The organism is Actinophytocola sp., assembly GCF_035634895.1.
In the GTDB taxonomy this organism is placed as follows: domain Bacteria; phylum Actinomycetota; class Actinomycetes; order Mycobacteriales; family Pseudonocardiaceae; genus Actinophytocola.
Genome location: NZ_DASQCC010000166.1, coordinates 1 through 40632 on the forward strand (window position 1 = coordinate 1; position 40632 = coordinate 40632).

Annotated in this window: 34 protein-coding genes; 26 read left to right on the plus strand and 8 right to left on the minus strand. The window is 72.7% G+C overall.

Features of this window, described 5'->3' with window-relative positions:
* Nucleotides 1–583: NTF2-like N-terminal transpeptidase domain-containing protein (locus tag VET29_RS24770; protein WP_324924553.1), on the minus strand; the 583-nt coding region annotated here is incomplete at its 3' end.
* Nucleotides 584–696: 113 nt separating this feature from the next.
* On the opposite strand from VET29_RS24770, the gene argG reads away from it, so the two are divergent.
* Nucleotides 697–2118, plus strand: coding sequence for an argininosuccinate synthase (argG, locus tag VET29_RS24775; protein WP_324924555.1), 1422 nt, complete (start codon nt 697–699; stop codon nt 2116–2118).
* Nucleotides 2119–2591: 473 nt separating this feature from the next.
* Here the strand turns inward: argG and VET29_RS24780 are convergent, their stop codons facing one another.
* The gene (locus VET29_RS24780) at nt 2592–3623 is read right to left on the minus strand and encodes a maleylacetate reductase (protein ID WP_324924557.1); all 1032 of its coding nucleotides are present in this window, start codon (nt 3621–3623) and stop codon (nt 2592–2594) included.
* Between the two features lie 103 nt (nt 3624–3726).
* Here VET29_RS24780 and VET29_RS24785 point away from each other — a divergent pair, with 103 nt between their 5' ends.
* Both VET29_RS24785 and VET29_RS24790 read left to right on the plus strand, forming a co-directional pair.
* Complete coding sequence (locus tag VET29_RS24785; protein ID WP_324924559.1) at nt 3727–5706, plus strand: aldo/keto reductase; 1980 nt, start codon at nt 3727–3729, stop codon at nt 5704–5706.
* A gap of 185 nt (nt 5707–5891) precedes the next feature.
* Complete coding sequence (locus tag VET29_RS24790; RefSeq protein ID WP_324924562.1) at nt 5892–7850, plus strand: potassium transporter Kup; 1959 nt, start codon at nt 5892–5894, stop codon at nt 7848–7850.
* A gap of 27 nt (nt 7851–7877) precedes the next feature.
* Here VET29_RS24790 and VET29_RS24795 read toward each other — a convergent pair whose 3' ends face one another.
* Nucleotides 7878–8366, minus strand: a complete 489-nt coding sequence (locus VET29_RS24795; protein ID WP_324924564.1) for a glutathione peroxidase — start codon at nt 8364–8366, stop codon at nt 7878–7880.
* Nucleotides 8367–8388: 22 nt separating this feature from the next.
* Nucleotides 8389–9000 carry a DedA family protein gene (locus tag VET29_RS24800; protein ID WP_324924566.1) on the minus strand — a complete coding sequence of 204 codons (612 nt, stop codon included), beginning with the start codon at nt 8998–9000 and terminating at the stop codon, nt 8389–8391.
* A gap of 262 nt (nt 9001–9262) precedes the next feature.
* On the opposite strand from VET29_RS24800, the gene VET29_RS24805 reads away from it, so the two are divergent.
* Entirely contained in the window at nt 9263–10741 is a 1479-nt protein-coding gene (locus tag VET29_RS24805) for an AMP-binding protein (RefSeq protein ID WP_324924568.1), read from the plus strand.
* Between the two features lie 3 nt (nt 10742–10744).
* Here VET29_RS24805 and VET29_RS24810 read toward each other — a convergent pair whose 3' ends face one another.
* Complete coding sequence (locus VET29_RS24810) at nt 10745–12577, minus strand: hypothetical protein (RefSeq protein WP_324924570.1); 1833 nt, start codon at nt 12575–12577, stop codon at nt 10745–10747.
* Nucleotides 12578–12770: 193 nt separating this feature from the next.
* On the opposite strand from VET29_RS24810, the gene VET29_RS24815 reads away from it, so the two are divergent.
* Nucleotides 12771–14519, plus strand: coding sequence for an ABC transporter ATP-binding protein (locus VET29_RS24815; RefSeq protein ID WP_324924572.1), 1749 nt, complete (start codon nt 12771–12773; stop codon nt 14517–14519).
* Nucleotides 14520–14601: 82 nt separating this feature from the next.
* Here the strand turns inward: VET29_RS24815 and VET29_RS24820 are convergent, their stop codons facing one another.
* Together VET29_RS24820 and VET29_RS24825 are read right to left on the minus strand one after the other, a co-directional pair.
* On the minus strand, nt 14602–15327 hold the full coding sequence (locus tag VET29_RS24820) for an AfsR/SARP family transcriptional regulator (protein WP_324924574.1): 726 nt from the start codon (nt 15325–15327) through the stop codon (nt 14602–14604).
* A 112-nt stretch (nt 15328–15439) separates the two neighbouring features.
* Nucleotides 15440–15646, minus strand: a complete 207-nt coding sequence (locus VET29_RS24825) for a hypothetical protein (protein ID WP_324924576.1) — start codon at nt 15644–15646, stop codon at nt 15440–15442.
* Between the two features lie 194 nt (nt 15647–15840).
* On the opposite strand from VET29_RS24825, the gene VET29_RS24830 reads away from it, so the two are divergent.
* Genes VET29_RS24830 through VET29_RS24930 form a run of 21 tightly spaced genes read left to right on the plus strand, consistent with a single transcriptional unit; the run spans nt 15841 to nt 39689 of the window.
* Nucleotides 15841–16419: a DUF4255 domain-containing protein gene (locus VET29_RS24830; RefSeq protein WP_324924578.1), complete on the plus strand. Its 579-nt coding sequence runs from the start codon at nt 15841–15843 to the stop codon at nt 16417–16419.
* Nucleotides 16416–17144 (plus strand): carboxypeptidase regulatory-like domain-containing protein, encoded by a 729-nt coding sequence (locus VET29_RS24835; RefSeq protein ID WP_324924580.1) that lies wholly within the window; start codon nt 16416–16418, stop codon nt 17142–17144. Before VET29_RS24830 ends, VET29_RS24835 begins: the two co-directional genes overlap by 4 nt.
* Nucleotides 17145–17159: 15 nt before the next feature.
* Entirely contained in the window at nt 17160–19406 is a 2247-nt protein-coding gene (locus tag VET29_RS24840) for a phage tail sheath C-terminal domain-containing protein (protein WP_324924582.1), read from the plus strand.
* Between the two features lie 23 nt (nt 19407–19429).
* Entirely contained in the window at nt 19430–19888 is a 459-nt protein-coding gene (locus tag VET29_RS24845; protein ID WP_324924584.1) for a phage tail protein, read from the plus strand.
* Between the two features lies 1 nt (nt 19889).
* Nucleotides 19890–21365, plus strand: coding sequence for a phage tail sheath subtilisin-like domain-containing protein (locus VET29_RS24850; RefSeq protein WP_324924586.1), 1476 nt, complete (start codon nt 19890–19892; stop codon nt 21363–21365).
* Nucleotides 21362–21862, plus strand: coding sequence for a phage tail protein (locus VET29_RS24855; protein ID WP_324924588.1), 501 nt, complete (start codon nt 21362–21364; stop codon nt 21860–21862). The genes VET29_RS24850 and VET29_RS24855 overlap by 4 nt, the downstream gene beginning before the upstream one ends.
* Before the next feature lie 9 nt (nt 21863–21871).
* A complete protein-coding gene (locus tag VET29_RS24860) occupies nt 21872–22060 on the plus strand; it encodes a putative phage tail protein (RefSeq protein ID WP_324924589.1) in 189 nt (62 codons plus the stop codon).
* Nucleotides 22057–22725: a LysM peptidoglycan-binding domain-containing protein gene (locus VET29_RS24865; RefSeq protein ID WP_324924591.1), complete on the plus strand. Its 669-nt coding sequence runs from the start codon at nt 22057–22059 to the stop codon at nt 22723–22725. Before VET29_RS24860 ends, VET29_RS24865 begins: the two co-directional genes overlap by 4 nt.
* A complete protein-coding gene (locus VET29_RS24870) occupies nt 22722–23909 on the plus strand; it encodes a type IV secretion protein Rhs (RefSeq protein WP_324924593.1) in 1188 nt (395 codons plus the stop codon). The genes VET29_RS24865 and VET29_RS24870 overlap by 4 nt, the downstream gene beginning before the upstream one ends.
* Nucleotides 23906–24532: a phage baseplate assembly protein V gene (locus tag VET29_RS24875; RefSeq protein WP_324924595.1), complete on the plus strand. Its 627-nt coding sequence runs from the start codon at nt 23906–23908 to the stop codon at nt 24530–24532. The genes VET29_RS24870 and VET29_RS24875 overlap by 4 nt, the downstream gene beginning before the upstream one ends.
* Nucleotides 24529–24933, plus strand: a complete 405-nt coding sequence (locus tag VET29_RS24880; RefSeq protein ID WP_324924597.1) for a GPW/gp25 family protein — start codon at nt 24529–24531, stop codon at nt 24931–24933. Before VET29_RS24875 ends, VET29_RS24880 begins: the two co-directional genes overlap by 4 nt.
* Nucleotides 24930–26813: a baseplate J/gp47 family protein gene (locus tag VET29_RS24885; RefSeq protein WP_324924599.1), complete on the plus strand. Its 1884-nt coding sequence runs from the start codon at nt 24930–24932 to the stop codon at nt 26811–26813. The genes VET29_RS24880 and VET29_RS24885 overlap by 4 nt, the downstream gene beginning before the upstream one ends.
* Nucleotides 26810–28843: a putative baseplate assembly protein gene (locus tag VET29_RS24890; protein WP_324924601.1), complete on the plus strand. Its 2034-nt coding sequence runs from the start codon at nt 26810–26812 to the stop codon at nt 28841–28843. The genes VET29_RS24885 and VET29_RS24890 overlap by 4 nt, the downstream gene beginning before the upstream one ends.
* Nucleotides 28840–30762 carry a phage tail protein gene (locus VET29_RS24895; protein ID WP_324924603.1) on the plus strand — a complete coding sequence of 641 codons (1923 nt, stop codon included), beginning with the start codon at nt 28840–28842 and terminating at the stop codon, nt 30760–30762. Before VET29_RS24890 ends, VET29_RS24895 begins: the two co-directional genes overlap by 4 nt.
* A gap of 14 nt (nt 30763–30776) precedes the next feature.
* Complete coding sequence (locus tag VET29_RS24900) at nt 30777–32069, plus strand: hypothetical protein (RefSeq protein WP_324924605.1); 1293 nt, start codon at nt 30777–30779, stop codon at nt 32067–32069.
* Nucleotides 32069–34036 (plus strand): hypothetical protein, encoded by a 1968-nt coding sequence (locus tag VET29_RS24905; RefSeq protein WP_324924607.1) that lies wholly within the window; start codon nt 32069–32071, stop codon nt 34034–34036. The genes VET29_RS24900 and VET29_RS24905 overlap by 1 nt, the downstream gene beginning before the upstream one ends.
* Nucleotides 34033–35172 carry a hypothetical protein gene (locus VET29_RS24910; RefSeq protein WP_324924609.1) on the plus strand — a complete coding sequence of 380 codons (1140 nt, stop codon included), beginning with the start codon at nt 34033–34035 and terminating at the stop codon, nt 35170–35172. The genes VET29_RS24905 and VET29_RS24910 overlap by 4 nt, the downstream gene beginning before the upstream one ends.
* On the plus strand, nt 35169–35708 hold the full coding sequence (locus tag VET29_RS24915; RefSeq protein WP_324924610.1) for a hypothetical protein: 540 nt from the start codon (nt 35169–35171) through the stop codon (nt 35706–35708). The genes VET29_RS24910 and VET29_RS24915 overlap by 4 nt, the downstream gene beginning before the upstream one ends.
* The gene (locus VET29_RS24920; protein WP_324924612.1) at nt 35705–37324 is read left to right on the plus strand and encodes a hypothetical protein; all 1620 of its coding nucleotides are present in this window, start codon (nt 35705–35707) and stop codon (nt 37322–37324) included. The genes VET29_RS24915 and VET29_RS24920 overlap by 4 nt, the downstream gene beginning before the upstream one ends.
* A 3-nt stretch (nt 37325–37327) precedes the next feature.
* The gene (locus tag VET29_RS24925; RefSeq protein ID WP_324924614.1) at nt 37328–39400 is read left to right on the plus strand and encodes an ATP-binding protein; all 2073 of its coding nucleotides are present in this window, start codon (nt 37328–37330) and stop codon (nt 39398–39400) included.
* Nucleotides 39393–39689: a hypothetical protein gene (locus VET29_RS24930; RefSeq protein WP_324924616.1), complete on the plus strand. Its 297-nt coding sequence runs from the start codon at nt 39393–39395 to the stop codon at nt 39687–39689. The genes VET29_RS24925 and VET29_RS24930 overlap by 8 nt, the downstream gene beginning before the upstream one ends.
* A 103-nt stretch (nt 39690–39792) precedes the next feature.
* Here VET29_RS24930 and VET29_RS24935 read toward each other — a convergent pair whose 3' ends face one another.
* Nucleotides 39793–40269: a hypothetical protein gene (locus VET29_RS24935; RefSeq protein ID WP_324924618.1), complete on the minus strand. Its 477-nt coding sequence runs from the start codon at nt 40267–40269 to the stop codon at nt 39793–39795.
* Between the last annotated feature and the right edge of the window lie 363 nt (nt 40270–40632).

Below are 40632 nucleotides of genomic sequence, written 5' to 3' on the forward strand. Positions count from 1 at the left end.
CGGTCTCGGTCCAGGTGAGCAGGGGCGTGCCGTCGCGGTCGAGAACCGCCGGCTGCCCGACGCCGTCCCGCATCGCCAGGCTCTGCCCGGCGGCCAGCCGCGGGTGCACGATCCCGGGCCGCCACTGGACCCGCCACCCGGTGCCGGCCTTCACCAGGCGCAGGCCGCTCTCGTACTCCCACGTGCGGTCGGGGCCCAGCCGCCAGGTCAGGGTGAACCGCTCGTCGGCCGCGGTCGCCTCGGGCGGCGGGGTCACCAGCGTGGGCCGGGCCGTGGCGGCCGAGGGTTGGAGCGTGCGCCACACGTCGGCGAGCTGCGTGGTCGCGGCCCGCTCGTCGTCGGTCAGCCGGCCGGCCGCCGCGGCCTGACCGTGCGTGAGCGCGTCGAGGAACTGGTTGGTCACGTCGGTCGCGGTCAGCTCCGGCGGCGGCGCCGAGGTGGTCGGCGACGCGGCGTTGTCGCCGTCCGGCCGGAGCTGGAGCAGCCCGACGAACGTGATGACGGCGGCCAGCAGGGCACCGGCGCCGATGATGAGGGTCTTCTTGGTGCGGGAGGTATACCTCTCCCGTTGGTCTGCGGACACGGACTTCCCCCAGGACGTCGTCCCCCGACCCAGCCACGTCACACCATACCGGTCGGGCGGTTCTCGGCGGGGTCCACCATGCCGTCCCGGGTCCCGCGTCCATACTGGACCGCGTGTCGAAGGTCCTGAGTGAGCTCCCGGTCGGTGAGCGAGTAGGCATCGCGTTCTCCGGCGGTCTGGACACCTCCGTCGCCGTGGCGTGGATGCGCGAGCACGGTGCCGTGCCGTACGCGTACACCGCCGACGTCGGCCAGTACGACGAGCCGGACCTCGCGGCCGTGCCCGACCGCGGCCTCGCGTACGGCGCCGAGCGGGCGCGGCTCGTGGACTGCCGTGCCGCGCTGGTCGAGGAGGGGCTGGCGGCGCTGGCGTGCGGCGCGTTCCACATCCGGTCGGCGGGGCAGGTCTACTTCAACACGACGCCGCTCGGCCGGGCCGTGGTCGGCACGCTGCTGGTCCGCGCGATGCACGCGGACGACGTCGACATCTGGGGCGACGGGTCGACGTTCAAGGGCAACGACATCGAGCGGTTCTACCGCTACGGGCTGCTCGCGAACCCCAACCTGCGGATCTACAAGCCGTGGCTGGACCGGGCGTTCGTGACCGAGCTGGGTGGCCGGCACGAGATGTCCGAGTGGCTGACCCGGCACGACCTGCCCTACCGCGACTCGGCGGAGAAGGCGTACTCGACGGACGCGAACATCTGGGGTGCCACGCACGAGGCCAAGCGGCTGGAGCACCTGGACACGTCGATCGAGATCGTGTCGCCGATCATGGGCGTGGCGTACTGGGACCCGTCGGTCGACATCCCGGCCGAGGACGTGACGGTGGAGTTCACGCAGGGCCGCCCGGTGGCCGTCAACGGCAAGCAGTTCGACAGCGCGGTCGACCTGGTCCACTTCGCCAACGCGGTGGGCGGGCGGCACGGTCTGGGCATGTCCGACCAGATCGAGAACCGGATCATCGAGGCCAAGAGCCGCGGGATCTACGAGGCGCCCGGGATGGCGCTGCTGCACGTGGCCTACGAGCGGCTGCTGAACGCCATCCACAACGAGGACAGCGTGGCGATGTACCACATGGAGGGCAGGCGACTCGGCCGGTTGTTGTACGAGGGCCGCTGGTTCGACCCGCAGGCGCTGATGCTGCGTGAGAGCCTGCAGCGGTGGATCGGCTCGCCGATCACCGGGAGCGTGACGCTACGGCTGCGGCGGGGACAGGACTACTCGGTGCTCGACACGACCGGGCCGGCGCTGAGCTACCACCCGGAGAAGCTGTCGATGGAGCGCAGCCAGGACCCGGCGTTCGGCCCGGACGACCGGATCGGGCAGCTGACGATGCGCAACCTGGACATCGCGGACTCGCGCAGCAAGCTGGAGCAGTACACGGCGACCGGGCAGCTCACCCCCTGGGACGGCATGATCGGGTTGATCGGGGAGCTGTCACCCGGCGGGGCCGAGGCCATCGCGGGCGTGGGCGCCGAGGGCGAGGAGGCGGACGCCCTGGACCGCGCGGCAATGGAGTCCGGCACCGACTGAGCCTCGCCGCTCGCTGGAGTCCGGCACCAACCGAGCCTCGCCGTTCGCTCCCTACGGCCCGGCTGCCCCCATATCTGTCGTGGTACGGCCGGCGGGAAGGCGCGCGCCCGAACTCCTGGACCGCGCGTACATTGCCGTGCCGGGCGGCTGGGCGGCGGAATGCGGGCGGCCGCGACCACCTCGGCCGAACTCGTCTGCCGCGCGCACATCGTTGTCGTGCCCGGCCGGGCAGGGCCGGGCCGGGCGGCGCCGGGCCGAGCGGCAGTGCGGTCGGGCAGTGCGGTCGGGCGGCCGGGCGGCTGGGCGGCGGAATGCGGGCGGCCGCGACCACCTCGGCCGAACTCGTGGGCCGCGCGCACATTGTTGCCGTGCCCGGCCCTGCCGGGCAGTGCGGCCGGGCCGTGCCGGGCAGTGCGGCTGGGCGGCTGGGCGGCTGGGCGGCTGGGCGGCGTGCCGCGGTCCCTCAGGGAACGTCAGTCGGTCGCCGGCCGGTCGCCGGCCCAGGCGTGCTGGAGCAGGTCGCGGATCCCGTCGCGGGTGAGCGGGGCCGGGTTCGGGTAGGGCCGCTCGGTGGCGAGCGACGCGGCGCGGTCCAGGTCGGCCTCCGCGAGGCCCAGCTCACGCAGCGAGGTCGGACCGCCCGCGGTGACGACGAGGTCGTGGACGGCGGCCGGGGCGTCGGCCGCGCCGAGGACGCCGGCGACGCGGCGCATCGCGTCCGGGGCGTGCGTGGCGTTGTACGCCATGGCGTGGGGCAGCACGACGGTGTGGGTGGGCGCGTGCGGGAGGTCGAACGAGCCGCCGAGGGTGTGGCAGAGCTTGTGGTGCAGCCCCATGCCGACGGCGCCGAGGCACATCCCGGCGAGCCAGGCGCCGTGCAGCAGTTCCTCGCGGTCGTCGTCGCGCAGCCCGCGGGCGAGCCGGCCGATCGCGTCGAGGGCCATCCCGTCGACGATCGGGTTGGCGTCGGGGGAGTACAGGGCCTCGACGGCGTGGGCGAGCGCGTTCACCGCACTGGTCACGGCGATGGGCCTGGGCAGGTCACGCGACAGGTCGACGTCGTAGACGACGGTCTCGGGAAGGATGTCCGGCGACGACCGGGTGGTCTTGACGCCGTCCCGCGTCTCGCCGAGCACGGACGTCACCTCCGAGCCCGCGTAGGTGGTCGGCAGGATGACCTGGTCGACGCCGGTGCGGACCGCGAGCGCCTTGGCGAGCCCGGTCGCGGACCCGCCCCCGACGGCGACCACACAGTCCGCGTCGACCTTCCGCAGTACCGCCAGCGCCCGCTCGGTCACGTCGACCGGCGTGTGCATGGCCGCCCCGGCGAACCGGCCGGCGACCAGTGGCCCGAGTGCCTCCTCGACCGCGTCCGCCCGGCCCGGCCGGGCCAGGAGGAGGACGCGGGACCGGCCGAGCCGCTCCACCTCCGCGCGGACCTGGCCGACCGTGCCGGTCCCGAACACGACGTGGACGGGCAGCGCGGTGTAGGAGAAGCGTGTCATCGTCCCATTCTGCGCGTCCGGCGAGCGGGCGCGGGATCGCCACCACTCCGGTCCCCGCTCGCGTCATCTGTGCTCGCGGCCGCCGACCAGTAAGATCACGCCAGTGGTAGACGAGCTGAGCTGGGGCGTCATCGGCCCCGGGAGGATCGCCCGTGCGTTCGCCGGGCAGTTGCCGAAGTCGCGGACCGGGCGGCTCGTCGCCGTCGGCAGCCGGGACAAGACGCGGGCCGAGGCGTTCGCGGCCGAGTTCGGGGCCGCGCGGGCCTACGGGTCCTACCAGGAGGTGCTCGACGATCCCGAGGTGGCGGCCGTCTACCTCGCGATCCCGCACCCCGGGCACGCGCGGTGGGTGGTCCGCGCCGCCGAGGCCGGCAAGCACGTTCTCTGCGAGAAGCCCCTCGCCATGACCTGGGCGCACGCGATGGCCGCGGTCGAGGCGGCCCGCCGGCACGACGTCTTCCTGATGGAGGCGTTCATGTACCGGTGTCACCCGCAGATCCAGCTCCTCACCGAGCTGGTCCGGGACGGCACGGTCGGCGCCGTCCACCAGATCCAGGCCTCCTTCGCGTTCGCGACCACGTTCAACCCGGCGGGGCGGCTCTTCGCGCCCGAGCTGGGCGGCGGCGGGATCCTCGACGTCGGCGGCTACCCGGTGTCCGCGGCCCGGCTCGTCGCGGGCGCCGCCCGGGGGCTGCCCTTCGCCGACCCCGTCGGCGTCACCGGCGCCGGCCACCTCGGGTCGACCGGCGTCGACGAGTGGGCCGTCGCGACCCTCGACTTCGGCGACGGGCTGACCGCGCACGTCAACGCCGGCGTCCACCTCGCCGCCCCCGATGTCATCCGGGTGGTCGGCAGTGCGGGGTACCTGGAGGTCACCGATCCGTGGGTACCGGCGCCGGACGCGCCGGGGCGGGTCGTCGTGCACCGGGTCGGCGAACAGCCGCGCGAGATCGGGACCGAGGCCACCCCGCAGTACGCCGCCGAGGCCGACGCCGTGGCCGAGCACCTCGCCGACCGGCAGGCGCCGGCCATGTCCTGGGCGGACAGCCTCGGCAACGCCGCGACCCTCGACAGGTGGCGGGCCGCGATCGGGCTCGAGTACCCGAGCGAGCGGACGGTGGCGACCGTCCACGGTGGACCGCTGCGTTCCGGCGACGGGATGCCGCACGGTCGCCTGCCCGGCATCGACAAGCCCGTGTCCCGGCTGATCATGGGCGTGGACAACCAGCGCGACCTCACCCACGCGTCGGTCATGTTCGACGACTTCGTCGAGCGGGGCGGCAACACGTTCGACACCGCGTGGCTCTACGACCGCGGCCGGCTGGAGCGGCTGCTCGGGCAGTGGGTGGCGAGCCTAGGGGTCCGGGACCAGGTCGTGATCGTCGGCAAGGGCGCGCACACGCCGCACTGCGACCCGGCGTCGATCCACACGCAGCTCGCGGAGTCCCTTGACCGGCTCGGCACCGACCACGTCGACCTGTACCTCATGCACCGCGACAACCTGGACGTGCCGGTCGGCGAGTTCGTGGACGCCATGGAGGCCGAGCGTGCCGCGGGCCGGGTGCGCGCCTACGGCGTGTCGAACTGGACGCTCGACCGGGTGTCGGGGGCCGCGTCCTACGCCGCGTCGCACGGTCAGGCCGGCTTCGCCGCGCTGAGCAACCACTTCAGCCTCGCCGAGGCCTACGACGTGCCGTGGGCCGGTTGTGAGCACGTGACGGACCCGGCGTCCCGGAAGTGGTTGCTGGACCACGATCTCGCGCTGCTCCCGTGGTCCAGCCAGGCCCGCGGTTTCTTCACCGGCCGCGCCCGCCCGGACGACCGCTCCGACGCGGAGCTGGTTCGCTGCTACTACAGCGACACCAACTTCGCCCGCCTCGCCCGCGCCGAGGAACTGGCGGCCACCCTGGGCGTCCCGACCACAGCGGTCGCCCTGGCGTACGTGCTACACCAACCGTTCCCGACCTTCCCACTCATCGGCCCCCGCACCCTCACCGAGACCCACGGCTCACTACGCGCCCTCGACATCCCCCTCACCCCCGCCCAGGTGTCCTGGCTGGACCACGGCACCCCTAACCCCTAACCCCCCGCGAGTCCCGCGTTCAGTCATAGCGAGTCCCGCGTTCACGCACCCCGAGTTGCGGTTTCGTGCAGGTCCGTATGCACGAAACCGCAACTCACCATGTTCGAACGCGGGACTCGGGGGTGTGCGAACGCGGGACTCGCGGGTTTCAGCGGGGGTGGCGGGCTGCGGGTATCGTCCGGGCCGTGGCCGAACAGCATGTCACCACATCGGACATGGAGTCGCCGTCCGAGTCGCCGGTGGTGAAGACGCCGGTGCGCGACACGGTTCGTCTGGCGATGGTGGTCGCCGCGCTGGGGGTGGTGTTCGGGGACATCGGGACGAGTCCGCTCTACGCGCTCCAGACGGTGTTCAACCCGCACGACCCGCATCCGGTGCCGGCCACCGAGTACAACGTGCTCGGTGTGGTGTCGCTGATGTTCTGGTCGGTGACGATCATCGTCACGGTGTTCTACGTCGTGCTGGCCATGCGGGTCGACAACGACGGTGAGGGCGGCGTGATGGCGCTGATCACCCTGATGCGGCGGTTGGGTACGCGCTGGGGTCGCAAGGCGACGATCGGGCTGGCGGCGTTGGGGATCTTCGGCGCGTCGCTGTTCTTCGGCGACTCGATGATCACCCCGGCGATCTCGGTGCTGTCCGCGGTCGAAGGTCTCAGGGTGGTCGAGCCGAGCATGGGTGAGCTGGTCGTGCCGATCACCGCGGTGATCATCTTCGGGTTGTTCCTGGTGCAGAAGCGTGGGACGGCGGCGGTCGGCCGGGTCTTCGGGCCGGTGATGATCGTCTGGTTCACGGTCATCGGCGCGCTCGGGGTGATCGGGATCGTGGACGACCCGGCGATCCTGCGGGCACTGTCGCCGACCTACGCGATCGGCTTCGTGGCCGGGCACTTCGGCATCGCGTTCTTCGCGCTCGCCGCCGTGGTCCTGGCGTTCACCGGCGCCGAGGCGCTGTACGCGGACATGGGGCACTTCGGCAGGCGGTCGATCACGCGGGCCTGGCTGTTCCTGGTGTTCCCCGCGTGCATGCTGAGCTACCTCGGGCAGGGCGCGCTGATCCTCCACGACCCGTCGAACGTCAGCAGCCCGTTCTTCCTGCTGGCCCCGTCGTGGGGCCGGGTGGCGCTGGTCCTGCTCGCGACGGCCGCGACCGTGATCGCCTCGCAGGCGGTGATCACCGGCGCGTACTCGGTGGCCTCGCAGGCCGCGCGGATCGGCTACCTGCCGCGGCTGCGGATCGCGCACACCTCCGAGACGGAGATGGGGCAGATCTACGTGCCCTGGGTCAACTGGCTGCTCATGGTCTCGGTGCTCACCCTCATCTTCGCGTTCCGCAGCTCGACGGCGCTGGCGTACGCGTACGGCGTCGCGGTGACCGGGACGATCACGACCACGATCACGCTGTTCTTCTTCATCGCCCGGGTGAAGTGGGGGACGCCGCGGTGGGTGCTCATCGCCGGCGCGGTCCTGCTGCTGACGGTGGACCTGCTGTTCCTCGCGGCGAACCTGACCAAGATCACCCACGGCGCGTGGCTGCCGCTGCTGATCGGCGTGACGATCTTCACCGTGATGACCACGTGGGAGCGCGGCCGGGAGATCGTGACCACGGAGCGCGCTCGGGCGGAGGGGTCGCTGCGGGAGTTCGTCGAGGAGGTGCGGAAGAAGAAGCTGACGCGGGTGCCCGGGATGGCCGTGTTCCTCAACCGTGGCAAGGAGACGGCGCCGCTGGCGATGCGGGCCAACTGCGACCACAACCACGTCCGGCACGACCACGTCGTGATCATGTCGATCGAGACCGAGCCGGTGCCCCGGGTCCCGGCGGACCAGCGCGTGGAGATCGACGACCTCGGCTACTCGGACGACGGGATCACCCACGTGACGGCCCGGTTCGGCTACATGGAGCGGCCGGACGTGCCCCGTGCGCTGGCCGGCCTGGACCCGGTGGAAACCGAGGGCAAGCTGCGGCTGGACCAGGCTTCGTACTTCCTGTCCAAGATCGAGTTGCAGACGGGCGACGAGCCGACGATGGCACGCTGGCGCAAACGCCTGTTCATCGCCACGTCCTACCTGGCCGCCGACGCCGCGGAGACCTTCGCGCTGCCCCGCGACCGCACGGTGGTCATGGGCTCCCGCATCGACGTGTAGCCGTGGACCGTGCCGACCGTGCCGTCGTCACACGGCGGGCAGCACGGCCTCGATCGCGGTCGTGACGGCCTCGTCCTCGGGGGTGGTGGCCGGCCGGAAGCGGCCGACGACCTTGCCGGCCGGGTCGAGCAGGAACTTCTCGAAGTTCCACTGGATGTCGCCGGCGTTGCCGTCACCGTCCTCGGTGGTCACGAGCTCGGCGTACAGCGGGTGCCGGTCCGGGCCGTTGACGTCGATCTTCTCCATCATCGGGAACGTGACGCCGTAGGTGGTCGAGCAGAACGTCTGGATCTCCTCGGCCGTGCCCGGTTCCTGCCCGCCGAACTGGTTGCACGGGAAGCCGACCACGGAGAACCCGTCGTACCGTTCGTGGATGCGCTCGAGCGCGGTGTACTGCGGCGTCAACCCACACTTCGAGGCGACGTTGACGACCAGCACCGCCTGCCCGCGCAGCTCGGCGAGCGTGGTCGGCTCACCGGACAGCGTGTGAAGCGGGATGTCATAGACCTCTGTCATGGCGTCCACACTAGTCAAGTCCTCAATCAACGGGCGCTCGACGCCGCCGCTTCCGCACGAACAGGAACCCGGCGACGACCAGGACTATCAGGATGATCGGGCCCCAGGCGAGGTAGCGGCCGACGGCGGCCAGGGAGGCGGAGAAGGCGTAGCCGAGGAGTACGGCGCTGGCGCCCCAGATCACCGCGCCCGCGATGTTCCAGGGGAGGAAGACGCGCAGGTAGGGGAGGTGGGCGGCACCGGCGATGCCCGGGGTGAGCGCGCGGAGGACGGCGGTGAAGCGGCCGAGGAGGACGGCCTTGCCGCCGTGGCGGTGGAGGAAGTCGTCCGCCTTCTGCCAGCGCTCCGGCCCGATGCGCCGGCCGATGCGGGACTGGCGCAGGAACGGGCCGAGGTGCCGGCCGACCTCGTAGCCGACGCTGTCGCCGAGCGTGGCCGCGACGATGGCGACGGCGACCATGGGCCACAGGGAGATCCAGCCGTGGTGCGCCGCGAACCCCGCGACGAGGAGCGCGACCTCGCCGGGCAGGACCATGCCGACGAGGATGGCCGCCTCGGCGAACGCCAGGCCGCCGGCGATGAGGTACAGCCAGGCGCCGGCGTGCTCGCCGATCCGTTGCAGCTGGTCCAGCACGCGGCTCCTCCGTCCCGCCGGTTCGTGACTTCGACAGTACGGGCGGACCGGTGGGCGCGCTGGTGTGCGGGGGTGGCGGGTCCCCGCCCCGGGTTCAACGGCCCTTCAACTCACCGTCACCCAATGTTCACGACCGAACACGTTCTGGGGTCGACCGGGTGAACTAGGGGCGGGACTAGGGGAGTCGATATCCCTTTTGCGTAGAACAGAATTGACCAACCCCCGGGGGTGACTCGCCAACTGAGCGAACGGAGATCCCACTTTGTATCCCGGAACCTATGCGCAGAGCGACCCGGACCGCCCCGCGGTCATCCTCGCCAAGACCGGTGAGGTGATCACCTATCGCGAGCTGGACCAGCGGTCCAACGCGTTCGCCCACTACCTGCGGGGCGTCGGGCTCCGGCAGGGGGACGTGGTGGCCGTGCTGATGGACCGCAACTCCCGGTTCCACGAGGTCGCGTGGGCGGCCCGGCGCAGCGGCCTGATCGCCACGAGCGTCAACCGCTACCTGGAGCTGGACGACATCACACACGTCGTCAACGACTCCGGCGCCCGTGTTCTGGTGGTCGACGCGAGCCTCGCGCACCTGGCCGAGCGCCTCACCCCCGACGTGGCACCCGGTGTGACCCACCGGCTCGTGGTCGGCGGGGTGGTCCCGGGCTTCTCCGCCTACGAGCAGGCGGTCGCCGGCCTGCCGACCGAGCCCGTGCCGGACGAGGTCGAGGGCGACCTGCTCACCTACTCCTCCGGCACGACCGGCCGCCCCAGGGGCAGCCGCGAGCGGGTCGGCGGCGGGCCGATCAGCCTGGACACCGACCCGTACCTGCCGCGCGGACCGCTCGGCGAGCTGGGTGACGGCAGCGTCCTGCTCGCCTTCGGCCTGCACCACGGCGCGCCCATGTACCTGACCATGGCCGCGCACCGGCTCGGCGGCACGGTCGTGGTGGTCGAGGACTTCGACGCCGCGGAGACGCTCGAGGCCATCGAACGGCACGGGGTCACCCACGCGATGATGGCGCCGTACATGTTCGTCCGGCTGCTGAAGCTGCCCGAGGCGAAGCGGGCCCGCCACAGCGTCGCCAGCCTGCGCCTGGTGCTGGTGAGCTTCGCGCCGAGCGCGGTGCCCGTGAAGCGCGCGATGATCGACTGGTGGGGGCCGATCTTCGTGCGCATGTACGGGTCCTCGGAGAAGGCGGGCGGCGCGTACATCACGTCGGCGGAATGGCTGTCGCACCCGGGTTCCGTCGGCCGCCCGATCGGCTGCACCGTGCACATCCTCGACGACGACGGGAACGAGCTGCCGCCCGGACAGCTGGGCCGGATCTGCTTCGGCGACGACCTGGTCGACGTCGGTGACGTCGGCTACCTGGACGAGGACGGCTACCTGTACAACGTCGACCGCAAGTCCAGCGAGATCAGGATCGGCGCGGAGGCCGTGTACCCGCAGCTGGTCGAGGACGTGCTGGTCACCCACCCGCTGGTGCTCGACGCGGCCGTGTTCGGCGTGCCGGGCCCGCGGTCGGACATGCAGGTCCGGGCCGTGGTGCAGCTGGTCGACGGCGCGGAGGCCGTCCCGGAACGGGAGCTGATCGCGTACTGCCGGGAGCACCTGACCAGGGCACAGACCCCGGTGGCGGTGGAGTTCGGGCAGGTGCCCCGCTCCGACCACGGCAAGGTGTACCGCCGCCACCTGCAGAGCCGCCACCGCACCTCGGCGGCGGCCCTGCACGTGGCGGCCTGACGCCTACGGCGCCGGGTAGTCCGTGACGTAGACCGGCACGCCGACCCTGGTGGTGTCGGCCGGGGCGCCGACACCGTCGACCACGTGGTCGATCGTGCCGGCGCTCAGGTTCACCGTCATGATGTGGTGCAGGCGCACACCCGGTGCGTTCGGCACCTCGAAGCCGTTCTCCGTGTGGATGCTCGGGTTGTTCTGGTTGAACACGTACACGCCGGCGCCGTGGAGGTTGTGCGTGCGCACCTTGTCGCCCACCTTGTAGCCGGCGAAGCCCTCGACCGAGCCGTTCATCCAGTCGGCCTGCGTCGGCGGGTCGTACGGCAGCTCGTTCTGGTACAGCACGACGTTGCCGCCCTCGCCGTTCCACACGGTGTTGTACCGCTGGAAGTGCTCGACGAACAGCCCGGTCGCGTTGACCCGGTCGCCGTTCACGACCACGCCGTACCGGCCGGTGTTGGTCTGCCAGCGCTGGGTGTCGGTGAAGCCCTCGACGCCGTGGTCGGCCCGCCACACCCAGGTGTGGTCGATCAGCACGTCGTCGCTGTTGACCTGCAGCGCGGTGTCGGTCTTGCCCACGTGTGGGCCGCCGACGCGGAAGTACACGTCCGACAGGGTGGTCGGGTTCCGTGCCGAGCTGCAGCCCCTGCCGTGCCCGTGGGGGTTGCCGACGCGCAGCAGCACCGGCGACTCCCGGAGCCCGGCGTCGATCGTCACGCCGGCGACGATCACGCCGGGCACGTCCGCGACGTCGAGCGGGATGGCGCCGTTCACCGCGGTGAGCGTGGCGTGCCCGAGCCCGAGGACGACGGTGTCGGGCCGGCGGACCTGGATGCTGCGGGCGATGTCGTACACGCCCGGGGTGAGCAGGAGGTTCTTGCCGCGGGCGAGCTCGGCGTTGATCTGGCGGACGTCGACGCCGGGCTTCGCGACGAAGAAGTCCGACAGTGGCACCGTGCGGCCCGGGGTGATGCCGTTCGCCCAGGAGATGCCGCGGCTGCCGGTGCGGGCCGCCGGGACGCGGACGTTGTAGCGGTTCCTGTTGTCGCGGAACAGGTACGGCTTCTCGCGGCTGACCCGGGTGGTGTCGAGGGTGGTGTAGGGCGGGTCGGGGAAGGTGGCCTCGGACGGGGCGCCGACGACGCCGGAGAAGACCTGGTTCCACACGCCGTTGGACCAGCCGGCGACCTCGCTGTTGCGGGTGAGCCACTGCTGCTGCGAGCCGTTGACGGTGGACGGGAGCCGCGAGTCGGCGATGAACCCGCCGCTGGCGTACTGGGGACCGGCGGTGCAGTAGTCCATCAGCGACAGCGTGCCGCCGCGGACGTCGAGCCGGCGCATCGAGACCGCCTGGGACACGGCCCAGAAGTTCGCCGTGGCGCGGCAGTCGTCCTGGCCGGCCGCGTCGATGTCGATCGTCAGGTTGGACAGGGTGCGCCAGAAGTTGACCAGTGCCAGGCAGTTGCCGGTGCCGCCGTCGGCGAGGCAGCGGTTGTAGACCTCGACCTTGCCGTTGATGACGACGTCGCCCGGGGACGCGCCGAGGCCGGCGATCTCGGTGTAGTAGCCGACCTTGACCTGGAGCGGGTGCTCGGCGGTGCCGTACGTGCCGGGGGCGAAGAGGAACGCGTGCCGGGCCGTGCCCATCTCCGCGTCGACCTGCTGGGCGTGCGCGGCGTCGAGCGTGGCCTGGATCTGCTCGACGGGCATGCTCGGCTCGAAGATGGTGACGTTGGCGCCGAGGCTCGGCGGGCGTGACGGCGCGGCCTGCGCGGTGGTGCCGGTGAGTGTGGCCGTCAGGAGCACAAGGGCGAGTACCCACCCGAGCCGCCGGTTCGGCATGCCGTCCTCCGTAATTCTTCAATGAATGCGTGGAAGCGCTCACATGCTCCCCTACCGGGGGCCGCGCGTCGAGACCGGACACGCTCCGCGACCGGCCGGTCACCACGGGATGCCCACGGGCGACAGCCACCCCGGTGCCCCCACCCCGCACCGGAATGTCGGCATCATGGCGGTGAGGGGGAGGAGGTCCCGGGTGAGCACTCAGGACGCGACGCCGGTGTGGCGGGTACTGCTCGGCTATGTCCGGCCGTTCCGGTGGGTGCTCGTCGCCGGGGCGGTGCTGAGCCTGCTGACCGGCGCCACCGGGCTCGCGCTGCCGCTCGTGGTGCGGGAGCTGATCGCCGGGCTGCAGACCCACCGGGGTGTGCTCGGACTGCTCCTGCTGATGAGCGTGCTGGTGCTGGCCAACGCCGCCATTGGCGCGTTCGGGGCCTTCCTGCTGGAGCGGACTGCCGAGTCGGTGGTCCTGCTCGCCCGGCGCCGGCTCGTGTCCCGGCTGCTGTGGCTGCGGGTCCCGGCCGTCGACGCGGCCGAGCCCGGCGACCTGATGTCCCGCGTCACCGCGGACACCACCCTCCTGCGCCAGGTCACCACCGGCTCCCTCGTCTCCGCGGTCACGGGCACGCTCACCCTCGCCGCCACGATCGTCCTCATGGCGACGCTCGACCCGCTCCTGCTGGCCGTCACCCTCGGCGCGCTCGTGCTCGCGCAGATCGTCGTCCGCGTCGTGATCCCCCGCATCCACCGCGCCGCCAAGCAGGCCCAGGAGTCCGTCGGTGCCATGGGTGCCGCGCTGGAGCGGGTGCTCGGCGCCCTGCGCACGGTCAAGGCGTCCGGCGCCGAGCTGCGCGAACGGGACCGCCTGCACGCCGCGGCCGCGGCGGCGTACCGCGGGGGAGTGCGCGCCGCCAAGTGGGAGGCCATCGCCGGCAACATCGGCGGACTGGCCATGCAGCTGGCGTTCATCACGGTGATCGGCCTCGGCGGCGCCCGGGTCGCGGCCGGCAGGATCGACGTCGGCACCCTCGTCGCGTTCCTGCTCTACCTGATCTACCTCATGCCGCCGATGCGCGACCTGATCAACGCGGCCACCCAGTACCAGCGGGGCGCCGCCGCGGTCACGCGTATCCGGGAGGTCGAGGCACTGCCGGCCGAGGACCCGGGGGAGGACCTGCCGCGGCACACCGGCGGGCCCGCCTCGGTGACGTTCGAGGACGTCCGGTTCCGGTACCTGCCGGACCTGCCCGACGTGCATCACGGCGTGAGCTTCGCCGTGCCCGCCGGTGGCATGACCGCGTTCGTCGGCCCGTCCGGCGCCGGCAAGACCACCGTCTTCTCGCTCGTCGAACGCTTCTACGAGCCCTCCGGCGGCCGCGTGCTGGTCGACGGCACGGACGTGCGGGACTGGCCGCTCGCCGGCCTCCGCGCCGCCATCGGCTACGTCGAGCAGGACGCCCCGGTGCTGTCCGGCACCCTGCGCGAGAACCTGCTGTTCGGCGCCCCCGACGCGACGAGCCACCAGGTCGAGGAGGTCCTCGGCGTCACCCGCCTCGCCGGCATGGTCGCCCGGCTGCCCGCCGGCCTCGACACGCCGGTCGGCCACCGCGGCATCAAGCTGTCCGGCGGGGAGCGGCAGCGCATCGCGATCGCCCGTGCGTTGCTGCGCCGGCCCCGCCTGCTGCTGCTCGACGAGGTCACCTCGCAGCTCGACGCCGTCAACGAGGCCGCGCTGCGCGCCACCATCGCCGACGCCGCCACGACGACCACCGTGCTCGTGGTCGCGCACCGGCTGTCCACGGTCACCATGGCCGACCGCATCGTCGTGATGGACGCGGGCGAGGTCCGGGCGGTCGGCACACACGCCGATCTCGTCGCCGCGGACCCGCTTTACGCCGAACTCGCCGCCACCCAGCTACTGGCCGCCGCGGAGCCCGGTCGATAATCCCGGACCGGTCGGTCCAGGATTGATCCCGCCGAATTCAGGCCGGTGCCGACGGTCCACTGTGGATGAACATTTCCTGAATTCAGTGCGCGGTCGGATGTGGTAACAGGTGGCGCAGCGCGTCGGACGGTTCGAGGCCCAGCTCGTCGAGCAGGATGCGCCGGCACTGCTCGTACTGGTGCCGTGCCGCGGCCCGGTTGCCCGCGGCGAGGTGCGCGTCGATCAGCACCCGGTGTGCGCTCTCCCGCAACGGTTCCGCCCGCACCGCGGCGAGCCCGGAGGCCACCGCCTCGCCGTGCCGGCCGACGGTGGTGAGCCGTTTCGCCATGGCCTCCAAGGCATAGAGCCGAAGCTGGTGGTACTGCTCCTGCTCGATGAGCACCCACTCGTTGTCCGACCACTCCGGCAGCAGGTCCGCGGACAGCTCGTCGCGCGTCCGCCGGTCCAGGATGTCGTCGCACCGGCAGGACTTGTCGAGCAGCTGGTGCGCCCTCGCCACCGCGTCGTGGATGTCGACGGTGATGTTGCCCGCCAACGCCATCTCGTGTGCCGAGGCCTCGATCACCCGGTGCCCGGTGCGCAACGCGCGCCACAGCGACGAGCGCAGGTTCGCGTTGGCCCGGGCCGTGGTCGCCTCCGGCCACAACGTGCGCGCCACGTACGTGCGTGTCCGTGGCCGGTCCTGCAGAGCCAGGAACGCGAGCAACCGCTGTGCGCTGGACGACAGCGCCACCCGCTTGTCTCCCACCAGCAGCGTGAACCCCTTGAGCAGCCGCAAAGTCACCAGCTGCGTTACTTCAGTGCGCATCGGCCTCCCCCAGGCTTTGTTCGCACCGATCAGATCGCCCCACCCTGACGGAATTCGCGATCCAGGTGACGAACGTTACGGGGATTATCGACGACGGCGCGTTAACCAGGCGTCACGAAAATGTTGTCGGGCCTGCTCCGAGCTCTTCCAACCAGCTCCGCACGACCGCGAGAACCGCCTCCGTGGAGGTGACCGCGAGCGGCGTGGCCTCGTTCGTGCCGATCGTCGAGAAGACGCGCACCCGGAGACCGGTCGGCTCGCCGCCTTCCAGCCACGCGCGTAGAAGCATGCTGCCGGCGTGTTCCTCGGATGGCTCCACGACGCCAGGATGCGCGCCACCAAGTCACCGGCGCGTCGCCGCCGTGTGTCCGCGTCCGTCAACGCGCACAACGGAAACGGCCCAGTGACGCCGGTGCGACGCGCGGAGGGCGGACCTGCCACGCCACCTCTGCGATGCTGCCGCGGGCACGCCGCCCGGGGCCTTCGCGGCGTGCCTCCCAGGGGAGGACTCGCATGGGCGATTTCGGTGTCGTCGCGGACGTCTCGACGATCATCGTGGACAGGTTGACGCGGGCACTGCGCGACCTGGGGACCGAGGACGGGGCGCCGATGGCGGTGCTGAGCGATCTGGACAAGCCGCCGGAAGGGGTGGTGGCGCTCACGGTGTTCCTCTACGAGATCGCCGAGGACCCGACCTCACGCAACCGGCCGCCGGTCCGTTCCCTGCCGCCGAACCCGTCGACGACCCGCAAACCGCCGATGGCCCTGCTGCTGCGGTACCTGATCACGCCGTGGGGCGGCAGCCAGGTGACCCAGCACCAGATGATCGGCCGCGCGCTCCAGGTCTTCTACGACGACGCGATCTGGACCGGCGAGGAGCTGACCGGCAGCCTCGCGGGCACCACGGACGCGCTGCAGTTCACGCTGACCCCGCTGACGCTCGACCAGAAGTCCTGGATCTGGTACGCGATCCAGAAGCCGTACCGGCTGTCCCTCAACTACGAGGTCCGCGTGGTCAACCTGGACTCACTGGACGTCGCCGACCTCCGGCTCGTGCGGAGCCGGACGATCACCGGGGCGCCGCTGTCATGACCCGCTTCTATCCCGTCGAGACCTCGGTCCTGCACAGCCCGGCCTGGTTCGTGCCGTACGACGAGTTCGCCGGGCGTGCCAGGACCGTAGGCGTGGCAACGGAGCTCGACCGCTTCGACCCGGCCGCGAACGCCTGGGTGCCGCAGGACACGGCGGCCATCCGCACACCGAGCGCCGCGATCGCGTACCCGGAGCTGGGCCGGCGCCGTGGACCGGGTGCCGAGCCGGAGCGGTTCCGGGTCCGGTTCGAGGCCGTCGGGCTCGCGCCGCTGTACCCGGCCGACGGTGAGCCCTTCGACGCGACCGTGACCGGTGTCGAGTTCTTCGCCTACCCGTACGACGACGTGCACCCGCCGGGCGTGCTGAGCGAGCCGAGGCTGGTGCGGTTGCTGCCGGGCGTCGCGTTCCCGTACGGGCCAGGCGTTCGCACGGTGTCCGGCGCCGTCGTCGGGGCGACGACCCGGGCGCCCGTCGCGAACGCGCTCGTCGAGGCGCGCGGTGCCACGAGCAGGGACGGGGTTCCCTGGTTGGAGCGCACCCTGACCGACCCGCTGGGCAGGTTCCGGCTCGCGCTGCGCTGGGAGGGCCAACCGGTCACCGGACCGCCGCCCGAGCAGATCTTCCATCTCACGGCCACCGAGCGGCCGGGACGGACCGGGGCGCTGGACATCCGCCTGCCCACCGAGCGGGATCGCCGGCACGTCATCGAGATCGTCGAGCAGTAGAGAAGGAGCCAAGCCATGCCCGAGTACCTGAGTCCCGGCGTCTTCGTCGAGGAGGTCGACGCGGGGCCACGGCCGATCGCGGGGGTGAGCACCAGCACGGCGGGCATGGTCGGGGTCACCCAGCGCGGCCCGACCACCGGAAAACCCAAGCTGGTCACGAACTTCCTGGAGTTCCAGACCACCTTCGGCGGCTTCCTGCCCGAGCCGGACCCTTCGGTGCGCGACGCCTGGGCCGACAACCCCACCGAGGGCGGCCGCTGGTGGCTGTTCCCCCTGGCGGTCAAGGGCTTCTTCGACAACGGTGGTCAGCGCCTGTACGTCAAGCGTGTCGTCGGCTCCGCCGCCGAGCCGGCCTCCGGCACCCTCGGCCAGGGCCTGGTCAGCCAGATCACCCGCGACGCCGCGGCCGGCTCCACCGCGCTGGAGCTGAGCCACCTGATCGGCTTCGCGGGCGACGACGACATCCAGATCTTCCGCGGGGACAACCAGCCGGTCCACGCCGCCACGATCACCGGCTACGACGTGACCGCGCGCCGCATCGAGCTGGACCCGCCGCTGCCGGCCGGGGTCAAGGCCGCTCGCGGCGACTACGTCCAGGTCGGTCCGCGGCCCGAGGATGCCACGCTGCGGTTCTCGGCGGCGGACCCCGGCACGTGGGGCCACGGTATCCGGGTCCGCTTCACGCCGATGGTGGGCGCCACCCTCCGGGCGCTGCCCGACCCGGACGAGGGCGACCTGTTCGTCACCCGGCTCGCCGAGCCGGCGCCGGAGGACGAGCCGACCATCAAGGTGACGGCGCTGCCCGAGGACCTCACCGCGCCCTTCTCGATCCTGGTCGGCAACCGGCGGTTCGGCGTCACGGCGGTGGACCGCCCGGCGGACGGCCCGGTCGGCCTGACCCTCGACCCCGCGACGCACCCGGCCTGGCCGGGCGGCCTCGCGGTGCGCCGGGTCCGCGCCGCCAACCTGCCGGGCGACGGCACGAAGCTGCGGGTCGCCGGCGCGAACCGCCTCTACCCCGACGCGGTCGTCCAACTCGACTCCGGCACCAGGCTCACCACCCTGTACGTCCAGTCGGTGTCCGGCGACGAGGTCGTCTTCAACGCGGACGTGCCGGCCGGCGTCTTCGAGAACGACCGGCTCCACCTGGTCGAGGGCCGGGTGGACGCCAGCTACGCCGACCCGAGCGGCGGCTCGGTGACCGAGACGTTCGGCAACCTGAGACTGTCCGGCGACTCCCCGTCGAGCGTGGTCGCCACGCTGGCGAGCCGTTCGCGGCTGGTGCGGGCCGACGTCCTCGGCACGATCAACGACCTCACGTCGTTCCCGACCCCGGCGACCGGGACCGCGCTGCCGCTGGACGGCGGCTCGGACGGCCTCGACACCCTGAGCGTGGCCGACTTCGTCGGTGCGGACGGGGGGAGCGGCCGGCGCACCGGCATCGTGGCGCTGGAGGACATCGACGAGGTCGCGATCTGTGCGGTGCCCGGCGTGTGGTCCGGGACCGTGGAGTCCGCGCTCGTCACGCACTGCGAGCAGCTCAGGGACCGGTTCGCGATCCTCGACCCCCAGGACGGCCTGGACATCGAGGGGATACAGGCCTTCCGGGAGCCGTTCGACACCCGCTACGCGGCGCTGTACTACCCGTGGCTGGTGGTCAACGACCCCTCGACGAGCCAGTTCGTCGAGGTGCCGCCGTCCGGGCACCTGGCCGGCATCTACGCCCGCACCGACACCGAGCGGGGCGTGCACAAGGCGCCGGCGAACGCGGTGATCCGCGGCATCCGGCTGACCGACGGCATCGCCCAGGACGTCACCAGGCGGCACCAGGACCTGTTGAACCCCAAGGGGATCAACGCGTTGCGGTTCTTCCCCGGCCTTGGCCAGCGGGTCTGGGGGGCGCGCACGCTGTCGTCGGACACGCAGTGGAAGTACGTCAACGTCCGGCGGCTGTTCCTGTTCGTGGAGGAGTCGATCGACGAGGGCACGCAGTGGGTCGTGTTCGAGCCGAACGACGAGTCGCTGTGGGCGCTGGTGCGGCAGACGGTGTCGAACTTCCTCACCACGGTGTGGCGCGGCGGCGCGCTCGCCGGCACGACCGCCGACGAGGCGTTCTTCGTCACCTGCGACCGCTCCACCATGACCGACGACGACATCGCCAACGGCCGGCTGGTCTGCGTGGTCGGCGTGGCACCCGTCTTCCCGGCGGAGTTCGTGATCTTCCGTATCCAGCAGAAGACCCGCGAGCCCCAGCTCGTCTGAACAGCACCGAAAGGCAAAGGAAAATGCCACCTGTGACGCGGGAAGACCCGTATGCCGCCTACAACTTCCTGGTCATCGTGACCAACGTCAGCGACGACGGTGTCGCGGTGAGCGGGTCGTTCACCGAGGCGAGCGGGCTGGACGTGGAGATGCCGGTGATCGAGTACCGCACCGGCAGCGAGGACATCACCGTGCGCAAGCTCGTGGGGCTCAAGAAGTTCCCGAGCGCGCTGACGTTCAAGCGGGGCGTCACCGGCCACGTCGGCTTCTGGAACTGGGTGAAGGAGGCGCTCGACGGCCGGGTCCGCCGCACGGCCGGCTCGATCGTGATGCTGGACGAGAACCGCCAGGAGGTCATGCGCTGGAACTTCGACCGCGCCTGGCCGACCAAGTACACCGGCCCGTCGTTCAACGCCACCAAGAACGAGATCGCCATGGAGACCCTCGTCCTGGCGGTCGAGAGCCTGTTGGTCGACGTCTGACATGACCGGCGCGGCGCTTCCCGGCGTATCCCTCACCTTCGAACGTGCCGGCTCGGACAGCGAGCCGCTGCGTACCGATGTCGCGGTGTTCATCGGCCGCACCCGGCGCGGACCGGTCGGCGTGCCGGTCCGGGTCGGGAGCTGGAACGACGTCGTGGACACCTACGGGCCGCCCGACGGGCGGTCCGCGACGCCGTACGCCCTGCGCGGCTTCTTCGAGAACGAGGGCCGGGCCGCGTGGGTGCTGCGGCTGTCCGGGCCGGCGACGGCGTCCGCGAGCGCGCCGTGGACGGGCGGGTACGTCTTCGTGGCACGCAGTCCCGGTGCGTGGGCGAACGGCGGCCGGATCACCGTGCGGTACCGGGGGAGCAGCGTCGCGGGGCCGCCGAGCCTCACCGTCCGGGTCCAGGTGCCCGGCGAGCCGGTGGAGATCCTCGCCGGCGTCGCGCCGGACGAGGTGGTGGACCGGCTGGCCACGTCGCGGCTGATCTCGTTGGTGGAGAACGACTCCGGCGGGCCGATCCCGGTGGACGCGCCGATCTCGATGTCCTGGGACCTGACGCTCACCGGCGGCGCGGACGTCCCGCCCGGGCGGGACGAGTACGCCGCGGCGGTGACCGCCCAGGCCGAGCTGCCGGAGCCGGCGCTGGTCGCGTCGCCGGACCTGGGCACGGACCTGGCCGGCGGGGACCACTCGGACCTGGTGCTGTCGCTGCTCGCGACCTGTGCGCCGCTGCTGGACCGGCTGGTGCTGCTGGACGTGCCGCCCGAACTGTCCACTGTGGACGAAGTGGGGGCGTGGGTGGGTGCGCTGACGGACCTCGGCGACGAGGCGCTGCTCGCCGCGGCGGCCGTCTACCACCCGCCGCTGCGGGTGCCCTCCCTGGTGGGCACCGGGTTGCGGACCGTCCCGGCCGCCGGGCACGTCGCCGGGCTGGTCGCCAGGCTGGACGACGAGCGGGGCGCCGCGAGCACCCCGGCGAACGCGACGCTGCTGGACGCGGTGGACCTGGCGGTCGAGTACCCGGAGGCGCAACAGGTCCGCCTGTTCGAGGCGAACGTCGACCTGGTGCGGTGCGTGCGTGGCCGCGGTCTGGTGGTGTGGGGCGGGCGGACGCTGTCCGGTGACCCACGCCGCCGGTTCGTGGCGCACCGCCGGTTGCTGCACGTGCTGGTGCGGGCGATCCGCCGGGTCGCCGCGCCGCTCGTGTTCGACGTGAACTCACCGGAGCTGCGGCTGACCCTGGTCCGGGCGATCACGTCGGTGCTGCTGGAGAACTTCCGGACGGGCGCGCTCGCCGGCACCCGGCCGGAGCAGGCGTTCCGGGTGGTCTGCGACGACACGAACAATCCGTCCACACAGGATCCGGGGACGGTCGTCTGCGACGTCGAGGTCGCTCCGGCGGTGCCGATGGAGTTCGTCCGGCTGCGCCTCGTGCTCGGCCAGGACCGCGGGCTGGAGGTGATCGAGTCATGAGCACGCCGGTCGACCGGTTGCTGGAGCTGAACGAGCCACTCGCCAGGTACCGGTTCCTCGTGACGCTCGACCCGGGGGACGCGTACCTGCCGCCGGCGCAGGCGCAGCTGCTGCCGCTGGTGGCGGCGGGGGCGTTCCAGGAGGTCACGGGACTGGGCGCGCAGCTCGAGGTGGTCAGCTACGCGGAGGGTGGCCGGAACGACTCCGTGCACCAGCTGCCGCTGCGGCACTCGTGGAACCGGATCACGTTGAAGCGTGGCGTCGTCCGCGACCGTCTGTTGTGGACCTGGTACCAGACCGGCCTGAACGACTCGCTGGGCGCCCGCCGCGACGGCGCGGTGATCGTCCTGGACGGCGCCGGCCGGCCGGCGATGGCGTGGGCCTTCCACGGCGGCCTCGCCGCCAAGTGGACCGGCCCGGACCTGCATGCCGAACAGAACGCCGTCGCGATCGAGTCGATGGAGATCGCCCACGAAGGCCTGACGAACGTCCTCTAGGGAGCGAGCGTGCCGAAGAACCTGATCATTCACAACCTCGAGGTGCGGTTCCAGGTGGACGGGGACGACGGGGCCGTGTTCCAGCGGCTCTTCAACAAGCACATCCAGGAGTGGTCCCGGTTGTACGAGGCGGAGTGCGCACGGGCGAAACAGTCCGCGAACGACCGCAAGCTCGGTGACATGGAGGGTGGCTGGTGAGTACCACCCCGGTGTCCTTCGCGAGCCAGGGCGCGCTCGCACGGCTGGAGATCCTCCGGCCGGTGATCGCCGACGAGCGGCGGCGGCGGATCCCGTTGCGGTTCAACCCGACCGACTACAAGCTCAGCAAGTCCAACACCTTCGCCGAGATCACCATCCCGGGCCTGGAGACGCCGCCGATCCAGTACGTCCGCGGCGGCAGCGAGACGCTCACCGTGCAGGCGCTGGTCGACACCTCCGACACGCTCGACAACGTCCGCACGTCCTATGTGGACGCGATACGCGACCTGATGCGGCCCGACAGCAGGGAACACGCGCCGCCGATCGTCCGGTTCGTCTGGGACGAGGCCGTGTTCACCGGTGTGCTCGAGAAGCTCGACGTGAACTACGTCCTGTTCGGCAGGGACGGCGTCCCGCTGCGTGCCCAGCTCGACATCTCGCTGAAGGAGTTCCGCCCCGCCGCGCAACAGGTCCTGGACACCCCGCGTTCCTCGCCGACCGTCGAGAAGAGCTACGTCGTGCGGCGCGGCGACACGCTGTCCAGCATCGCCGCCGCGGTGTACCGGCGCGCGGACGCGTGGCGGGAGCTGGCCCGTGCCAACGACATCACCGACCCCCGCGACCTCAGGCCGGGCCGCGTGCTGACCGTGCCGAGGCTGCCATGACCACGGCGACCCGACCGGAGACCGCCGACCCGGACCGGTACGCGCCCGAGTTCGAGGTGTTCATCGAGGGCGTCGAGGCCGACCCGACGACCAGGAACGACATCCTCGACATCAAGGTGCACCGCGACATCGAGGAGATGTCCGGCTTCGACCTGGAGCTCAACAACTGGGACGACCAGAACCTGAGGTTCAAGCACAGCGACTCACGCGAGTTCAGGCTCGGCTCCCGGGTCTCGGTCCGGCTCGGCTACGCCGACCGGCTCCTTACCGTCGCCACCGGGACGATCAGCACGCTCGCCCCGAAGTTCCCCGACGGCGCGTCGCCGACCGTCTCGGTCAGCGGCGTCGACGGGATGCTGAAGCTCAAGGAACGCAAGCCCACCAAGGACGAGGACAAGAACTTCGTCAACATGGCCGACTGGCGGATCGCCGAGCGGATCGCCCAGCGCAACAAGCTCCGCGTCGTCACGACCCACGAGGGCCCGGTCCACGACCTCGTCGTGCAGAAGAACCAGTCCGACGCGGAGTTCCTGATGGAGCGGGCGAAACGCCTCGACTTCGACTGCTTCATCCTGCCCGACCCCGACACCGGCGAGGAGACGCTGCACTTCGTCAAGCCCACCGACGGCCGCGACGGCCGCCCGATCCGCCTGTTCCGGCTGACCTACCAGCCGGGCCTGACGACCGGCCCGAGCGGGCTGCCCGAGGGACTGGTGCCGAACCTGATCGACTTCACCCCGACGCTCACGGTCTCCCAGCAGGTCAGCAAGCTCACCGTGCGCGGCTGGGACCCCCGCACCAAACAGGAGCTGGCGTTCACCGCGACCGCCGAGAACCTGCCCGCCGGGCAGGGCTCCGCCGGCGGGGAGAGCGGCCCGGAGGCGGCGGACAGCGCGGCGGGCGGCCGGCAGGAGGTCCTGGTTGACGCCCCGGTCACCAGCCAGGAGGAGGCCCGCGAGCTGGCGATCGCCCTGCTGCGGGAACGGTCCTACGAGTTCATCACCGCCACCGGGCGGGTCGCCGGGCTGCCGGAGCTGCGGCCGGGCGACAACCTGGAGATCTTCGGCCTCGGCGTGCGGTTCTCCGGCACGTACTTCGTCAAGCGCGTCGAGCACTCCCTTGGCAGCAGCGGCTTCTTCACCACGTTCACCGGCAGGCGGATCCACCAGGGAGGCGCACCATGACGAGAACCGTGCCCAGGGCGCGCAGCACCGACCGGCGCTACTACAGCGTGGTCGAGGCGATCGTCGTGGCGAACGACGGCGACGACGAGGGCCGGGTCAAGGTCACGTTCCCATGGTTCGACGGCGGCTCGACCGTCACGGACTGGTGCCGGGTCAGCCAGCTGTACGCGGGCAACGGCTACGGCGCGCTGTTCGTGCCGGAGACGGGCGACGAGGTGCTGGTCGCGTTCGTGCACGGGGACATGCGGTTCCCGATCGTGCTCGGCGGGCTCTACAACGGCGTCGACAAGCCGCCCACCGCACGCACCGGCGGCAGGGACCAGAAGGTCATCAGAACCAAGGCAGGCCACGAGGTCCTGCTCGACGACGGCGCCAAGGAGATCCGGATCACGACCGCCGAGGGCGGGAACGTCACCGTCGCCGCCGACGGGAGCATCACCCTGAAGGCGCCGAAGGTGACCGTGGAGGCGGGCAGCGTCGACCTCGGCGGCGGGGCGACCGACCACGCGGTGCTCGGCGAGGAGCTGATCAAGGCGTTCGCCCTGCACACCCATCCCAACGCGGGTCCGTCGTCGCCGCTTCCGCCCAGCGTGCTGTCCTCGAAAGTGACCGTGAGCAAATGAGCGAGCCGTTCCTGGGCACCGGTTGGCGGTTCCCGATCCTGCCGGACGAGGCCGGGCGCCTGTCCTATGCCGTCGGCGAGCAGAGCATCGAGCACTGCCTGCGTGCCCTGCTGCTGACCGCCACCGGCGAGCGCGTGATGCGGCCGGACCTCGGCACCAGGGCGCAGGAGTCGGTGTTCGCGCCGGGCAGCACGCAGAACCTGCGCGACCTGGAGCGCTCGATCGCCGACGCGGTCCGGACCCACGAGCCGAGGGTCGAGCTGGACGGCGCCCGCGCGGAGGCCGACCCGCTCGACTCCTCCCGGGTCACGGTCACCGTCGCGTACCGGGTCCGGCGCACCAACACCAAGGCGAACCTGGTGTTCCCGTTCTACCTCGGCCTGACCGGGAGCACCCCATGACCCTGCCCGCGCCGAAGCTGGACGACCTCACCTGGGCCGACATGATGGCGGCCATCCGCGGCCGCATCCCCGCCGAGTCGGACGGCACGTGGACGCTGCACGCACCCGTCGACCCCGGCGTCACCCTGCTGGAGCTGTTCGCGTACCTGCTGGAGCAGCGCCTGTACTGGCTCGACCAGGTGCCGGACGACCTCGTCGTCGCGATCCTGCGACTGCTGGGCGTCGAACCGCCCCGGCCCGCGGTCCCCGCGACCACCGTGCTGCGGCTGACCACCGACGAGCCGGCGCCGGTCGTGGTTCCCGAGCACACCGTCCTGTCCCGCGATCCGGCCGGCGCGATCAGGTTCTCGATCGACGAGACGACCGTCTTCCCGGTCGACGGCGACGTGACGGTCGCGACCGACCGCGACCGCACCCCGGATCTGCTGGCCAGGCGCGGGGTTCCGCTGCTGCCCGCCGACGGGTCGGCCGCCTCGGTCCGCTTCACCCTGCCACTGCGCGGTTCCCACACCGCGCCCGGCTGGTTGTCCCTGCTCGTCGAGCTCGACTCGCCGTTGCCGCCGTTCTGGTCGCATCCCGCGGTCCCCGCGGTCCGTCCGCCGGCCAGGTTGGCCTGGTCCTGGTTCCGGCCGGGCAGCACGGTTTCCGGGGCGTTCGCGGACGTCCAGGACGGCACCGGCGGGTTGCGGCGGTCCGGGGTGGTACGCCTGCTCCCGCCCGACGGATGGTCCACACAGGACTCCGGGCTGATGGTGTCCACCCCGGCCGCGACCTTCGCGGCACCGCCGCGGCTGCTCCAGCTGGCGGTCAACGTGTCCGCGGCACGACACCTCGAGCGACGCACCGCGGACCTGGCCGGCCAGACCCAGGCCTGGCGCAGGCTTCCCGGCCAGCGGCTCGTCCTGCCGGACGCCGCCGGTCGCCTCCTCGACGCGGCCGTCCGGCTCGCCGGCGAGAACTGGGCACCGGCCGTGGACTTCGCGTCCGGCTCACCCCGCGACCGGATCTTCCTGCTGGACCGGGCCGACGGCGCGCTCGTGTTCGGCGACGGCCTCACCGGCCGGGTCCCGCGCCCGGCCGGCGAGGTGCTCGTCGAGTACACGATCGGTGGCGGCCGGGACGGCAACGGCGGCCGCACCGACAACTGGCTGCCCGCCGGCGATCTCGCGGTCCGCGGCGCCAACCTCGTCGACGCCGCCGGTGGCGCCGACCCGGAGACCGTCGCGCAGGCCCGTGAACGCGCGGCGGGCGTGCTCGGCGAGGTGACCAGGGCCGTCACCGCCGAGGACTACGTGACCCTGGCCGTGACCACCCCGGGCGTGTCGGTCGGCCGGGCCCACGCCGCCCTCGGCGAACACCCGGGCTTCCCGTGCGCGCGGGTGCCCGGCGCGGTGACCGTCCACATCGTCCCGTCGGTGCCACGCGATGTGCCGGCGCCCCAACCGGATCCGGGCATGCTGTGCGAGGTCGCGGACCGGCTCGCGCAGGCGCGGCTGCTCACGGTCGAGGTGTTCGTGCGGCCACCGGCCTACCGGACCGTCCGCCTGCGGGTCGACCTGTCCGGCCGGCCGGCGGACCGGGCCACGGTGTCCACGGTGGTCGGTGACGCGTTGCGCCGCTACCTGGATCCCCTGGTGGGCGGCGACGAGGAGACCGGCTGGCCGTTCGGGGAGACGCTGCGTCCCTCGGCGCTGCTGCGTGCCGCGCAGCGGGCGCTGGGCGACCTCGCGCTCGTCGCGGCCGTCTCGGTCGCGCTGGACGGCGCGGACCCCACCGACTCGTGCGCGGACCAGGCCCTGCGGCCCGGCGAGCTCCCACGGCTGCGTGAGGTCCGCACGAGGAGCGTGCCCGCCGTCGAACCGGGGGAGGGGTTGCTGTGACCGACGTCTGGTGGGCAGGCGGCGCCGGGGAGGAGGCGCACCTGGTGCCCGGCCCGGGGCCGTCGGGGGTGGCGCCGGAGCTCGTCGACGCGACGAGGGAGGCGGTCCGCGCCGCCGTGCGCGACCGCATCCCCGGCTACACCCCGGACTGGACCAACCCCGACCGCCAGGACGCCGGCGTCGCGCTCGTCCGGCTCTTCGGCACGCAGGCCGAACCCGTGCTCACCCGGGTCAACCGGCTGCCGGAGAAGATCCTGGCCGAGCACCTTGACACCGCCGGCGTGCGCCGCCGCCCGGCCACGGCGGCGACCGCGTTGCTGGAGTTCACCGTGACCCCGCCGGACGGCTCGTCGGTGCTCGTCCCCGCCGGCTTCCAGGCCGCCGCGGCCACCCCCGACGGCCAGCTGATCTACGAGACCGACCAGGACCTCCACGCCACCCCCGCGACCCTGGCCGCGGTCGCGGTGGCGCACGCCGGCGCGCTCGAACCGGTCCCACTGGGGCCGGGCGGACCCGGCCGCGCGTTCGCGCCGTTCGGCGCCGACCCCCAGCCCGGTGACGCCCTGTGGCTCGGCCTCGCCGGCACCGCGAGCCCGTTCCCGGCACTGACCATCGGCTTCGTCGTCGAGGCCGCGCCACCGAACCCGGCCCAGGCCGGCGGCACCGCGCCGCTGCCGCTCCCGCCCGGGCCGCTGCTTCGCTGGGACGTCCTGGACGGCGGCCGGTTCGTCCCCGCCGAGGTCGTGCGGGACGAGACCGGCGGCCTGCGGGCCACCGGCACGGTCGAGCTCCGGGTGCCACGCACGTGGACGCCCGGCAGGTCACCCGCCCGAACCGGGCCCGTGCTGCGGTGGCTGCGGCTGCAGGTCGCCCACGGCACGTTCACCGCGGCGCCGCCGCTCGTCTCCGGGCTGCGGCTGAACATGGTCGCGGCCACCGCCGCCCGCACGGTCCGCGACGAGCCGCTCGCGCCGATCCAGGACCCGTCGGCCCCGTCGGCACGGCGGCGCATGCGGCTGAGCCAGGTGCCGATCCTCGCCGGCACCGTTGTGATCGAGGTCGACGACGACCCCGCCACCGACGTCTTCGGCACCACGACCGGGACGGCCACGCCGTGGCAGGAGGTCGACAGCCTCGCCGCGTACGGCCCGGACGGCCGCGTGTTCGTCGTCGACCACGCGACCGGCGTGGTTACCTTCGGCGACGGCGTGCATGGCGCGCCCGTGCCGTCCGGTTTCCGCAACGTGCGGGCCGTGCGGTACCGCGTCGGTGGCGGCGCGGCGGGCGCGGTGGCGGCCGGCGCGATCAACAGCGTGGTCACCGCGCTGCCGTTCGTCACCCGGGTCGCCAACCCGTTCCCCGCGACCGGTGGCGGCGACGCGGAACCCGACGCCGAGGTGATGCTGCGTGGGGTGGGGGAGCTGCGGGCCCGCGGGCGGGCCGTGACGCCGGCCGACTACGGCCTGCTGGCGATCCGCGCGCCCGGTGCGTCGGTCGCCCGCGCGCACGGCGTGCCCGGGCTGCATCCGGACTTCGCGGGCCGTCCGATCCCCGGCGTGGTCGGCGTCCTCGTGGTGCCGCCGCTCGACGACTCGGGCGAGCCGCCGGTGCCGTCGGCCGCGACCCTGCGTGCGGTGGCCGACTTCCTCACCCGCGAGGTCGCGCCGGCCGGCGTCACCGTGGTCACCGGGCCGGTCGCGTTCCGGCGGATCGCCGTGGAGGCCCGGGTCGTGCTCGACGCCGGCCAGGACAGGGCCGCCGTGCTGGCCAGGGCGGGCGACGCGGTCACGACGTACCTGGATCCCGTGCGAGGCGGGGAGAACGGCGGTGGCTGGCCCTTCGGCGGCGCGGTGCGGCACACCCCGCTGGTGCGCCGGCTCCTGGCCGTGGACGGCGTCCTCGCGGTGTCGGGGCTGTCGCTGACCGTCGACGGGCTGCGCCTGCCGCCGTGCGCCGACCACCAGATCCCGCCGAACGACCTCGTCTGGCCGCAGCGCCCGCTGCTGATCCCGGTGGAGGAGTCACCATGACCTGTGCGCCGACCGCGGCCACGTTCCGGCTCCTCGACGACCTCGTCGGGTGGGACCAGGACGAGCCCACGGTGCGGAACGTGGTCGGGTTCGAGGACCAGACCGGCGTGCGGCTGTCCTTCGGCGGCCGGTCCCCGGACGGCCCGACCCGCGCCCAGCTGCTCCCGTGGTTTCCCGACCCGCGCCTGGCACCCGGCTGCCGCCCGTGCGCCTGGTACCTGCTGTCCGGGGACCGGTTGCTGCGCCGGGACAGCGGCGGCTGGCCGCCGGTGTGGCGTCCTGGCTGCGACCCCCGGCTCCTGCGCGAGCCGGTCGCGGTCGCCGCACGCGGGCACCGCGTCGCCGTGGTCGACTCCGGCCGGGTCCTCGTGTGGCGCAACGAAGGCGACCACCTCACCGCCGTGATCAGGTGGCGCCGCGCCGAGGTCGTCGCGCTCGCACAGGACGAGCAGACCTGGGTGGCCGGCGGTGGCGAGCTGCGCCGGTACGGTCCCGACGGCCGGCTCCGCGAGGTCGTCCACGCCCACGCCGGCGGCAGGATCGTCGGGCTCCGCGTCGCCGGCCACACGATCTGGCTGCTCACCGAGCACCGCGGCCGGTACCAGATCCACCGCGGTCGCCACCACTTCCGCCCGGCCGGGCCGGCCGACCTCGCCGCCGCGCTGCCGCCCAGCACGCTCGTCGCCGCGGCCGAGAACGGCTTCTGTCTCACGGAGAAGTGCGCCGGGGGCGACGTGACCTCCTGCTACACCTGGGCAGGAGAGCCCCGCCCCGAACCCGCGCGGGACACCACCCGGTACGCGCCGGACGGCGAGTTCACCACCCAACCGATCGACAGCGGCACCTCCCGCTGCCGCTGGCACCGCGTCCGGGTGGAGGCGGACGTGCCCGCGGGCACCGCGGTCTCGATGTCGGTCGTGGTGTCCGAGGACGGCCGCTTCGCCGACACCGACTGGCAACACGCCCCCGCCGGCGTCACCGACCTCCTCGTCGACCAGCCGCCCGGCCGGTTCCTCACCGCCCGCGTCGTGCTGTCCGGCGACCGGGCGGCGACCCCGGTGCTGCACCGGATCCGGCTCGACTTCCCGCGCTCCACCAGTGCGGACCTGCTGCCCGCCGCCTTCCGCCATGACCCGGCCGCGGACGACTTCACCGAGCGGTTCCTGTCCCTGTTCGACGCCACGATGGCCGACATCGACCGCGTCATCGAGCGCTACCCCGCCCTGCTCGCGCCGGAGGGGGTCCCCGACGGGGCACTGCCGTGGCTGGCCGGGCTGCTCGGCCTGTCGTTCGAGTCCGGCTGGGACGCGGCCACGCGCCGGAAGCTGATCGCCGCCGCGCCCACGCTGTACCGCAGGCGCGGCACACCGGCCGCGCTGTCCGAGGCCATCGCCATCGTCTTCGGCGTCACCCCCGTCATCGACGAGCTGGCCGCCGACCGGCACTGGGCCCAGGTACGCGCGACCGCGACGCCCGCGGGCGCCCGCGGGCTCGGGTCGGTCCGGCTGTTCGGCCGCTCGTCGTCCCGGTTCCGGCTCGACGGTTCGACGCTGGGCACGACGCCGCTGCGGGCGTTCGGCGACCCGGACACCGACCCGCTCACCGAGCACGCCCACCGGTTCCGCGTCCTGCTGCCCGCCGGCACCGGCACCGTGGACGAGGAGGCGTTGCGGCGCCTGGTGGTCCGGCAGGCGCCCGCGCACACGAGGGGGTCGGTCCGCGCCGGCGGGGCGGGGTTCGTGGTCGGCACACGGTCGACGGTCGGGGTGGACACCGCGTTCGTCCCCCTGCCCGCGCCCGTGCTGGGTGGCGCGCGGCTGAACCACGACGGAGTACTGAGGCCCGGGCCACGAGGCGCTCGCCACGGCGTGCGCGCCGGCGTGGTGTCCGCGGTCGGGGTCCACACGCGAGTGTCTTGAGAGGACAGGAAGAGATGACCGAGGTAACGACAGAGCCCGCGACGCCGGAGCACGGGGAGTTCGACGAGCCGCCCTTCCGCCGGCTGCGCTACTTCCACGGCCAGATGCTCACCGCGCGGGACTTCCAGCGCGAGCAGGAGTACTTCCGCGAGAAGCTGAAGCTGCGCATGCGCTGCCTGCTCGGCTACGGCGTGGTGTGCGGGCTGCTCGTGAAACCCGCGCCGGCCACCGACAACGCAGCCGACAACGCAGCCGACAAGGCCACGGACGAGGGCGGCAAGGACCGGCCCGACCAGCGTCCGAGGGCGAAGGTCCGGATCACCTCCGGGCTCGGTGTGGACTGCGACGGCAACGAGCTGGTCGTCGGTGGCGACTGCGTGATCGACCTGTGGGACGCGCTGCGCGAGGACGAGCGCACCGCGGGCAGGACCGTCTGGGTCGGCATCGAGTACGCCGAGCGCGCGGTCGAACCGACCAGGACCGTCTTCAACTCCAGCTGCGGGGACACCTCGGACTGCGAGTGCGGCTACACCGAGGAGAGCTACGCCGTCCGCGTCACCACCAGGGAGCCGCCGAAGGACGAGCGCTGCGAGACGTGCTGCTCCCGGTGCGAGCACAAGGTGCTGTGGTTGGCCAGGATCGACGACGTGGACTGGCCCCGGCCGGTACGCGAGGAGCAGATCCACCAGGAGATCCGCCGCCCGTTCGGCAGGCACGTGCCGACCGTGATCACCGGCGTCAACTGGCGCCACGGCCACACCTACACGGTGGACGAGGCGAAGGAGCTGCTGGGCACCCAGAAGCAGACCGGCGGCCTGGTCGTGCGCTTCTCCGACGACGTCCGGGTGGACACGCTGAAGCGGGGCGTGGTGGACATCCAGGTGATCGAGGGCGGCGCCGGCCGCAACGCCGACACCTGGTACATGGGCGGACAGTTCGAGGAACCGGCGTCCGGCGAGTTCACCCGGCAGTTCCGGTACCGCCAGACCACCCGCGAGACCTTGCAGGAGGGCGACCGCGTGCTGGTCACGGTCCGTGCGGCGTTCATCCTCGACCGCTGCTGCCGCCCGGTCGACGGCACGAACGTCGGCGGCAAGGTCCCGTTCTTCGGCCGGGTCCGGGCCGAGGGCGAGGCGGCGACCGAGCACGACCATGACCATGACCACGACCACGAGCACGACCACGATCCCGAGCCCGAGACCGGTGGGTGTGCGGTCCCGCCGTCCGGGATCGGACCGTGGACGTCGGGCACCGGCGCGGGCGGGGACGTCTTCGAGAGCTGGTTCTTCATCACCGAGGAGCGCTGATGAGCACGTCAGACTGCGGGTGCGGGTGCGGCGGGGCCTCGGCCTTCCCGTCCGCGTTCGTGCGGCCGCGGTTCTTCGCCGGCCAGCTGCTCACCGAGGACGACCTGTCCCTGCTGACCGACTACGTGTCCGGGAAGTCCCGCCTGCACAACAGGACGCTGTCCGGACCCGGTGTCGTCTGCGGGCTGGAGGTGAGCTGCGACCCGTGCGGGACGGTCCTGGTGGGTCCTGGGCACGCGCTCGACGGCCGCGGCAACGACATCGTGCTGGCCTGCAGGGAGAAGGTCGACGTCGGCGCGCTCGTGCGGGACTCACGGGTGTCGTCGGCGGGCGTGCGGTGCGCTGACCCGTGCGACGACGAACGACGCGGCTACGGGCTCTTCGTACGTTACGAGGAGTCCGCCGTGGACCCGGTCGCGCCGTACGCGACCGAGGAGCCGTGCCCCACGCCGGGCTGTGTGCCCTCCCGCGTCGAGGAGGGGTTCCGGTTCGTCGTCAGGTGCGACACCACCGACGACCACCGGTACAACCCCGCGACGAGGCTCCTGGCCAGCATCGGCTCGAGGGACGCCTACCGGCGGGTCCGCCGCCTCGGCCAGCGGTTCGACCGGTACCTGGAGGCGATGGCCGTCGCCGGGGCCGCGTCGGACCGGCGCTTCACCTTCGGCGCAGAGGACGCCGCGCGGTACCACGAGAGTCTCGGCCGGCTGGGGCAGAGCGAGGGCACGCCGGAGTCGCCGTCGGTGGTCCAGCTGCTGACCGAGGACGTGCGGGCGCTGGCCGGCGCGCTCGCGCGCTACGACACCTACGCCCCGGCCGGCCAGGACGACCTGCGGAAGACCTACGAGCTAGGCGACGTCGACCATGCCAGGGGCGTGCTGGGAACGGTCTGCGGTCAGCTGTCCGAGACCGACCCCGAGCAGATGTGGCCGGAGCCGGTGCACCGGTCGATCGCGGTGGCCGTCGTGGCCGAGGCCAGGGCGCGGATCGTCGACCGGGACGCCGACGCGCCGATCGAGCTTCGCCTGCTGGCGCAGGGCACGCCCGTCAGCAACGTGCTGGCGGTCGAGTTCCGGTCCGACCTGGTGCGGATCCGGGAGTGGCTGCTCGGCCGGCTCGACCGGGCACCCGGGGTGGGGGACTGCCGGTTGCGTGACGACGTGCGGACCGTCGCGATGCCGCAGCCACTGCCCACGCCGGAGCCGGACCCCACCCACCGCCTGACGGTCACGGACCTGTCGTTGCTCACCGAGGCGGCCGGCCGGCTGACGACCTACCTGCGCCGCTTCGTCACCGACGCCGCCTGCTCGACGCTGAACCCGCCGTGCGCCAGCCACGCCGACGACGACGTGCTGATCGCACACCTGGAGCTGGACGGTTGCGACGTCGTACGGGTGTGTTCGGCGACCCGCGAACAGGTCCTGCCCGGCGGTTCGGCGTACGGCGAGTGGCTGCCGAAGCTCTACCAGCTGCGCCACCTCGCCGAGCAGGTGTGCTGCCAGCCGATACCGGTGTACACCGCACCCGTGCCGCCGGACGACGGCACCGTGGCGTATGTGGCCGGGCTGCTCGAGAAGTGGCGGCGCACCGGCCCGCTGGAGCACATGTGGAACCTCCTGGTGACCCCGGCGCCGGGCGAGACGGTGCCGGACCCCGTGCGGGAGCAGGTGCGCACGGTGCCCAGCGAGGTGACCGACAGCCTGCAGGAGCTGAACGTGCTGCGGTCACAGGTGAGCGACCTGAGCGCGACGGTGGAGGCGTTGCGTGGACAGCTGGACACCGCGCGGGCACAGGTCACCCGGGTGCGCGAGGAGCTGCCGGAACGGCTCGGCGACCGGCTGTCCGAGCTGGAGAGCGCCGGCCCGGCCGCGGCGCCCGAGGAGCCCGAGGAGCCGCCGAAGCCGCCGGCCAGACGGAGCACGAGGTCGTCGTCGGCACGCAGGCCGCGGTCGGGTGAGTCGTCGTGACCGGTCCACTGCGCCCGGCGTTCCAGGAGGGCCAGGTCCTCGCGGCGGCGGACCTGGCCGCGACGGTCGCCTACACCCGCGGCACGACGGGCCGGCACTCGCGGCTGCTGCACGACTGGGGCATCGCGGACGGACTCGAACTGACCACGGCCGACCGCACCGACCCGGCGACGAACGCGCGGTACGTCGAGGTGAGCGTGTCGGCCGGGTCGGCGATCGACGGCACCGGCCGGGAGATCGTGGTCCCGGCGCCGGTCGTCCTGTCGGAGGCCGAGTTCGCCCAGGTCAACGGCGCGGACCGGGCGAGCGCCGAGCCGTACCCGGTGTTCCTGACCGCGGTGGACCGGGCGCGGACCTCGACCGGCCCCGGCTCGTGCGCCGGCGCCACGGGCCCGACCCGGGTCGAGGAGTCGTACCAGATCCTGTTCGGCCGGCTGGGCGACGAACGCCTCGTGGCCGAACAGCGGCCCCCCGCGGTCGGCGCCGCCCCGGCCGACCCACCGGCCCGATGGTTGGTGCTGCTGGGTTTCCTCCGCTGGACCGACGGCCACTTCACGGCCGTCGCGTCGAGGGCCCGTACCGTCGGCCCGCGTTACGCGGGCGTGCGTGCGGACACGGTGGCGGCCCGGTCCGGCACCCTGTCGCTGCGCTCCCGGCCGGCCGTCCAGGAAGGACAGCCGGCGCTGGTGCTGTCCGGCGAGGACCCGCCGAGCCTGGTCTACGGGCTGTACCAGGCAAGCGGCTCGGTCAGCCCGCTGATGACGGTGGCGGCCAACGGGAACCTGACGATCGCGGGCAGCTTCGCCAGCCGGATCTCGGCGGGCAGCGTGCTGGCGACCTCCGGCAGCGCCACCGACGGGATGCTGCTGCCGCTGCCGTCCGGTGTGACGCCGGAGGAGGTGGCGGACGGCCGGGTGTCGCTGCACGTGTACGTGACGCCGCGGGTCCCGCCGACCCCGAACGACACGACGCTGACCAGCCCGGCACAGGCCACTGTGGACGGTGACCGGCGAGTCCGTTGCCGCGTGCGGATCTTCGACTACGCCGCCGCGCCACCCCAGGTGTTCGAACAACCGGGCGCGGTCGACTTCCTGGTGCTGGCAACGGTGGCGGCGACGAGTGGCGGTGGAGGATGACCCTTTACGTGGTGTACGCGCCGGCGACCGGCCACGTCGTGGGCGCGGTGAACGCGGTCGGCGTCACCCTGCCCGACGACGCCGCGGCCGGCTCGCTGGTGGGCCGGGAGCTGCCGCTGCGGGTCAGCACCGGTGCGGGCGAGGTCGCGGTCCTTCCGTTGGCGGCCGGGGACCTGGCGGTCCACGCGCCGGACGACCAACCGGGCGTGTTCGCCGACCCGCTGGCGTTCGGCGTCGAGCAGGTGCCCGGCGCGAAGCCGAGACCCGCGTTGCGGGAGCTGCCGTCCTGGGAGAACCCGGACCTGGTGTTCAGCACGGACAGCCTGGTCGTCACGCTGCCGTTCGAGGTGACCGTGCAGACCCCGGTGCTGGCGCTGGTCGCCGTCGGCGAGAGCGTCCGGGTGCTGCCCGGGTCGATCCAGCCGGGCGGTGAGTCGATCCAGCTGGGCGTGACGGTGTCGGCCGGCTCCTACGGCGTGCTCGTGCTGGTGGCCGGCCTGGCGGGCGTCCTGACGAGGGTGGAGAAGAAGGCATGAGCGTCCCCACCGCGGGCGAGGTCGTCGTGCGCCGGTGCGTGGTGCGCGTGATCCGGCGCGGTGGCTGGAGCTGGGGACCGGATCCGCACGGCCTGGTGCGGCGGGCGCTGGACGCGCTGCCCGACCTGCTGGCCGCGGAGTTCGACGGGATCGTGTCGGGCGACGGCCCGGACGTGGAGATCACCGAGCCGGTCCGCCTGACGGTGCGGCTCTCCCGTCGGGGCGGCGGCGCGACCGCAACGGGTCTCGTTCCCGAGCCCACGGGGGTGCGCGTGGACCCGGCACCCGTCGCCGCACCGCCCGCCACGCCCGCGATGTCCACAGTGGACGACACGCTGCCTGGTGCGGTTCCCGCGGCCACGCCGGCCGCGCTGTTCACGGAGCTGGCCGAACGCGGTGAGCTGAGGGCACTGCTGGCCCTGCTCCCCGACGACACGCTGCGGACGTGCCTGTCCGCACTGCGTGCCGAACCGCCGGCGGCCGTCCCGGCCGCGGTGGTCACCGAGGTGGCCACGGAACTGGCGCACCGGCAGTCGTTCCCGGTGGACCCGGCGACGCACGACCTCGCCGCGCCGGCCAGCTCCCCGCCCGCGCCGGTCGTGGCGTCCCCGGCCACGGTTCTCCTCGGCATGGCAGGGGAGACGACCCGGGTGTGCGCCGCGCTCCCGTTCCTGCTGGCCGGCCCGCTCGCGAGAACCGGCTACCTGGACGCGATCGGCCCGGCACTGTCGAGCGTCGACCTGCTGGGGGACGCGCCGCTGTTCGCGGCGGCGTTGGCGTACAAGGTGCTGGGCGCACCGGAACGGGGCTGGCGCAGGACACCCGGGGACAACGCGTCGGCGGCGGTGTTCGCCGGCCTGGAGTCGGTCCCGGACCTGACCGTCTTCGCCCGCCGGGTCCGCCCCGTGCTGCCGGTGCTGGACGGCGTGCTGGCGCTGTCCCTGTGCCGGGGCCACGACCCCGCGGACGCGCTCCTCGTCACGGGTGTGGACGACGGCGTGCTGCTGGTCGACGCGCGGGGCATGTTCCCGGTCGCGTGGGCGGCCGAGCCGGCAGGCCTGCTGCCGCACTGGGCGGCCTGCGGCCGCCCGCCGGTGCTGGTCTGCTCGGGTGCCCTGCCACCGTCGTGCCTGCGCGACCTCGCCGCCGCGGGCGTCCGCTTCGTCACCGACGTCCGCCCGTTGCGGGACGACCCGGTCTCCCGCCTGCCGTGGCGGACTCCACTGTGGACGGCCGGCGCGGTGCCGCTGCGGCTGGCGGCGGAGCTTCCCGTGCAGGCCGAAAATCTGGCCGGCCTGGTGGACGCCCTGTTCACCGCACATCGAGCGGTGCCGCTGGCGGAGGACGACGCGCTGGAGCACACCGTCACGTTGGCCGCGTCCCTGGCCCTGGGCATGCTCGCGTGGCAGCTGTGGCGCGAGGACGGACCCGACCCGGTACTGGCACTGAGGCGATTCGCGGACCTGGAGGCGACGGTCGAGTTCACGCCACGCGCGGTCAAGGTGCGGCTGCCGCTGGGAAGGCGGCATACGGACCTGTGGCGGTGCGGCGCGCTGACGGATGTGCACGACGTGGTCTGGCTGGGCGGCCGGCCCCTGACCTTCTCCGGCGGGTGACGCGTGAGCGGCTTGGCGGCAGAGCATCTCCGCGTCCGCCTGGCGGAGCTGCACCAGGCGCTACGTGCGGCCGTGGACCACCAGTCCCGGGCGGCGGCGGCGCTGACGCGCCCGGACCTGACGCCGTTCTGCGTGACGGACGAGCAGGTGGAAGCGTTGCTGGGCCGGGTGGACGCCTTCGCCGAGGCGATGACCGAGCCACCGTCGGTGAGCCGCCCGGACCCCGAGGGCGAGCAGCACCTGAGGCGCCTGGCGGCGTCTCGAGGGGTGGCCCTGCCGTTGGACACGCTGGCGACCCGCTTCGGCCTGACCCGCGCGGAACAGGACGCGTTGCTGCTCGTGGCGGCCCCGGAGCTGGATGCGGGCTACGAACGCGTCTACGCGTTCATAGTGGACAACCTGAATCGTCGGGCGCCATCCGTGGAGCTGCTGCTCACGGTGGCGGCCCGGACCCCACCGGACCGCCTGGCACTGAGGCGTGCGCTCGCGCCGGCGGGGAGGCTGCGCCGGTACGGCCTGGTGCTGGCGTACGGCGAGGCGCCGACCGAGCTGGCCCGGGAGTTGGCGCTGGGCACGGGAGTCTTCGAGTACCTGATGGGCTGGCTCGGCGACGCGGGCCTGGTCGGCCACGACCCCGGCGAGGTGACGGTGCCGGAACCGTGGGTGGTGTCCCCGTACCTGTCGGCGGAACGGGTGACGGGGTTGGCGAAGGCGCTGGCCGCCGGCGGTGTGGACGTCGTGGGCCTGTGGGGCTGCCCGCCCGACGGCCAGGTGGACGCGGCGATCACCCTGGCGGCCGCCGCCGGCCGGCCGCTTCGGCGGATGACGTCGGACCCGGAGTCGGACCTGCGGCTGGCGGCGGCGCTGGGCGCGGTGCTGTGGCTGCCGACGGACGGCGCGCCGGACGAACCGCCCGGGGCGTTGCTGAGGTCCCGGGTGCCGATCTGCCTGACCGGCGTGACACCGTGGCGCCCGGCGGCGTTGCTGGCCGCCCGCGCGTACGCCGAGCTGACGGTGCCGGCCACGGCCTTCCCCGAGCGGCGGGCGATGTGGTCGGCGGCGTTCCCGGCCCTGACCGGCGGGCAGTTGGAGGACCTGGCGGCCCGCTACCGGATGAGCGCGGGCGAGCTGAGAGCGGTGGCCGCGGTGGCCGACACGGACGCGCGGCTGTCCGGCACCGGCATCACGGGTCATGTGGACGAGGCGATAGCGACGGTGACGAGAGGCCGCAACAACAGTGCGGTCCAGGCGATAGTCCCGCGCCGGGGAATCGCTGATCTGGTGCTGCCCGAGGCGCAGAGAAACCAGATAACGGAGATAGCGTCGGCGTTCCGCGCGTGGCCGCGAATAGCCGAGTCGTGGGGCTTCGCGGCCAAGTCGACGGGTGGCATCAAGGCGTTGTTCACGGGTGAACCGGGCACCGGCAAGACGATGTCGGCGGAGGTGGTGACCGGACTGCTGGGCCTGGAGCTGCTGAAGGTGGACCTGGCACAGGTCGTCTCGAAGTGGGTGGGGGAGACGGAGAAGAACATGGAGGCGGTGTTCCAGCAGGCGGAAGACAGCCACGCGGTACTCCTGTTCGACGAGGCGGACGCCCTGTTCGGCAAACGCGGCGACGTCAAGCACGGAACCGACCGCTACGCGAACCTGGAGGTCGGCTACCTGTTGCAACGCCTGGAGGTCAGCGACGGCCTGATCATCCTGACGAGCAACCTGAAGGAGAACATCGACCCCGCCTTCACCCGCCGCTTCCACTTCGTGGTCCACTTCCCCCGCCCGGGCCTCGCGGAACGGCACCTGCTGTGGCAACTGGCCTTCCCGCCGGAGGCCCCCCTGGCCGCGGACGTCGACCTGGAGGCGTTGTGCCGCCTGGACATGACGGGCGCGAGCATCACCGCCGCGGCAAGAACAGCGGCCCTCACGGCGGCGGACAACGACAGCCCCGCGATCACCATGCGCCACGTCGTGAGAGGCATCTCCCGCCAGTTCCAGCGCGAGGCGCGGTTGTTCCGCCCGTCGGAGCTGGGCCCGTATGCTGGACTCGTAACCGACCCGGGGACGACCACAGATGCCTGAGATCCTGCCGCCGCAGCACCGCCCGGCCGTCCCGGTGACCGCGACGGAGCTACGCACCGCCTCCGCCGCCGACCGGGGCAAGTCGGCGCTGGTCCTGGTACCGGCCGTCATCGGCAACGCCCAGGCCGCCAAGACGGCGATGGACTCCCACTCGAAGTCCCTGCCCTCGCATGTGGCGTCCACCTTCGCCGCCGGCCAGGACCGCGTCGGCAACGCGGCGGTGGCCGGCGCCGCGATGCGCGTCATTCCTATGGCGGTCCCGAAGAACGAGAGTCATTCGGGTCGGTGACCCGTTGTCAGGGCCAGCGCGCGGGATAGCTGCTCCAGCGCCACGGCAGCTGTTACCAGGCTCGGGCGGCCGCACGTTCCTCGACCTCGGGCAGAGTCGCAGTTCAGTCGTCACCGGGGCGTCGCGAGAACGTGACCGCAGCGGACTGGAACTGGGAGAACTCGCCCCCCGCCGGGAACGGCGAGCCGGGCAGCGGAGTCAGCCCCCCGTCCGCCGCCACGTCGAAGCCGAACACCTCGCCGCGGGTGTCCTCGTTCGAGACGTACAGCCGGCGGCCCTCGGCGGTGACGGCCGGCCACACCGGCGCGTCCCCGGTCGGCGTGTGGTTGCCCGCGTGCAGGGTGCCGTCGACGTCGATGCCGAACACCCACACGCCCTTCGACCTCCCGCCGGCCAGTGCGGGGCTCGTCACGAACAGCCGGTGGCCGTCCGGGCTCACCTTCGCGGCCACCGGGAAGTCCGGCGCCGTCGCCGCCGGGAGCGGCAGCAGCCGCCCGCCGAGGCCGATGCGGTACGGCCGGATCTCGTCGTCGCCGGAACAGGCGACGTACAGGAACAGGTCGTCGGGCGACACATCCACCCCGAACGCACCCGGCCCGAGCTCGACCGCGCTCCGGGGGCTCCAGCCGGTGCTCGACCCCCACGGCGAAGGTCGTCAGGCGCCCGTTCCGGTCGTCGTCGGGATCGCCGGTGGCGACGAAGACGTACCGGCCGTCCGTGCTCACCGCGACACCGCGCGGCGACAGGGCACCGTCGCCGACCCGGACGGAAGCGGCGGCCGGCGCTAGTGTCCCGCGCCGGAAATGCGGTGATCAAGTCGGTGGATCCGGGTTTCTGCTGGCAAGGCGCCGGTTCGTCCTCGTACTGGGTCGTACTTGGGCGAACCGGCAACGCCGCCAGCAGGAAGCTGGGCCGCCGAATTAGTTGCCTGATTTCCGGCGCG

Excerpts from the sequence above, each read along its gene's own strand:
- VET29_RS24780 (WP_324924557.1), bottom strand. The coding sequence starts at position 3,623 with ATGACACGCTTCTCCTACACCGCGCTGCCCGTCCACGTCGTGTTCGGG.
- VET29_RS24795 (WP_324924564.1), bottom strand. The coding sequence starts at position 8,366 with ATGACAGAGGTCTATGACATCCCGCTTCACACGCTGTCCGGTGAGCCG.
- VET29_RS24810 (WP_324924570.1), bottom strand. The coding sequence starts at position 12,577 with ATGCCGAACCGGCGGCTCGGGTGGGTACTCGCCCTTGTGCTCCTGACG.
- VET29_RS24820 (WP_324924574.1), bottom strand. The coding sequence starts at position 15,327 with ATGCGCACTGAAGTAACGCAGCTGGTGACTTTGCGGCTGCTCAAGGGG.
- VET29_RS24830 (WP_324924578.1), top strand. The coding sequence starts at position 15,841 with ATGGGCGATTTCGGTGTCGTCGCGGACGTCTCGACGATCATCGTGGAC.
- VET29_RS24835 (WP_324924580.1), top strand. The coding sequence starts at position 16,416 with ATGACCCGCTTCTATCCCGTCGAGACCTCGGTCCTGCACAGCCCGGCC.
- VET29_RS24840 (WP_324924582.1), top strand. The coding sequence starts at position 17,160 with ATGCCCGAGTACCTGAGTCCCGGCGTCTTCGTCGAGGAGGTCGACGCG.
- VET29_RS24845 (WP_324924584.1), top strand. The coding sequence starts at position 19,430 with ATGCCACCTGTGACGCGGGAAGACCCGTATGCCGCCTACAACTTCCTG.
- VET29_RS24850 (WP_324924586.1), top strand. The coding sequence starts at position 19,890 with ATGACCGGCGCGGCGCTTCCCGGCGTATCCCTCACCTTCGAACGTGCC.
- VET29_RS24855 (WP_324924588.1), top strand. The coding sequence starts at position 21,362 with ATGAGCACGCCGGTCGACCGGTTGCTGGAGCTGAACGAGCCACTCGCC.
- VET29_RS24870 (WP_324924593.1), top strand. The coding sequence starts at position 22,722 with ATGACCACGGCGACCCGACCGGAGACCGCCGACCCGGACCGGTACGCG.
- VET29_RS24875 (WP_324924595.1), top strand. The coding sequence starts at position 23,906 with ATGACGAGAACCGTGCCCAGGGCGCGCAGCACCGACCGGCGCTACTAC.
- VET29_RS24880 (WP_324924597.1), top strand. The coding sequence starts at position 24,529 with ATGAGCGAGCCGTTCCTGGGCACCGGTTGGCGGTTCCCGATCCTGCCG.
- VET29_RS24885 (WP_324924599.1), top strand. The coding sequence starts at position 24,930 with ATGACCCTGCCCGCGCCGAAGCTGGACGACCTCACCTGGGCCGACATG.
- VET29_RS24895 (WP_324924603.1), top strand. The coding sequence starts at position 28,840 with ATGACCTGTGCGCCGACCGCGGCCACGTTCCGGCTCCTCGACGACCTC.
- VET29_RS24900 (WP_324924605.1), top strand. The coding sequence starts at position 30,777 with ATGACCGAGGTAACGACAGAGCCCGCGACGCCGGAGCACGGGGAGTTC.
- VET29_RS24905 (WP_324924607.1), top strand. The coding sequence starts at position 32,069 with ATGAGCACGTCAGACTGCGGGTGCGGGTGCGGCGGGGCCTCGGCCTTC.
- VET29_RS24915 (WP_324924610.1), top strand. The coding sequence starts at position 35,169 with ATGACCCTTTACGTGGTGTACGCGCCGGCGACCGGCCACGTCGTGGGC.
- VET29_RS24920 (WP_324924612.1), top strand. The coding sequence starts at position 35,705 with ATGAGCGTCCCCACCGCGGGCGAGGTCGTCGTGCGCCGGTGCGTGGTG.
- VET29_RS24930 (WP_324924616.1), top strand. The coding sequence starts at position 39,393 with ATGCCTGAGATCCTGCCGCCGCAGCACCGCCCGGCCGTCCCGGTGACC.